This is a genomic window from Methanofollis formosanus, assembly GCF_019633745.1.
Taxonomy (GTDB): Archaea; Halobacteriota; Methanomicrobia; order Methanomicrobiales; family Methanofollaceae; genus Methanofollis; species Methanofollis formosanus.
This window is the reverse complement of record NZ_CP037968.1, coordinates 517,653-573,942: the sequence shown is the minus strand read 5'-3', so window position 1 is coordinate 573,942 and position 56,290 is coordinate 517,653. Positions and strand designations below refer to the sequence as shown.

General features: G+C 61.8%; 53 protein-coding genes and 2 tRNA genes (2 of these 55 only partly in view). 27 read left to right on the top strand and 28 right to left on the bottom strand.

Going from position 1 to position 56,290, the window contains the following annotated elements; all coding sequences use genetic code 11:
• Positions 1-497, top strand: the 3' end of a protein-coding gene (locus tag E2N92_RS02530; protein ID WP_220682135.1) for a hypothetical protein. 1,069 nt of this gene lie to the left of the window's left edge; 497 of the gene's 1,566 nt are visible here — the last part of the coding sequence; the start codon falls outside the window, past its left edge; it ends in the stop codon at positions 495-497.
• A gap of 1,768 nt (positions 498-2,265) precedes the next feature.
• On the opposite strand, the gene E2N92_RS02525 is transcribed toward E2N92_RS02530, so the two are convergent.
• Positions 2,266-2,778: a flavodoxin domain-containing protein gene (locus tag E2N92_RS02525; RefSeq protein WP_220682134.1), complete on the bottom strand. Its 513-nt coding sequence runs from the start codon at positions 2,776-2,778 to the stop codon at positions 2,266-2,268.
• 47 nt (positions 2,779-2,825) lie between these two features.
• Positions 2,826-4,634 (bottom strand): DNA helicase RecQ, encoded by a 1,809-nt coding sequence (gene recQ, locus E2N92_RS02520; RefSeq protein WP_220682133.1) that lies wholly within the window; start codon positions 4,632-4,634, stop codon positions 2,826-2,828.
• Positions 4,635-4,870: 236 nt separating this feature from the next.
• Here recQ and E2N92_RS02515 point away from each other — a divergent pair, with 236 nt between their 5' ends.
• Positions 4,871-5,329 carry an EVE domain-containing protein gene (locus E2N92_RS02515; RefSeq protein WP_220682132.1) on the top strand — a complete coding sequence of 153 codons (459 nt, stop codon included), beginning with the start codon at positions 4,871-4,873 and terminating at the stop codon, positions 5,327-5,329.
• 1,622 nt (positions 5,330-6,951) lie between these two features.
• Here the strand turns inward: E2N92_RS02515 and E2N92_RS02510 are convergent.
• Together E2N92_RS02510 and E2N92_RS02505 are read right to left on the bottom strand one after the other, a co-directional pair.
• Positions 6,952-7,035 (bottom strand) — tRNA-Ser (locus E2N92_RS02510).
• Positions 7,036-7,089: 54 nt separating this feature from the next.
• Positions 7,090-8,196, bottom strand: a complete 1,107-nt coding sequence (locus E2N92_RS02505; protein WP_220682131.1) for a hypothetical protein — start codon at positions 8,194-8,196, stop codon at positions 7,090-7,092.
• 37 nt (positions 8,197-8,233) lie between these two features.
• On the opposite strand from E2N92_RS02505, the gene E2N92_RS02500 reads away from it, so the two are divergent.
• Positions 8,234-9,220, top strand: coding sequence for an archaeosine biosynthesis radical SAM protein RaSEA (locus E2N92_RS02500; protein ID WP_343222854.1), 987 nt, complete (start codon positions 8,234-8,236; stop codon positions 9,218-9,220).
• On the opposite strand, the gene E2N92_RS02495 is transcribed toward E2N92_RS02500, so the two are convergent.
• Genes E2N92_RS02495 through E2N92_RS02485 form a run of 3 tightly spaced genes read right to left on the bottom strand, consistent with a single transcriptional unit; the run spans position 9,210 to position 12,112 of the window.
• Positions 9,210-10,448 carry an ornithine cyclodeaminase, nickel-pincer nucleotide-dependent gene (locus tag E2N92_RS02495; protein ID WP_220682129.1) on the bottom strand — a complete coding sequence of 413 codons (1,239 nt, stop codon included), beginning with the start codon at positions 10,446-10,448 and terminating at the stop codon, positions 9,210-9,212. The two genes, E2N92_RS02500 and E2N92_RS02495, sit on opposite strands and share 11 nt — an antisense overlap.
• 48 nt (positions 10,449-10,496) lie before the next feature.
• On the bottom strand, positions 10,497-11,126 hold the full coding sequence (locus E2N92_RS02490; RefSeq protein ID WP_220682128.1) for an NTP transferase domain-containing protein: 630 nt from the start codon (positions 11,124-11,126) through the stop codon (positions 10,497-10,499).
• Positions 11,114-12,112 carry a pyridoxal phosphate-dependent aminotransferase gene (locus E2N92_RS02485; protein WP_220682127.1) on the bottom strand — a complete coding sequence of 333 codons (999 nt, stop codon included), beginning with the start codon at positions 12,110-12,112 and terminating at the stop codon, positions 11,114-11,116. The genes E2N92_RS02490 and E2N92_RS02485 overlap by 13 nt, the downstream gene beginning before the upstream one ends.
• A gap of 198 nt (positions 12,113-12,310) precedes the next feature.
• Here E2N92_RS02485 and E2N92_RS02480 point away from each other — a divergent pair, with 198 nt between their 5' ends.
• From E2N92_RS02480 to E2N92_RS02465, 4 genes are all read left to right on the top strand, one after another.
• Positions 12,311-12,487 carry a ribbon-helix-helix domain-containing protein gene (locus E2N92_RS02480; RefSeq protein WP_220682126.1) on the top strand — a complete coding sequence of 59 codons (177 nt, stop codon included), beginning with the start codon at positions 12,311-12,313 and terminating at the stop codon, positions 12,485-12,487.
• A gap of 10 nt (positions 12,488-12,497) precedes the next feature.
• On the top strand, positions 12,498-13,643 hold the full coding sequence (gene ftsZ, locus E2N92_RS02475; protein WP_220682125.1) for a cell division protein FtsZ: 1,146 nt from the start codon (positions 12,498-12,500) through the stop codon (positions 13,641-13,643).
• Between the two features lie 365 nt (positions 13,644-14,008).
• Entirely contained in the window at positions 14,009-14,872 is an 864-nt protein-coding gene (locus E2N92_RS02470) for a coiled-coil protein (RefSeq protein WP_220682124.1), read from the top strand.
• A gap of 59 nt (positions 14,873-14,931) precedes the next feature.
• On the top strand, positions 14,932-16,065 hold the full coding sequence (locus E2N92_RS02465; protein WP_220682123.1) for a DUF373 family protein: 1,134 nt from the start codon (positions 14,932-14,934) through the stop codon (positions 16,063-16,065).
• Positions 16,066-16,741: 676 nt separating this feature from the next.
• Here the strand turns inward: E2N92_RS02465 and E2N92_RS02460 are convergent.
• From E2N92_RS02460 to E2N92_RS02420, 9 genes are all read right to left on the bottom strand, one after another.
• Entirely contained in the window at positions 16,742-17,200 is a 459-nt protein-coding gene (locus tag E2N92_RS02460; protein ID WP_220682122.1) for a hypothetical protein, read from the bottom strand.
• 68 nt (positions 17,201-17,268) lie between these two features.
• Complete coding sequence (albA, locus tag E2N92_RS02455) at positions 17,269-17,544, bottom strand: DNA-binding protein Alba (RefSeq protein ID WP_220682121.1); 276 nt, start codon at positions 17,542-17,544, stop codon at positions 17,269-17,271.
• 23 nt (positions 17,545-17,567) lie between these two features.
• Positions 17,568-18,584, bottom strand: coding sequence for an aspartate-semialdehyde dehydrogenase (gene asd, locus E2N92_RS02450; protein ID WP_220682120.1), 1,017 nt, complete (start codon positions 18,582-18,584; stop codon positions 17,568-17,570).
• Between the two features lie 886 nt (positions 18,585-19,470).
• A complete protein-coding gene (locus E2N92_RS02445; RefSeq protein WP_220682119.1) occupies positions 19,471-19,644 on the bottom strand; it encodes a DUF362 domain-containing protein in 174 nt (57 codons plus the stop codon).
• Positions 19,645-19,707: 63 nt separating this feature from the next.
• Positions 19,708-20,469, bottom strand: coding sequence for a 4-hydroxy-tetrahydrodipicolinate reductase (gene dapB / locus E2N92_RS02440; RefSeq protein WP_220682118.1), 762 nt, complete (start codon positions 20,467-20,469; stop codon positions 19,708-19,710).
• Positions 20,462-21,337 carry a 4-hydroxy-tetrahydrodipicolinate synthase gene (gene dapA, locus E2N92_RS02435; protein ID WP_220682117.1) on the bottom strand — a complete coding sequence of 292 codons (876 nt, stop codon included), beginning with the start codon at positions 21,335-21,337 and terminating at the stop codon, positions 20,462-20,464. The genes dapB and dapA overlap by 8 nt, the downstream gene beginning before the upstream one ends.
• A 9-nt stretch (positions 21,338-21,346) precedes the next feature.
• On the bottom strand, positions 21,347-21,541 hold the full coding sequence (locus E2N92_RS02430) for a 30S ribosomal protein S17e (RefSeq protein ID WP_220682116.1): 195 nt from the start codon (positions 21,539-21,541) through the stop codon (positions 21,347-21,349).
• Complete coding sequence (locus E2N92_RS02425; RefSeq protein ID WP_220682115.1) at positions 21,532-22,104, bottom strand: thiamine-phosphate synthase family protein; 573 nt, start codon at positions 22,102-22,104, stop codon at positions 21,532-21,534. The genes E2N92_RS02430 and E2N92_RS02425 overlap by 10 nt, the downstream gene beginning before the upstream one ends.
• A gap of 32 nt (positions 22,105-22,136) precedes the next feature.
• Positions 22,137-22,685 (bottom strand): HDIG domain-containing metalloprotein, encoded by a 549-nt coding sequence (locus E2N92_RS02420; protein ID WP_220682114.1) that lies wholly within the window; start codon positions 22,683-22,685, stop codon positions 22,137-22,139.
• A gap of 83 nt (positions 22,686-22,768) precedes the next feature.
• Between E2N92_RS02420 and E2N92_RS02415 the strand changes: the two genes are divergently transcribed.
• The gene (locus E2N92_RS02415) at positions 22,769-22,966 is read left to right on the top strand and encodes a hypothetical protein (protein ID WP_220682113.1); all 198 of its coding nucleotides are present in this window, start codon (positions 22,769-22,771) and stop codon (positions 22,964-22,966) included.
• A 9-nt stretch (positions 22,967-22,975) separates the two neighbouring features.
• Here the strand turns inward: E2N92_RS02415 and priL are convergent, their stop codons facing one another.
• Both priL and E2N92_RS02405 read right to left on the bottom strand, forming a co-directional pair.
• On the bottom strand, positions 22,976-23,986 hold the full coding sequence (gene priL, locus E2N92_RS02410; protein WP_220682112.1) for a DNA primase regulatory subunit PriL: 1,011 nt from the start codon (positions 23,984-23,986) through the stop codon (positions 22,976-22,978).
• A complete protein-coding gene (locus tag E2N92_RS02405; RefSeq protein ID WP_220682111.1) occupies positions 23,986-24,729 on the bottom strand; it encodes a DNA polymerase sliding clamp in 744 nt (247 codons plus the stop codon). Before E2N92_RS02405 ends, priL begins: the two co-directional genes overlap by 1 nt.
• A gap of 98 nt (positions 24,730-24,827) precedes the next feature.
• Here E2N92_RS02405 and E2N92_RS02400 point away from each other — a divergent pair, with 98 nt between their 5' ends.
• The 12 genes from E2N92_RS02400 (at position 24,828) to E2N92_RS02345 (ending at position 36,389) form a co-directional block, all read left to right on the top strand.
• Positions 24,828-25,427, top strand: coding sequence for an RlmE family RNA methyltransferase (locus E2N92_RS02400; protein ID WP_220682110.1), 600 nt, complete (start codon positions 24,828-24,830; stop codon positions 25,425-25,427).
• Positions 25,417-26,295, top strand: coding sequence for a GTP 3',8-cyclase MoaA (moaA, locus tag E2N92_RS02395; RefSeq protein WP_220682109.1), 879 nt, complete (start codon positions 25,417-25,419; stop codon positions 26,293-26,295). The genes E2N92_RS02400 and moaA overlap by 11 nt, the downstream gene beginning before the upstream one ends.
• Before the next feature lie 221 nt (positions 26,296-26,516).
• Positions 26,517-27,032 carry a hypothetical protein gene (locus E2N92_RS02390; RefSeq protein WP_220682108.1) on the top strand — a complete coding sequence of 172 codons (516 nt, stop codon included), beginning with the start codon at positions 26,517-26,519 and terminating at the stop codon, positions 27,030-27,032.
• 17 nt (positions 27,033-27,049) lie between these two features.
• Complete coding sequence (locus E2N92_RS02385; protein ID WP_220682107.1) at positions 27,050-28,249, top strand: ArgE/DapE family deacylase; 1,200 nt, start codon at positions 27,050-27,052, stop codon at positions 28,247-28,249.
• A gap of 92 nt (positions 28,250-28,341) precedes the next feature.
• The gene (locus tag E2N92_RS02380; protein WP_220682106.1) at positions 28,342-28,971 is read left to right on the top strand and encodes a hypothetical protein; all 630 of its coding nucleotides are present in this window, start codon (positions 28,342-28,344) and stop codon (positions 28,969-28,971) included.
• Positions 28,972-29,047: 76 nt separating this feature from the next.
• Positions 29,048-29,119, top strand: a tRNA-Arg gene (locus E2N92_RS02375).
• A 680-nt stretch (positions 29,120-29,799) separates the two neighbouring features.
• On the top strand, positions 29,800-30,498 hold the full coding sequence (locus E2N92_RS02370; protein WP_220682105.1) for a glycerophosphodiester phosphodiesterase: 699 nt from the start codon (positions 29,800-29,802) through the stop codon (positions 30,496-30,498).
• 53 nt (positions 30,499-30,551) lie between these two features.
• Positions 30,552-31,193 carry a LysE family transporter gene (locus E2N92_RS02365; RefSeq protein ID WP_220682104.1) on the top strand — a complete coding sequence of 214 codons (642 nt, stop codon included), beginning with the start codon at positions 30,552-30,554 and terminating at the stop codon, positions 31,191-31,193.
• Between the two features lie 40 nt (positions 31,194-31,233).
• Positions 31,234-32,451 (top strand): NAD(P)-dependent malic enzyme, encoded by a 1,218-nt coding sequence (locus E2N92_RS02360; protein ID WP_220682103.1) that lies wholly within the window; start codon positions 31,234-31,236, stop codon positions 32,449-32,451.
• A gap of 26 nt (positions 32,452-32,477) precedes the next feature.
• On the top strand, positions 32,478-34,190 hold the full coding sequence (locus tag E2N92_RS02355; RefSeq protein ID WP_220682102.1) for an FAD-dependent oxidoreductase: 1,713 nt from the start codon (positions 32,478-32,480) through the stop codon (positions 34,188-34,190).
• Entirely contained in the window at positions 34,190-34,960 is a 771-nt protein-coding gene (locus E2N92_RS02350) for a succinate dehydrogenase/fumarate reductase iron-sulfur subunit (protein WP_220682101.1), read from the top strand. Before E2N92_RS02355 ends, E2N92_RS02350 begins: the two co-directional genes overlap by 1 nt.
• Positions 34,961-34,964: 4 nt before the next feature.
• Entirely contained in the window at positions 34,965-36,389 is a 1,425-nt protein-coding gene (locus tag E2N92_RS02345; RefSeq protein WP_220682100.1) for an aspartate ammonia-lyase, read from the top strand.
• A gap of 8 nt (positions 36,390-36,397) precedes the next feature.
• On the opposite strand, the gene E2N92_RS02340 is transcribed toward E2N92_RS02345, so the two are convergent.
• Entirely contained in the window at positions 36,398-38,146 is a 1,749-nt protein-coding gene (locus tag E2N92_RS02340) for a C45 family peptidase (protein ID WP_220682099.1), read from the bottom strand.
• A gap of 334 nt (positions 38,147-38,480) precedes the next feature.
• On the opposite strand from E2N92_RS02340, the gene E2N92_RS02335 reads away from it, so the two are divergent.
• The 4 genes from E2N92_RS02335 to E2N92_RS02320 all read left to right on the top strand — a co-directional run bounded on the left by E2N92_RS02335 (position 38,481) and on the right by E2N92_RS02320 (position 40,820).
• Positions 38,481-39,032, top strand: coding sequence for a TVP38/TMEM64 family protein (locus E2N92_RS02335; protein ID WP_220682098.1), 552 nt, complete (start codon positions 38,481-38,483; stop codon positions 39,030-39,032).
• 49 nt (positions 39,033-39,081) lie between these two features.
• Positions 39,082-39,351 (top strand): hypothetical protein, encoded by a 270-nt coding sequence (locus E2N92_RS02330; RefSeq protein WP_220682097.1) that lies wholly within the window; start codon positions 39,082-39,084, stop codon positions 39,349-39,351.
• Between the two features lie 28 nt (positions 39,352-39,379).
• On the top strand, positions 39,380-40,294 hold the full coding sequence (locus tag E2N92_RS02325; RefSeq protein WP_220682096.1) for a pirin family protein: 915 nt from the start codon (positions 39,380-39,382) through the stop codon (positions 40,292-40,294).
• Positions 40,295-40,385: 91 nt separating this feature from the next.
• Entirely contained in the window at positions 40,386-40,820 is a 435-nt protein-coding gene (locus E2N92_RS02320; RefSeq protein ID WP_220682095.1) for a hypothetical protein, read from the top strand.
• Between the two features lie 903 nt (positions 40,821-41,723).
• On the opposite strand, the gene carB is transcribed toward E2N92_RS02320, so the two are convergent.
• A complete protein-coding gene (gene carB / locus E2N92_RS02315; RefSeq protein WP_220682094.1) occupies positions 41,724-44,891 on the bottom strand; it encodes a carbamoyl-phosphate synthase large subunit in 3,168 nt (1,055 codons plus the stop codon).
• The gene (gene carA / locus E2N92_RS02310; RefSeq protein WP_220682093.1) at positions 44,891-45,946 is read right to left on the bottom strand and encodes a glutamine-hydrolyzing carbamoyl-phosphate synthase small subunit; all 1,056 of its coding nucleotides are present in this window, start codon (positions 45,944-45,946) and stop codon (positions 44,891-44,893) included. Before carA ends, carB begins: the two co-directional genes overlap by 1 nt.
• A 113-nt stretch (positions 45,947-46,059) precedes the next feature.
• On the opposite strand from carA, the gene E2N92_RS02305 reads away from it, so the two are divergent.
• Entirely contained in the window at positions 46,060-46,959 is a 900-nt protein-coding gene (locus E2N92_RS02305) for a flavodoxin family protein (protein WP_220682092.1), read from the top strand.
• Positions 46,960-47,002: 43 nt separating this feature from the next.
• Positions 47,003-47,344 (top strand): hypothetical protein, encoded by a 342-nt coding sequence (locus tag E2N92_RS02300; RefSeq protein WP_220682091.1) that lies wholly within the window; start codon positions 47,003-47,005, stop codon positions 47,342-47,344.
• An 895-nt stretch (positions 47,345-48,239) separates the two neighbouring features.
• Here the strand turns inward: E2N92_RS02300 and E2N92_RS02295 are convergent.
• The 3 genes from E2N92_RS02295 to E2N92_RS02285 form a co-directional block, all read right to left on the bottom strand.
• Positions 48,240-48,827, bottom strand: a complete 588-nt coding sequence (locus tag E2N92_RS02295) for a carbonic anhydrase (protein WP_220682090.1) — start codon at positions 48,825-48,827, stop codon at positions 48,240-48,242.
• Between the two features lie 472 nt (positions 48,828-49,299).
• Entirely contained in the window at positions 49,300-50,943 is a 1,644-nt protein-coding gene (gene ilvD, locus E2N92_RS02290) for a dihydroxy-acid dehydratase (RefSeq protein ID WP_220682089.1), read from the bottom strand.
• Positions 50,944-50,976: 33 nt separating this feature from the next.
• The gene (locus tag E2N92_RS02285; RefSeq protein ID WP_220682088.1) at positions 50,977-51,444 is read right to left on the bottom strand and encodes a dTDP-4-dehydrorhamnose 3,5-epimerase family protein; all 468 of its coding nucleotides are present in this window, start codon (positions 51,442-51,444) and stop codon (positions 50,977-50,979) included.
• 203 nt (positions 51,445-51,647) lie between these two features.
• Between E2N92_RS02285 and E2N92_RS02280 the strand changes: the two genes are divergently transcribed.
• Positions 51,648-52,805: an SAF domain-containing protein gene (locus tag E2N92_RS02280; protein ID WP_220682087.1), complete on the top strand. Its 1,158-nt coding sequence runs from the start codon at positions 51,648-51,650 to the stop codon at positions 52,803-52,805.
• Here the strand turns inward: E2N92_RS02280 and cobA are convergent.
• The 4 genes in view from cobA to hemB are tightly spaced (each overlapping or abutting the next) and all read right to left on the bottom strand, a layout consistent with a single transcriptional unit that may run on beyond the window.
• Positions 52,793-53,539, bottom strand: coding sequence for a uroporphyrinogen-III C-methyltransferase (gene cobA, locus E2N92_RS02275; protein WP_220682086.1), 747 nt, complete (start codon positions 53,537-53,539; stop codon positions 52,793-52,795). The genes E2N92_RS02280 and cobA overlap by 13 nt on opposite strands.
• Complete coding sequence (gene hemC, locus E2N92_RS02270) at positions 53,536-54,420, bottom strand: hydroxymethylbilane synthase (RefSeq protein ID WP_220682085.1); 885 nt, start codon at positions 54,418-54,420, stop codon at positions 53,536-53,538. Before hemC ends, cobA begins: the two co-directional genes overlap by 4 nt.
• Complete coding sequence (hemL, locus tag E2N92_RS02265) at positions 54,405-55,655, bottom strand: glutamate-1-semialdehyde 2,1-aminomutase (protein ID WP_220682084.1); 1,251 nt, start codon at positions 55,653-55,655, stop codon at positions 54,405-54,407. The genes hemC and hemL overlap by 16 nt, the downstream gene beginning before the upstream one ends.
• On the bottom strand, positions 55,642-56,290 hold the 3' portion of the coding sequence (gene hemB, locus E2N92_RS02260) for a porphobilinogen synthase (RefSeq protein ID WP_220682083.1). Its footprint extends 338 nt past the window's final position; 649 of the gene's 987 nt are visible here — the last part of the coding sequence; its start codon lies off the right edge, out of view — the gene reads right to left on this strand; its stop codon occupies positions 55,642-55,644. Before hemB ends, hemL begins: the two co-directional genes overlap by 14 nt.

The following is a 56,290-nucleotide window of genomic DNA, read 5'->3' as shown; positions in this document are numbered from 1 at the left end:
AGGGCACCGACGGGAACCAGTACTGGTTCAGCGCGATCACCACACCGGGCAAGGACTCCTCGATGGTCGGGTATGTCCTCGGCGACGTGCAGAACGGCACCTTCACCTTCTATAACGCACCCGGCTACTACAACGACTTCGGGGCCGCGGCCAATGTCCAGCAGCACCAGAAGGTCGCGATGGCCGCCGGGCTCGAAGTCGTGCAGCCGATCATGTATGTCATCGACGGCCAGGAAGTCTGGATCATCCCGGTCGTCTCCCAGACCGGCGAGGTGATGGAGATCGGGCTCGTCGTGGCGCACGGCGGCGAGACCTATGTCGGCACCAGCCTCGACGACGTCCTCACCCAGTGGCGGGGCACCGGGATCACCGGCGGCGACGATGTTGGTACCTCAGATAACACGAGTGTCCTCAAGGAGATCGAGGAGATCAGAAAACTTCTCGATCAACTGGAGGCGAAGCTGAAGGCAGAGGCGGTTCAGGAGAGTGCGGCCTGAGTGGCCCCTCTCCCCCCCATCACGACAGAGCAGCATGAGGAGATCACCGGGCCATCGCTGTCCCCCCGGCGCGAGACTGCGGTGAAGAATCTACGATTGGGCCAGGATAGGCAGATCGAAGATCCTGGCGGGATCGCCGCCGCCTCTCGGTGCGAACCTCTTGCAGCAGACCCCTTTCTATTACGGCGGTTCTCAGCAGGTTGCGACGACGGATGTCATCCAACGGACGCCTTTATGCAATCTGATGGGGCTTTTGTCCCCCATACGCAGATATTTCGGATCCGTTCCGGCATTCCTGGATTTACACACACGCCCACACCCGAACACCGAAAAACCGGTGATGCTGTGTGGGTGGGCGATCTGCAGTAATACCGTACTGAGAGAGATCTATCTCTCTCTGTGTACAGGTACAGGGAATTCAACGTCTTTCCTGGCCCTTTGATTCTTACGGCACATGCTGGAGATCTGCCGAAAATCTGCTGGAATGGTGTAAATTATCGGCTCTGTAGAATTTTTCATGAGGCGAGAACACGCCTCAAACATACAGGATGAAAATTTCCCGTTGCCTGGTTTTGTTGAAATCATCTGGATTGCTCTCTCTGCGGGGGGCTGGCCGCCCCCCGGTCCCCCCGCGTGATTCGATAGGTGGTGGACGGCAGTACGTTCTTCATGGCGATTGGTTGTGCCTTCCCGGCCCTATCTTCATCCCGGGGGTCCGGGCGGCAACCGCCCCCGGCACAAGCATGAGGGAAGGCGATGGATTTGGTTCGCAGGGGGTTGAAGTGATGAAAAGAGGATGGTTTACCATGAGCATATCCCAAAAGTATCCCTGGCTCGATCAATCATCTGGATCGAGACACTTTCTGGCCATTCCTCCGCCCTCCCCACTTCACGCCACCGCAGGGGTCAGAGGGCGGCAACCCCGGTGCGAGTGACGGAGGAAGGCATGATTGATCCGACGTGCCGCCCACAGAGAGAATTAAAGAGTGTTTCCTTGCTTTCTCCTGCCGGGGGGAGACCCCCCGGACCCCCCCCCCACGACAAAGATAGGGGCGGGGCGGCAACAATTTCTCGAACGACACCGTGCTTCAGAACCTTCTTCCACTCACCTATCAAGGCCAGAGACGTTTTGGGATGACCTCCATGAAAATGATCCAGAAGATCCTCTCTTCAGGTTTGCATGAGAGTTTGAACTCGCCATATTCCGTTGAAGCCGATACGAAGGGGATAGAAAATCCCTCTGATGGATCTGCCGCCCCCAGTCGTCGAGATTTCCCTGCTGTCTCGCGCCGGGGGGAAACCCCCCGGACCCCCCACGACGAAGATAGCCGGGGGGCGGCACGATGCTCGACTTCGATTCGCTCCTCGAACGCACGGATGAGGGTCAAGAACCGATCCAGATCTGATCTGATATTTTCATCGCGTATGCTTGAGGTGGGGCGCTCGCCTCATGCTGAATTCTACAGAGCCAACTTTCCATATCACGTTGATGCCGATACGCAGAGGATAAAAAATTCCTCTGATGGATCGGCCTCCCCAAATCGTCAAATCTTTCCCGCAATCTCGCGCCGGGGGTGCACCCCCGGACCCCCACGACGAGGATAACGGGGGGCGGCGATGAAACCAGATCTTCCAAAGGTCCTGTCGCGAGGATTGGGATCCCGCCCACACGCCGTAGCGCAGCTCAGAAAATTTTCATCCCGTATGCTTGAGCCCAGGGTTCATGCCCGATTCTACAAAGTCAAATTATCGTCACGGCCTGCCCCGATCATTTCGCAGCAATCCCGAACCACTCCAGCAGTCTTCCTGCCCAGGCCCGGATCGCCTCCCAGTCGCGGGCGTCTTCGGTCTTCGCCTCGTCATATCTCATGAAGCGGCCGATGACCGGGACGAAGGAAGGGTTCATCCTCCCGGCAAACATTCCCATCTCCCCTCTGATCCGGATCCGGCCGGTGACCGGTTCCATCGCTGTCTCCACCTTCCGGCAGTTCTCGTCGGTCAGGTCCTTGCAACTCATCCCGACGGCAAAGGCCGCGACCGGTCTCTCATGCAGGGCGTCGGCGAAGTGGTTTACAAATTGCTTTGCCTCTTTGAGGATCTTTCCCATATAGATGGGAGAACCGATGACGAACCCGTCATATCCCGAGAGAGTGTCCACCGTACCAACGTGCCGTGCCTCGGCGTCGATGCCCTGCTCTTTGAGGGTGGCGGCGATGGCGTCGGCGATCTCGCGGGTGGTCTCGTGTTTGGTCGCATAGGCGATGAGGATACGCGGCGGCATAGAGGAGGGATGGGCAGCAGGAATATAAGAGTTGGTGGTGAGGACGGTCAGGCCCCTTTTTCCCGCACATACTCCTCGATGGCTGAGATAAATTCAGGGCCGTATTTTTCCAGTTTGAACTCTCCGACGCCTGAAATATTTCCAAAACTTTCCCTGTCGCAGGGACGGGCGCCGGCCATCTCTCTCAGGCTCCGGTCAGGGAATATGATGTAGGGCGGCACGCCGTCGCGGTCTGCAATCGACTTGCGCAGGGATTTGAGTCGGAGGAACAATTCCCTCTCTTCCGGATCCGAGGGCTCGTTGCTCAGGGGCCTGGCACGTTTCTTTGCACTGGCTTCAGGCGCGGGGAGCATCACCCGCGTCTCTCCCCCCATGACCTCCGCGCTCTTCTCTGTCAGAGCGATGACCGGATACCTCTCTCCGGTCCGTGCCAGATATCCCTGCCTGACCAGGTCGTTGATCCAGGTTCTATACTGCTTTTTGCTGTGCTCCGCACCGGTGTTGTAGACCGGGAGGAGGTCGAAGCGGTTGTCCCGGATCTTTGCATTTTTCGAACCCCTCAGCACGTCTGCAATGAGTTCGATCCCGAAGTTCGTCGGCAAATGCTCCACGCACGCGATGATCGTTCGTGCGCATTCCGTGCCGTCGACCGTCTCGGCGGGATGGTCGCAGTTGTCGCACAGGCCGCAGTTGTCCGCGGCATACTCCTCGCCGAAGTACTGCAGGAGATATTTCCGCCTGCACCCGACCGTCTCGCAATAGTCGACCATCTCCTGCAATTTGCGGATTGAAATTCGGATGTGGCCTTCGTTCGATCGGTCGTGTTCGAGCATGGAACGGACTTTGCCGTACTCCCCGCGGCTGTAGAAGAGAATGCATTCGCTGGACTGCCCGTCCCGTCCGGCACGGCCGGTCTCCTGGTAATACGACTCGACGGTCTTGGGCAGGTCGTAGTGGACGACATAGCGGACGTCGGGCTTGTCGATGCCCATGCCGAAGGCGACGGTGGCACAGACGATCTGCACGTTGTCGTGGATGAAGTCGTCCTGGACCTTCTCTCTGACGGTCTTTGCGAGGCCCGCGTGATAGGCGAGCGCCTTGTACCCGTACTTCTTGAGTTCCCGTGAAATCTCTTCGGTCTCCTTCTTGCTGAAACAGTAGACGATCCCGGATTCGTTCCTGTGCTTCCCGATGAAGGCCAGGAGCAGGGCCATCGGGTTCGTCTTCGGGACCACGCTGTACCGGAGGTTGGTGCGGTTGAAACTGCCGACGAACTCGCGGGCATCGGATACCTTGAGTTGCCGGACGATATCGTTCCTGACCTCGGGGACGGCGGTGGCCGTCAGGGCGACGACGGGAACGGTCGGGAAATGTTTTTTCAGCCTGGAGAGTTGCCGGTACTCCGGTCTGAAGTTGTGTCCCCATTCTGAGATGCAGTGCGCCTCGTCGATGGCGATGAGGCTGACCGGGAAGCGGCCGAGGAAATTCAGGAAGTTTGGCTGCATGCATTTTTCCGGGGAGATGAAGAGCAGCCTGAGGGTGTTGTCTCTCAGGTGTTCCTCGATCTCTTTGCGCTCGCGATATTCCAGCGAACTGTTGTAGGCGGCCGCGGGGATCCCCCGCAGGTTCAGGTCGTCGACCTGGTCTTTCATGAGCGAGATGAGCGGGGAGATCACAATGGTGAGGCCGCCGAGGTACAGGGCGGGCAGCTGGTAGCAGAGCGACTTCCCGCCCCCCGTCGCCATGATCGCCACCGTGTCCCGGCCTTCCAGAACCGATGTTATGATCTCTTTCTGATGGGGGAGAAAAGCGGTATAACCCCAGTATTTTTTCAGGAGTGCGTCGACGGTGTGCATGCGTGCTTCTTCATAGTGGGGGGAGGGGGGTGTTGAAGGTTGGGGTGATGCTTTGAATGTGTGGTGTTCCCTCTGTTTACTCGTTTCTGGCTTTGTTGAATTCCTCTTCTGGATTGAACATCAGGGGCTGAACACGCCCTTGCCTCTGCGTGACGGATCGGCAGAGGACGGGATCACATTCCTGTTCCAGAAGACCCTTCGATACCTTTTTCCAAACACGAACTATACTGCACTCCATGATCCGCTGGCTCGCCACCTCCACCCGTGAGAATGCAGACGTCGTGATAAAAAAGGAGATCTGGGGCGTCCCGAAGAGGGACATCAGCCAGATCAACAGGATCAGACCCGGCGACACGCTCCTCCTCCATGTCGGACACGAAGCGGTCGATAAGGACGTCACCCTGCCACCTGCGATCATCGGGTGCTTCGAGATCGTCTCCGTTGTCTATGAGGACACCGACCCGATCTTCACCGCCCCCAGGAAACTCGGGAACGAGGTATTTCCACTTCGGGTCAGACTGAAGACGATCGCGATCTTCGACCCGCCCGTGGAGTTCACGCCCCTGATCCCTCGCCTGAAATTCATCACCGACAAAAAGCGGTGGTCAGAGCACATCAAGGGGCAGGCGATGCGGGCGATCACGGAAGAGGACCATACACTCATCATGAAGATTGCAAAGAAGCCGCGGGATTGATTTCATCCTGGTTAGCAAGGGGGGAAAGATGGCTTTGTAGAAATCATCTTGATGGTTCTCTTTGACGGGGGGCTTGCCGCCCCCCGGTCCCCCCGCACCACGATAGGGAGGGGGACTGCACCCCCCTCTCTGTGGTCATCTCTTCGCCTTCCCACCCCAATCGCAATCCCAGGGGTCCGGGGGCGGAGCCCCCGGCGTGAACAGGAGGGAAGGCGATGGATGAAGGTCACAGGGGGTTGTGGTGATGAAAAAAGGAGGTTTTACCATGAAAATGATCCTGACGATCCTTTCTTCGGGCTTGCATGGGAGTTTGCACTCGCCATATCCCGTTGAAGCCCAAACACGGGGGATAGAAAAATCCTCTGATGGATCGGCCGCCCCCAATCGTCGAGATTTCCCTGCCATCTCGCGCCGGGGGGAACCCCCGGACCCCCCACGACGAAGATAGGTGGGGGCGGCGATGGAGCGAGGTATCAACCAGTTCTCCTGTCTTGAAAAGAGAGAGAGAGCAAGTGACAAGAAATTTTCATCCCGTATGCTTGAGCCCAGGGCTCATGCCCAATTCTACAGGGCCGGAAAGATCTCATTTTTACCCGGGAGAGACTTCCCCGGAAGTATTCACGGCTTGAACCATCCCCTCGATCAAAAACGTTTTTCGATCCGGTACCATTGCTTTTCTGGAGTGTGAGTGCCGGGGGGCTGGCCGCCCCCCGGACCCCCCGCCGATGAAGATTGGCGGGGGATCGCATCCTGTCTTCACAATCATTGCTCTGCCTTCCCGCTCCAATCGCAATCCCGGGGGTCCGGGGGCAGCGCCCCCGGCGCGGTGGTGTGGGAAGGCGTGATGGAATGATCCTACGTGCTGTCCTCAATTGCAGAAACTGTCCTGCTGTCTCGCACCGGGGGCCGTGCCCCCGGACCCCCACGGGCGAAGATAGCCGGGGGGCGGCAGGTCAGGAGATCTCTGGCCATTTCCCTGTCACGAGGGGAAGGATCAAGGATCCTCTCATACCCCGGAGACCTGAAATATGGGCTCTGTAGAAAACATCCTCTTTTCATCACCTCAACCCCCCCCCCTGTGAACTGAATCCATCGCCTTCCCTCCTGTTCACGCGGGAGGCTCCGCCCCCGGACTCCCATGATGAAGATTGGGGCGGAAGGCGGAGAAGTGACCATGAAAGGGGGGTTGCAGTCCTCCGCCTATCGCTCACGCGGGGAGTTCGGGGGGCGGCGAGCCCCCCGTTGAAGAGAATCATCACGATGATTTACCATGAAAATGATCCAGACGATCCTCTCTTCAGGTTTTCATGAGAGTTTGAACTCGTCATATCACGTTGAAGCCGATACGCAGAGGATAGAAAATTCTTCTAATGGATCGGCCGCCCCCATCGACGAGATTTCCCTGCCATCTCGCGCCGGGGGGAACCCCCGGACCCCCCACGACGAAGATAGGTGGGGGCGGCCATGGAACACGATCCCCGCCGATTCTCCTCTCTTGAAAAAGAGCGATCAAGCAACGAGAAATTTTCATCCCGTATGCTTGAGGCGGGCGCTCGCCTCATGAAAAATTCAACAGAGCGGATATAATGATTTATAGGAGAGATTTGACCCAATTTCAAAAGCGCCGGGAGGGAGATTTGAACTCCCGAGGTGCGGACACCAACGGCTTTCAAGGCCGTCGCCTTACCGGACTAGACTATCCCGGCTTGCCATACCATATTGGCAGGCCGCGCATAAAAAAGATATGCGCCGAAAGGCGCTCACGCCCGCCTGAAGAAGAGGACGGCGCCCAGCGCCAGTGCTGCACAGACCGGCCAGAGCGGGAGGGGGCTCTGGGTCGTCGGCTCGGGGACGGCGTCGCCGAACTTCCCGGCGACCGAGAGGTCGGCCGCGACCGAGCGGACGTTCTCGGCGGTGACGGTCACCGTGCCCTCGTCGGTGTAGAGCTGCGGAGTGACCTTCACGTAGACCGTGCCGGCGTCGGCGTCGAAGGTGACCGACTCAGGGGCCGAGGCGCCCCGCTCGTTGACCATCGTCTTTGTGCCGTCCGTGTCGATGTACTCCAGCACCCAGTCGATGCCCGAGGAGGTGGCGATGGTCACCTCGCCGCCTCTCGTCTCGACGGCAAAGTAGGCCGGGGCCTCGCGGGAGGCCGGAGCGGCGGCCGAGTAGACCGCGCCCGCAGGCTGCTCGTCCGAGGGGCGAGGCGTGGGCGTGCTGGTGACGATCCCGCCGGTCACCGTAAAGTCGGTCTTCCAGATGTAACTGGTGTTGTCCATCACCTCGACCACATAGCGCCCGCCCGAGGTGATCGGCACCTCTTCGGAGAACGCACCCTGTCTGGTGGTGATCCAGGTGGGACCATAGACCGTTTTCTTGCCCGAACCCGTGACCGTCAGGCGGACACCGCCGTCGGCATAGTTCTTGATCTTCCCGGCGACGGTGAGGGTGCCGTCGAACTCCTGAGAGGACGGTGAGGTAACGGTGAGGTCGTCGTTGCGGTTCACCACATTGAAGATCTTGATCATCTTCGAACTCCCGCCGAAGATATTCTCGCCCTTCGGCGTGACTTCGACCGAGTACGTCCCGCTCTTCAGGTCGTCGGTCTCGAAGTCGATCGTGAAGTTTCCGTCCTCCTGGACGATCACCTGCTTGCGGTCGAGTTCCGACTTGCTGCCGCCGGTGTTATAGAGGACGACATCGAAGGTGTAGCCAGGGTTGACGGACGTCGTTGTGCCGGTAACCTCGAGAGGCTGGCCTGCATTGACCGAGGGGGGGGCCTCGATCTTTATGAACGCTGCTGATGCCGATCCCGTAAGAAGGAGGAGACAGAGCAGACCGATAAGGGGGAGAACAACCCTTTTCATAGGTAAAAGATCAACGAATGAAGTGTTAATGGTATCTATGGAGCCGATTAAACCCCTGGCGGCGTGGAAGGGAAAGGACCGATATGAGGGTTCGGTTCTCGATTCACTCACCGTCATCTTCAAGAGTGGCGGATGCTCGTATCGCCGGTGTCTGATGTGCGGATACCGGTTCGAAGGCTATTTTGGAGCATCCCCGGAGGAGATCCTCGCGCAGATGCGCGGGCAACTCGCCTGGGTGGAGGAGCACTTCGACCTCGCGAGCGTGCAGATGGTGAAGATCTTCACCTCAGGGAGTTTCCTCGACCCCGTCGAGGTGCCTCCGGCCTTCAGGGAGGACGTCTGCCGGGCCTTTGCCGGCAAAGTCGTCGTCGTCGAGACCCGTCCCGAGTACGTCGAGGAAGAGGGCACGGCAGCGATGGTCGCCGCCCTCGACACCGGGGCCTATGAGACCCCGCTCCATATCGCCGTCGGCCTGGAGACGACCGACGACGCGATCAGGGAGAAGTCGATCAGGAAGGGCTTCACCTTCGCCGACTTCATCGCCGCCTCGAGGCGTGCACAGGCGGCCGGGGCCGGGGTGAAGGGTTATCTCCTCCTCAAACCGATGTTCCTCACCGAGAAGGAAGCGGTCGAGGACATGAAGAAATCGATCCGGGAGGTGACCCCGTACTGCGGGATGATCTCGATGAATGCCTGCACCGTCCAGCGGGGCACCGAACTGGAGAAGGCCTGGAAGGAACGCACCTACCGTCCACCGTACCTCTGGTCCATCCTCGAGGTGCTCGCGGACATATCCGGCGACGTCCCGGTCTTCTGCGATCCTGTCGGCGGCGGTGCGACGCGGGGGCCGCACAACTGCGGGACCTGCGACCGCGAACTCGTGCAGGGGATCAACGACTTCGCCCTCACCGGCGACGTGGAACTGGTCCGCGCCCTCCTCGACGAGGTGGAGTGCGGGTGCAAAAAAGAGTGGGAGTATGTCATGGAGCACGAACGCCCCTGGTGCATGCCCCTTACTCGCTGACTTTTTCTGAGAGTTCTTCCAGTTTTCTCGCGAGCATCGGGAAGAAGGTGCCCGCGTCCGAGACGACCCCGATCGCCTGCGAGGTGCCGCGGTCCATCAGTTTGGTCACCGAGGCCGGGTTGATGTCCACGCAGATCGTCTTCACCTGGGAAGGCAGGCAGTTGCCGACCGCCACCGAGTGGAGGAGCGTCGAGACCATCAACACCATCTTTGCCCCGCGGAGGTGCTCGCGCATCCGGTCCTGGGCCACCATCACGTCGGTGATGACGTCGGGCAGGGGCCCGTCGTCCCGGATCGAACCCGCGAGGACGAAGGGGACGTCCCGCTTCACGCACTCGTACATCACGCCGCCGGTGATGACGCCCTGCTCGACGGCGTCCTTGATCGAACCCGCCCGCATCACCTCGGAGATGGCATAGATGTGGTGTTTGTGCCCGCCGGTGACGAGTTTCGCCGTCTTGATGTTCATCCCCAGGGACGTCCCGAAGAGGTTGAACTCAATGTCGTGGGTGGCCAGGGCGTTGCCCGCGAAGAGCGTGTCGATGTAGCCGTCGCGGATGATCCCGGCCAGGGCCGCCCCGCCGCCGGCATGGATGATCGCCGGGCCGCCGACCAGGACGATCTTGCCGTTCTCGCGCTTGATCTCCAGGATCTCGCTGGCGATCTTCTCGATAAGCGTTTCCGAGGGGCGTTCGGACGAGACGGTCCCGTGCATGAACTCGAACGTGCTCCCTTCGCGCGGCCGCTGGGGAAACTCGACCTTGACGCCGTCGTCGCCGACGACGACGCAGTCGCCCTTTTTGAGCTTGGAGAGGGGGGTGCAGAAGGCCCGCTTCTCTTCGGGGTCGACGACCAGGAGGCAGTCCATCTCCAGGTCTTCGACCGGGATCCACTCGTTCCTGAACTTGATCCAGGTCGGGTGGTTGGTCGTCGAGTAGAAACCCTTGGGAACGATCCGGTCGCCCTCCGCCGGGACGAGCCTGGCGTCGGTGGAGACCGGGAGGTGGGCCCCGAGCCTGAAGAGTTCGCTGAGGATCGCCTCGAGCTGGCCCTCGTCCCGGGCACTCACCCGGAGGCGTGCATAACTGGTGTCGGTCTTTTTCTTCCCGATATCGAAGACGAGGGTCTCAAAATCCCCGCCCATATCCATGACCCGGTCCATGACCATCGTCATGACGCCCGAGTCGATGATATGCCCTTCCAGTTCTATCTCCCGGGAAGCTTGCATAGACAGATTTCGACTGTGCAGGTTAATATGGTTTCTGAAGGATAAAATTCAGGATTCGTGCCCGGAACTCCAGGATACGCCTGTGGCGTCCGGGCAGAGCCGGCGCGCCGCGAGGGCGAGATCGGCGCGCGTGTTGACGTTGAGTCCGAGGGCCGGGTCGTCGACGAGCAGGCGATATTCCTCCTGCTCCTCCGCGATCCTGGCACCGAGGAGGATGTTCACGCCTGCCGGGCAGGTGGCGACGCCGTCGATGCATTCCTGATACGAGAGCCGCAGCGCCGAACCGGTACAGCGTGCCGCCGGCACCCAGGTGGAGAGGGCCGGGGTGCCTGCCTCCAGGTAGGTCTCCTGCACGCGGGCCACGAGGTCGGGGGTGATGCAGGGGATGTCAGAGACCGAGGTGACGACCGGCCCCTCTTCGCCGAGTTCGGTGACGGCCTCGACGATGTCCGCGACATACCCGCGGGCGCCTGCCGAGTAGAGCGCGATCCCGTGGGCCCGGCACCAGTTTCTGGTGTACGGCGTCTGCGGGGAGGCGACGACCATCGTCTCGCACCCGGCCAGGGCGAAGGCATCGAGGACGTACTCGATCATCGGTCGGCCGCAGATGGTCACCAGCGGCTTCTCGCCCATGTTGAGCCTGGAACCCCGGCCGCCGGCCAGGATCAGGGCAAGCATCCGGCGAGGGCCTCCACGAGTTTCCTGTTCTCGTCCCGTCGCCGCACCGCCACCCGGATCGCATCGGGAAGACCGAAGGAGGTGCAGTCCCGCACCAGGATGCCCTGTATTATCATGGCCGCGGCCAGCACCGGGGCCGGGCAGGGGAGAGGGATCAGGAGGTAGTTGGCCGCTGAGGGATACGGAGCGAGGCCGAGGGCCCGGAGTTCATGGATGAGCCGCGCCCGCTCTTCCCGGATCAACCGCCTGGACTCGGCGAGGTCGTCAATATGGCGGAGGGCACGGAGCGCGAAGGCCTCGGCCCAGGCATTGACCGTCCAGGGGAGGCGGCGGGCCTCGAGGTCGGCGACGAGGTCGGGGTCGCCGAGGCCGAAGCCGAAGCGCAGGCCGGGGACGGCGAAGGACTTGGTGATCGACCTGGAAACAAAGAGCGCCGGGTGGCGTATATCGGAGACGCTCTCAGTCGGATCGGCGAGTTCGATGAAGGCCTCGTCGACAAAGAGCCGCTGGCCGTCGGGGAGGTCGTCGAGGAGGGCGAGCACCGCGTCGCGGCTGGTGAGCGTACCGTCCGGGTTGTTGGGGTTGCAGAGGAACCTGACCGCGGCGTCGCCGGGATCGGTGGTGACCGCCCCCCCGGCAAGGTGCACTCCCATCTCGTACTCCCCGAAGGTCGGGGGGATGATGGCGGCGCGCATGCCCGGACCGAGGGTGGCGGCACAGAAGGTGCGGATCACCTCGACCGAACCGTTGCCCAGGGTGACCTCCTCTGGCGATCTCCTGAAGTGTATGGCGATGGCTTCCTTCAGTTCCTCATACCGATCGTCGGGATAGGAGGTGATCGCGTCCTCATCCGGAGGGGTGACCGTGGCGATGGGAGGGAAGGGATTGATACTCGCACTGAAATCAAGGAGATCTATCTCTGAATGCTTCGTATACCACCGCACCGTCCCGCCGTGGACCATCTTGTCTGGTATATGCGAGGTCATATCGACACGTTTTCACGCAGATTTGGCATTCCATGCCATATAAGAATACTCCTTGCGAAAAAAACAATTCAAAATATTTTTATACCATGCTATTGTTAACTCAATCAACTGGTGCAGCGATCAGACAGATAGCATCTTTCTGTCTGACAATTGGCATACCTTTGTCTGCCAAATGTCAGATCTCCCCTGAGGAAGAAGATGGAGCGGATCACGATCAGACTTCCGAAACAGCAGGTCGAAATGCTTCAGCGGCTTGTCGATAGCGGTGAGTTTCCCACGGTGTCCGAGGCGGTACGGCACGCGGTACGGGACCTTGTCGAGAAGCGTGGTGACCGGGCGTTGCGGGAGAGCGACCAGGTGTCAGTGAAGGTTTAGGAGGATTTTGATGCAGACCATCATCAACGAGGCATTGAAGAATGCCGAAATGGAACAAACTCGATATAATGAAGGCATTATCGGTGATGAGGACGATTTCCTCGGCCAGCCCAGGATCGTCATCGTCGGCTGCGGCGGCGCCGGCAACAATACGATCAACCGGCTCTACCACATGCAGGTCAACGGGGCGGAGACGATCGCCGTCAATACCGATAAGCAGCACCTGGACATGATTCAGGCCGACAAGCGTGTCCTCATCGGTAAATCTCTCACCAAGGGCCTCGGCGCAGGCGGGTTCCCCGACGTCGGCCGGCGGGCAGCGGAGATGGCGCGCCCGACCCTGGAGAAACTCCTTGCAACCGCAGACCTCTGTTTCATCACGGCCGGTATGGGCGGCGGTACCGGTACCGGCGTGGCTCCGGTCGTGGCCCAGATCGCAAAAGAACAGGGCGCGATCGTCGTCGGCATGGTCAGTTACCCCTTCCAGGTGGAGAAGGCCAGACTGCTGCGCGCGGAGGAAGGTCTCCAGCAACTCGCCAACAACGCCGACTCGGTCATCGTCCTCGACAACAACCGGCTTATCAAATATGTGCCCAATCTCCCCCTTGGTCAGGCCTTCTCGGTGATGGACCAGCTCATCGCCGAGACGGTGAAAGGGATCTCAGAGACGATCACCCAGCCTTCACTCATCAATATCGACTACGCGGACGTCCGGGCGATCATGAGCAAGGGTGGCGTCGCCTGCATGCTCGTCGGTGAGAGCAAGCAGCAGAACAAGGCCGAGAGCGTCGTCCACGAGTGTCTCTCCCATCCGCTCCTTGACATCGACTACCGGGGTGCCACCGGCAGCCTCATCCACATCACCGGCGGTAGCGATCTCACCCTCCAGGACGCCGAGGAGATCGCCAGTTCTCTCACCTATGAACTCGACTCCCATGCCGACGTCATCTGGGGCGCACGGGTGAACAATGACTATGAGGGCAAGGTCAGGGTCATGGCTATCATGACTGGCGTCAAGAGCGCGCAGATCCTCGGCGGCGCCCATGCCGGGTTCCAGGCCTCCCGCGAACCGGCCCCGCGTGCGAGACAGCAGGCGGCCCCGCAGCGGACCTTTGCACAGGACAAGACCAGCGGGCACCTGATCGACTTCCTCTGATCGGCATAACCCTGCAACCCCCTCTTTTTTCGGCACTCCCGATACCGCGTTCCGCCCGCACGCCCCAAACGAAATGCTTAATAGTGACGATGACGTTAATTATTAGAAATCCTGGTATATCCCACCGCGGATCGCCACGGTGCAACAGGCAGATGAACATGCCGTATGCACCAGAGGGTATCGGAGTTGAACATCAATGTACAGCGTTGTGAGCACAGGACACAGAGAACTGTCTCTGTTCCGTATGGCATCTTTTGTTGTATCATTTCTTTTGTTTCACCTCACGTTCCTGCGGGCACCGCCCGCGCATCACCAGACCCGGTGGCTCTATACAACTGGTACCGAGATTTGAGGATTGGTAAAGCATGTTGGATGAACTGATCGAAAAAAGAAAGAAAGCTCTTTCCGAGTCTGAACAGCACAAAAACCGGCGGAACGAACTGAACGCCCTCGCCAGTTCCCACGCCAAGGAGCGAAATAAACTCAACGGCCAGACCCGCGAGTTCGTGGAGGAAGCCCAGAAGAACAAGGAGCTCCGTGACAAATACAACACCGAGGTCAAGGAGCTGAAGGTTCAGAGGAACGAGCTCAACGCCCAGGCGAACGAGTACTTTGGCGAGATCGAGTCTTTCAAGAAGGAACACTCCTCCTTCAAGCGCAACTCAAGCGTCAAGGAACTCCAGCGCCAGATCGAGTCGATGGAGTTTCGGCAGCAGACCGAGGTCTTCTCCACCGACAAAGAGCGGGAACTGATCGACAAGATCAAGCAGATGAAGGCCGCCATCAAGGAGCAGGAAGACGAACTTGAGCAGAACAAGGACCTCAAGACCAAGCTCCAGTCTGCCCGCGACCTGCGCAAAGAGGCGTCCGACATCCACGACAGGGTGACCGAAGTCGCCGAACTCGCCCAGAACCACCACGACCAGATGGTTGAGTTCTACCGCAAGGCCGACCAGTCCCGCGAGAGCGCCGACGCCGAGCACAAGGCCTTTGTCGAGGCCCAGGAGTCTGCCGACGAGGAACACCAGGCCTTCATCGCCTGCCAGAAGGAACTCCGTGACTACGACAAGGTCATCTCCGGCCTGCACAACAAGAAGAAGAAGTCGAAGGTCACCAAGGAGCAGCGGCAGGTCCGCCAGGAAGCAGAGCGGATCTTCGAGCTCTTCAAGGGCGGCGAGAAGCTTACCACCGAGGACATTCTTCTCCTGCAGCGTTCCAAACTTATTTAATACCCTTTTTTCTGTCTCTTCGCAACCATTTATTACTTTGAAAACAACGTACCTTCTCAATGGCTGACGGCACGACACTCATCCTCTGCGTCGATCGGGACGACGACCTTGGGTTCAAGGCCAACGTCAGGAGCCCGGTGGTCGGGAGGGAGGCATGTCTGAAGGCTGCGGAGGCGCTGGGCCTTGCAGACCCCGAAGACTCTGATGTCAATGCCATTTTCCAGGCGGTCAAGACCTATGACGCCCTGGTCGAGAAGGGCGAGGCGGTCGAGGTCGCCCTCCTCGCCGGCGACCACATGCAGATGCTCGAGGGCGACCGCAAGATCGCCGCGGACCTGATGGGAGTCGTCGATTCGACCGGTGCGGAGTCCTGTATCCTCATCTCCGACGGTGCGGAGGATGAGTACGTCCTCCCGATCGTCCAGTCGAGGATGGTGGTGAGCGGGGTGCAGCGGGTGATCGTTACCCAGATGCCCAACCTCGAGGGGACCTACTATATCATCAAAAAACTCCTCGACGATCCCAAGATCGCCAGGATGGTCCTCATACCCCTGGGCCTTGCGATGCTCATCTATGCAACGGCATACCTGATCGGCCGCCCTGAAGGGGCGACGATCATCGTGGTCGGGGCCCTTGGCCTGTATCTGCTCTTCAAAGGGCTCGGGATGGACGAGTTCTTCAGTTACAGCATCAACTCGCTCCAGACGGCGTTGCATAGAGGACGGATCACCTTCGTCTCCTATATCGCAGCGATCCTGTTCATCATCGTCGGGATCATCATCGGCCTCAACAGTCTCCTTGCCTACTATACCGAGGAGGGTTTCCTCCTCCACATCCTGACCTTCGCCTTCGGGGCGATCGGGTGGTTCACCGTCGCGGGACTCACCGCTTCGATCGGCAAGATCATCGATGTCTATCTTCACGAGATCGTCGACCTCGGCAAGGTGATCGTCCTCCCCTTCTTCATCGGGGCGATCGGGATCATCATCTATGGGATCAGCATTTACATGCTCTCCATCTCGATGATCGAGGATTTCCCATTCGAGGAGATCGCAGGGGTGGAGTATGCCGTCTATTCGATGGTCGCGGGGCTTTTCCTCGCCTTCGTCGGGGTCTATGTCCAGTCTCTGATCAACCGCTGGATCGAGAAAAAAGGAAGTCAACTCCCCCGTCCTGAAGGGCGGAGTTTGTGACTGCACCCCTGTGGGTGTGTTCTGTTTTGTTGGGTGATGGGGGGATACCGACCGTCGTCGCCCCCGGTTCTTCCCTGCGTCGTTCTTCTCCCGTGCGCAAGAGAGGGCCGGCACCTCTTCGCCTTTGGTGAGGGTGGGGGATGACGATGGGGGCCGGGAAGACTGCTGTCGAGTCATGCCTCAAATGTCGGACCTGTAGTGATCGTTGGTCTCCAGGGTGTCTGGATCCGTGCTCCCCCTTCAGAGCAGGATACCATGGGGGGAACACCACTCATCTGCCGCCCCCGCCTATCCTCTGTCCGGGGGGTCCGGGGGTGCAACCCCCGGTGTGATATTCCAGGAAAGATTCTACGGTATGGGGCGGCACGTCTGATCATCATGCCTTCCCACACCACCATGCCGGGGGCGGTTGCCGCCCGGACCCCCGGGATGAAGATAGGGGCGGGAAGGCACAATCAATCGCCATGAAGAGCGTACTGCCGTCCACCGCCTATCGAATCGCGCGGGGGGACCGGGGGGCGGCATGATGTTCGACTTCGATTCACTTCTCGAACGCAAGGATGGGGGTCAAGAATCGATCCAGATCTGATCTGATATTTTCATCGCGTATGCTTGAGGCGTGCTTTCGCCTCATGAAAAATTCTACCGAGCCGAAAATAAACAAAAAGATCAGGCCTTACGTCCTGAAGTACCCGATGCTTGCCGGCAGGCGGGTGGTATTGTAATAGACCCGCTGTTCCTGCGGGGTCTTCACGGTGATCTCTGGAACCGAGACCGAAAACTCGTGCTCATAGAAACGGAAGGTGCCGTCGTCATAACCGTTGGCCGCTCCCTCGACCACGAGGACGGCGTGGTCCATGCCGATCTCTTCGATGGTGGCATTCTGGAAATTTGCGACCTCAGTGACCTTGGTGCGCAGGTCGCTCATCCCGAGAAAATGAACGAGAAGCTGAACGCCGTCGTCGACGGTATAGGTGACGTTCACCGTTGCTTCATCGTTGACCAGGTCGATCTCGACGCTCTGGACGGTGATATATCCGTGTCGATATTCAGAGGTATTCTCTGCGGCCATCGCGGGTACTGCAAACGCCGCGAGGCACAGAGCGATCACAAGGCCGTACGCCAGTCGTCTCATTCGGAATAGATCTCTTACGAGAGATCTTATAGCCTTTCTGGTCGGGGAAAAAAAGAGGTATGTCCTTGTTAGAGGTTTTGGGACAGAATAATCTCAATACTGGAGACGTTCGTCCTTCCTGTGTCAGTATCGATCATCTCGGTCGAGGTGAGGATCTCCTTTTTTGCGACCCCATCCAGGAAACGGTTGATCGCAATCTCGGCCGTGTCGACCGCCCTTGAAATAGCCTTGCCCCTTGATTTTATAGCCACTTCCTCTGCACCATTGTTGAACTGGGTAACGACTGCGAGCACGTAGTTCATCACCGGTTTGTTCCCGACGAATACTGTGTTGTCTTTCAACATAGTCCACCTCTGCCGATGGTCAATCAGAGATACTTCTCCTTATAAATTAACTCCGCATTCAGGACCGATGCCCCGGCCGCGCCACGGATGGTGTTGTGGCCGAGTGCCGTGAATCTCGGCCCCTCCCGTAACCTTCCGACCGATACCGTCATGCCGTTGCCGCGGTTGCGGTCGAGCCTCGGCTGCGGGCGGTCAGGTTGCTTGAGGTACTCAACAGACTTTGCAGGCTGGGTCGGCAGGCCGGAGAACGGTGCTACGTACTCCTCAAACGCCCGCCTGATCTCCTCGAGGGACCGGTCCATGTCAAGCCACACCGAGAGAGTGTGGCCATCGATGACCGGAACCCGGTTACAGCAGGCACTCACCGAGAAGGAGGCCGGTTCGACCGCAGCACCATCAAATGTCCCCATGATCTTCCTCGGTTCGGTCTCCATCTTCTCCTCTTCATTCTTGATGAAGGGGACCACGTTGTCGAAGATCTCCATGCCGGCGATGCCCTGGAAACCCGCGCCCGAGATCGCCTGCATCGTCGCCACCTGCACGCCGGAGAAGCCGAGCGGCTGCAGGGGTGCGAGGGCGAGCGTCAGCATGATCGTCGAGCAGTTGGGGTTGGTGACGATGAAACCGTCCCGTCCCCGGTCATGCTGTACGTCGATGAGACCGAGATGATCGGCATTGACCTCAGGGATGACGAGCGGGACGTCAGGGTCCATCCGATGCGAACTGGCGTTCGAACAGACACCGACACCTGCGGCAGCCACCTCAAGTTCGGTCTTCCCTGCGACATCCGCAGGCAGTGCCGAGAAGACGATGTCGCAGTCCTTAACCGCAGCGGCGGTGGTGGGGCTGACGACGATCTCTCCTGCGCCTTCAGGGAACGGCACATCAAGGCGCCAGTTGACCGCGTCACGATACTTCTTGCCAGCACTGCGCTCCGATGCCGTGAGCACCCCCAGGTCGAACCACGGGTGATCGGCCAGGAGTTGTACAAACCTCTGACCGACGGCACCGGTTGCGCCGAGAACTCCTACTGTAATCATGGATGACTTTACCTATATGCGAAGGTTTATTAAAATGTTACTTTTGCAGAGCATTCCCCATTTTTTCTCTATCAACGACGTTACAGGGAGCGATAGATTCGATTTGAAGAGGAACGCAGGGAAATAGAGAAACGTGCCTTTCGATCCCCGGGCGACAGGGGGCGGGGTGCCGAACGTGCAGGGCCGATCAGGGGGGACGGAAGAGATCTGAAAGATGGTGTTCTCAGGAGGTTTGCCGTCCTTCAAAGCTTTCACTATTGCTTCTACTTCAAAAATCGGTTTTTTGCTGTTTGAATCGGAGATGAACTTTGTAGAATTTTACATGAAGGGAAAGCACGCCTCAAGCATACGGGATGAAAATATCAGATCAGAACGGGATCGATTCTTGACCCTCATCCTTCCGTTCGAGGAGCGAATCGAAGTCGATCATCATGCCGCCCCTCGGCTATCTTCGTCGAGGGGGGTCCGGGGGGTTTCCCCCCGGCGCGGGATGGCAGGGAAATCTCAACGATTGGGGGCGGCCGATCCATCAGAAGAATTTTCTATCCTCTGCGTATCGGCTTCAACGGGACATGGCGAGTTCAAACTCTCATGCAAACCTGAAGAGAGGATCGTCAGGATCATTTTCATGGTAGATCATCGTGATGGTTCTCTTCGACGGGGGGCGTGCCGCCCACATCGCAGAACCTTTCCCGACATCTCGCGCCGGGTGGCGTTGCCCCCCCGGAACCCCCCACGACGAAGATAGGGGCGGGGCGGCAGCACGCTCTTGAACGACGCCGTACCTCAGAAACGTCTTCCGGTCACCTATCAAGGCCGGAGAGTTTTGGGATGACCTCGAGAATAAAATTTCAAAAGAATCGATCAAAGAGAAAAAAGATGAGATTTATTCCATCTGGATGGCTTCTGCCGGACAGACGTCGACACAGGTGCCGCAATCCGTACAGAGATCCTTGTCGATGACTGCGATACCATCCTCCATGGTGATGGCCTCTACTGGGCACTCATCGACACACGTTTCGCATCCAACACACAGATCAGCGTCAACAACTGCAACCATATTCGTACTCCACTCTATAGTTACACAAAAAACAGAGAAATAGATTTCGATGGAACCGTCCGCTCAGAGTCCCAGGACGTCGTCCATCGAATAGATCCCCGGTGCCTGACCATCCGCCCAGGCTGCCGCCCGCACCGCACCGCTCGCAAAGACCGCGCGGTCATAAGCGCGGTGCGAGAGTTCGATGGTCTCGTAGTTCCCGGCGAAGAGCACCGAGTGATCGCCGACGATATCGCCGCCCCTGACCACATGGACGCCGATCTCGTTCTCCCGCTCCTTCATCCCCTCGCGCCCGTAGACATGGGGACGCGGGCCGAGTTCCTCGTCCAGGACTTCGAGGATGGTCTTTGCCGTGCCGCTCGGTGCGTCCTTCTTGTAGCGGTGGTGGGCCTCGGTTACTTCCACGTCGTACCCGTCACGGAGGAGGCGCGCCGCCTCGCGGATCAGTTTCCAGAAGATGTTCACGCCGACACTGAAGTTGCTGGAGATGACCGCGGGAACGTTCCCCTCGATGGCGCTCCTGATCTCCTCGCGCTGTTCGGGCGAGAACCCGGTCGTCCCGACGACCAGGGCCACACCGCGCGCGGCCGCGGCCTTGATGTTTCCGACCGATGCGCTGGCGACCGTGAAGTCGATGAGCACGTCGGGCCGCACCTCGTCGAGGAACTCACCGATCTTTTCGGCCTCGGCGACCGGCACCCCATAGAAGGAACCCTCCCTGAGATCGACGCCGCCGACGAGTTCGAGGTCTGGAGATTCGGTGACCAGACGCCCGATAATCGTCCCCATCCGCCCGAGGGCGCCGCAGACAACAACTTTAGTCATAAAGCCGCAGCACCTCCTTGAGGGCCTCCGTCTTCCCGGCGTCCAGGTCGTCGAGAGGGAGGCGGACCGGCCCTGCGGCCATCCCGCGCAGCCCGACCGCCGTCTTCACCGGAATGGGGTTGGTGTCGATGAACATCGCCCTGAAGAGCGGAGAGAGTTCGTAATGGATCCGCCGCGCCTCGGCCAGGTCGCCCCTCCTGACGGCCTCGTACATCGCCACCATCTGTGCGGGCATGAGGTCGGCGGCGACCGAGATGACGCCCGCCCCGCCGAGGGCGAGGATCGGAAGCGTGAGGGCGTCGTCGCCGGAGAGGACGACGAAGTCCTTGTCCTGCGTCCCCTCGATGATCATGGAGACCTGCTCCAGGTCGCCGCTTGCCTCCTTGACGCCGACGATGTTGGGGTGGTCGGCGAGTTCGACGACCAGGTCGGGCTGGAGATTCTGCCCGGTCCGTCCCGGGACATTGTACAGGACGATCGGGATGTCCAGGTCGGCCAGGGCGGTGAAGTGCTTGACCAGTCCCGAGCGGTTCGGTTTGTTGTAATACGGGCTGATGACCAGGGCGCCGTCCGCCCCCAGGTCCCGCGCCGCCTTCGTGAACCGTATCGCCTCGGCGGTGTTGTTTGATCCTGTCCCGGCAAGCACCGGGATTTTGCCATCCGCTGCCTCCACCGCCACCCCGATCACCTGTTCGTGCTCTTCGAAGGTAAGGGTGGCAGACTCGCCGGTCGATCCGCACGGAACGATCCCATGGACGCCCTCTCCGATCAAATAGGCTATATTTGACCGGAGGCCCTCGAGGTCGAGAGCCCGGTCAGGCGTCTGTGAAAAAGGAGTAATAATCGCTGGGTAAACTCCCTCGAACATGAGTAGGAGTTACGCCGATGTCTTTTTAGTATTTTGCTTCCTTGTGATGTAGCCAGCGACGCGGTTCCTGACGCGCTTGGAGTCGATAACGGAAAACTCAGAGACGACCTGCTTGTTCTCCTCGAAATCGCCGGAGAAGCGGCCAGTATGGGTCTTCATCATGTTCTCAGCAAGACTCTTGATATATGTCGGCTTTATTCCCATTCGCACCTATCCCTCAATTTTGTATCTTTAATGAGTCTTGACAGTTTAAGAATATTGTGCGCGACCTCCATCGGGTCTTCGCCCAGGACCCGGATCATCGGTTCCTTGCCCACCGCACCGCGGTCGTAGATGATGTCGGGTACACCGGTCTTGCAGCAGGAGGCGACTCCCCAGTCCATCGTCTTGATGCCAGGCGGTTCCTGGACGCGGTCGAAGTACCTGATGTCGAGCATCATCTCTTCCAGTTCTTCGATGAGAAAATCGGCAAACCTGATGTTGGCGGCAGCCCGAACCCTTCGGTCGAACCGCATCGCCGTCAGGACGATCCTGGCGACATGGTCGCTCGCTCCGAAGGCGATCCTCCCGACAGGATGGACCCGGTCGCCGAGTCTGACGATCCGGCCCTCGACGGCGGCGACGTCGGCGGGCCCTCGCGCCTTCTCCAGGGCATAGGCGATGTTGGACCCGACCTCGGGGATGAGGTCGGGGTCCATCTCCTCTTTCAGGAGTTCGACCGCCTCGGCGAGTCGCCTGAGCACCAGGTCGCGTTCATCTCCGGTCATGGCAGATATCCTCGTCATCCACCGGCATAATCCTACCGCAGGCCGAGTTCCTCTTTATGCCCGGCAACTGCGTCGATGGCGACCTGGTAGAAGTCGGGCAGGTCCATGAGGCTCTCGACCGCGGCGATCCGTTCCCGCGCGCACCCGGCGGCGAAAGTCCTGTCCTTCATCTTCTTTTTGACGGTCTTCGGGGTGACGTCGGTGACCGCACCGCCCTTGACCAGGGCGCATGCGATGATGAAGCCGCTGATGCTGTCGGCCGACTGGAGGGCGAGGTCGAGGGGTTCGGTGTACGGTCCGAAGAGCGTGTGGTTGTGCCGTTCCACCCCCCGGCAGACCTCTTCGGGGAGGCCTTCGTCCCTGAGGATCCGGGCGCCCTCGATACCGTGGCGGGTCATGTCCTCGCCGACGGCCTCGAAGTCGATGTCATGGAGGATCCCGATCGTCTCCCAGAGGTCGGTGTCCTCGTCGAGCGCTTCGGCGAGGCCGCGCATCACCGCGGCCGTGGCGATGCAGTGTCTGGTGAGCGACTCGGAAGTGACGTGCCGCCCCAGGAGGGCGAGTGCATGGTCGCGGTCCATACAGAAGGATGGGGCCTGACCCGGAAAAGGATGACGGAACGTCAGGAGAAGAGAAATAGGGGGACGGCATAATAGGTGGGTATATGGACGCGCGTGTACTGGATGTGCTGACCGGGGCCGCAAGCCTGCTGCTCTTCGTCGTGCTGCTCGTCGCCCTGCCGGGCGTGGTCCCCGAGGGGATGCAGCCGGAGGGGATCGGGCTTGCCTACGTCGCTGCCTTCGTGATCTTCCTGGTCACGATGAGCGGCGCAGGCTATATCATCAAAGAAAAGATCAGCTGAAAAATCGGTCTATTTTTTTTTCTGGTTTTCTTGCTGCTGTTTTTTGCGCCGATAGTACGAGAGCGGATGGCTCACCAGTTCGCAGAGCGCGTTTTTGTGGACACAGATCCCGTAGGTCCGCATCGTCGCGCACGAGGGGGGGGTGTACTCGGTCCCTGACCGCCCGGAGATATGCTCGACCTGGTACATCGTCATCGAGAGGTCGAAGTCGGGCGCGCGCTGGAAGACTTCGGCGATCTGTTCGGTCGAAAGCCCGATGTTATGGAGGAAGGCCGTGAGGGCGAACCTCCCCATGTGCGTGAGATTTGTGCCCGCCGTGACGGCAGTGATGAGGGCGGCGATACAGGGGGGAAAAGAGGTCTCGTCCACCTCGCCGAACTCTTCGAGAGTCTTCTCCCGCAGGGCCGCGGCGAGTTCGTCGGTATAGGGCTTGAGCGTATCGCAGAGCGACGCCGGGACATCAAGCGGGAGATTTTGTCCCACGACGACGCGGATCCGCTCGCGCAGCAGTTCGGCCATCTCGCTGGTGCCGACGGCGACCATGCCTTCCCGCACCTCCCGGTTGACCAGTCGCCAGTGGTCGTCGCGGAGACGGGCGACGAGTTCCACGTAGGTGGTGACCGGGATGGTCCGCGCATCGAGATCGATCCCGAGGCTCTGCGCGACATGGGCCCTGATCGCGGGGTCTTCGCGCTGGAGGGCGGCGGCGGCGCGCGCGGCCTCGTACCTCGCCAGTCGGTCAGCCATCATCCTGTCCTTCGTACAGGAGACCAAGATGCGGGCGATGACATAGGAGAAGATGGATACCTTGAAGGGAGGTTCGGACTCGTCTTTGTCCTGATCGCGCGGGTCGGAAAAGAGCGCCGCCTTTGCGCGGGCCACCGCATGCGGGAGGACGATCTTGCCGATCTCACTCTCCAGGAAGGTTTCGATGGAGTCGGTACTGTCCCTGGCAAATGTCTGGGACTCCTGCAAAAAAGGATATCGTGCCAGGTGGTTCCGCTCCAGGTCGACGCCCATTACTCGGCCTCGATCCGCGGGGCGAGGAGGTACTGGATGTGGCCGCTCCCCTCGGCCAGGTCGAAGAGGAACCGCACCGGGTGGTCGACGCCGATCTCCGCCCTGACCTTCTCGGCGCGGGCCATGACCTTGCCCATGTCCTTGAGATAGTCGAGGGAGAAGAGCGAGCGCGCCTCTGCCGGCTGGATGTCGATGAGCTGGTCGCGCCCGAGTTCGAGCCTGATGTGATCGGTGTCGCCTTCGGCCATCATAAAGAAGGTCTCGGTCTTCTCATCGATCCCGAGTGCGATCTTGTCTGAGATGACGTCGGCGGCCTTGATTGCCGAGGAGAGGGCGCTACCCTGGAGATCGACCTTGCCGGGGAGCTCGATCGCGGGGGGACTCGGGTCCTTCCTGATGGTGTTGACGTCGAGGAGGGTGACCGAGTACTGGTAACTCCCGAAGGAGAGTTCGAGTTTGTGGCTGCCTTCGGCGAGGTTGAGGGAGAGGAGGTCGCCCTTCGACATCATGCCGAGGATGCTCTTCATCTTCGCGATATCGATCCCGAGCTCTTCGGGGGCGGCTTCGTAGGTTTCGAAGGCGTCCTTGCCCAGTTCGAGGGAGACCATGGCGACGTTGGCGGTGTCGACCGCGCACGTCCTGATCCCGGTTTCGTCGACGTGAAGTCGGCATTCGGTCACGAGCGCGGCCACCGCGTCGATCGACTCCCTGAAGGTTTCTGCATCAATCGTTGCTTTTAACATTACAAACCCCTTATAAGACTCTTTATACATTATAGCATGATATTTTTTATTCTATCCGGTACCGCAACAGGGCTCTGAAATATAGCGGAGATAAGGGAATGACATCACAGTGGACACGGGACAGATATTATAAAAAAGCGATGAAAGAGGGCTTCAGGGCACGGGCCGCGTACAAATTGACCGAGATCCAGAGGCGTTTTACGGTGATCAGAGAGGACGACAATGTCGTCGATCTCGGCGCCGCGCCGGGAAGCTGGCTGCAGGTGCTCCAGACACTCACGCACGGCAGGATCATCGGCGTCGACCTCAACCCGATCGCACCGATGGAGGGTGTTTCAACGTTGGTCGGCGACTTCACCACGCCTGAAGTCCAGGAAGAGATCCGGGGGCTTGCCGAAGGCACGGTCTCGGTGGTGACCTGCGACGCCTCCCCCAAACTCTCGGGAGCGTCGAGTTACGACCAGGCGCGGGCCATCGGTCTGGGAGAGGACGCCCTTATGTTTGCGGTCACGCTCCTCAAGGAGGGTGGGAACTTTGTCTGCAAGTCCTTCCAGGGCGAGGACTTCCCTGAGTTCTATGCCGAGGTGAAGAAGCACTTCCGCTCGGTGCGCACGTACCGCCCGCAGGCCTCGAGACGGGGGAGCAGAGAAGTATACGTTATCGCCAAGAACTTCAGGAGGAGTGGCGATGGTGCTTGAGGATACCTTCGGCCGGAAGGTGACCAACCTCCGTCTCAGCATCACTCCCCGGTGCAATCTCGACTGTTTCTACTGCCATGCCGAGGGCGAGGTGCAGCCGCGCGAGGAACTCTCGCTCGAGGAGATCCGGGAGATCCTGGAGGTCGGGGCGAAGTTCGGGATCAGGAGCGTGAAGTTCACCGGCGGGGAGCCCCTGGTCAGAAAGGACATTCTCGATATTGTCAGGGCGGTTCCTGACGGGATCGAGGCGTCGCTCACCACCAACGGCACGCTCCTCGAGGGGCTTGCCCATGACCTCAAGGCGGCCGGACTCTCGCGGGTGAACGTGAGCCTCGATACCCTCAGGCCCGAGCGCTACCGGGAGATCACCAAAAAAAATCTCCTCGACCGGGTGGTCAGGGGCATCAGGGCCGCGGTGGACGCCGGGTTGACGCCGGTGAAGTTGAATATGGTCCTTCTCAAGGACGTAAACGAGGACGAAGTCGACGACTTTTTTGCCTTTGTCAGGGGTAACGACAACCTCATCCTCCAGGTGATCGAGTTGATGGAGTTCAACGAGTGCACCCTCCATGGGGACGTGGACCGTCTGGAGCGGGAGATCGCGGAGAACTCAAAGGAGATCGTCACCAGGCGGATGCACCACCGCAAGAAATACTGTATGGATGGGGCGGAGATCGAGGTGGTCAGACCTCTCCACAACACCGAATTCTGCGCCTTCTGCAACCGCCTGCGGGTCACCTCGGACGGGTACCTCAAGCCCTGTCTGCTGCGGACCGACAACCATATCGATATCAGGGGCAAGCACGGGGAGGAACTCGAGAACCTCTTTGTGAAGGCCGTGCAGATCAGGGAACCGTTCTTCAGGTGAGGGCAGGCCCTGATCTCGTGCCCACCTTTTTTTCTGTTGAGTCGGGCATGGCCCCCCGGCGCGAGACTGCGGTGAAGAATCTGCAATGGGGCGGCACGCCTGATCGTCAAGCCGTTCTACACTCTCCCACCGGGGCCGCCCCTCTCCACACATTTTCTGCTTCTATTCCCGGTTCCTGCCAGTATGCAATGGTATATAGCATGACTGAGTAAACAGAGTGTATGAACGAACTCTTCGAGGACGAATATTTCAGAGTTCTGGTGAGGTATTATGGAAAGTCTCTCATCCTTGAGGACCCGAGCGACTTCCACCCGACGCTTTCGTTTTATTTCTTCGACGCACTGGCGCACATCGAGCATACCCTGAGCACCTATGCCATCAACTACCAGGCGCCCAAGAATATCATGTACCAGGAGTACATGCGCTGGCGGCTCGACGAGGCGAAGAAGGACGACCACCCGCTTTTCCCGGGCTTCGTCAACTGGCTCAAGGCAAACCACCCGGAGCGGTTCAAGAAGCTCCCGATGGTCTGGCGCGGGGTCTATGATAATGATAACCCGGCAAGTTACCGGAGTTTCAGGATCGTTCTGGACCCTGAGAGCAAGCGCCCCATTCCGGCGTCGTTCTTCGCCGATGCAGTCGACGAGTTCTTCTCCCGTGAATTCTTCAACAGTATCTATACGGAAGGTTCGCTCGGGAAACTCTTTGAAGAGTACAAATCGAGCGTAAGCGCCTGAAGAGGAAGAGAAAGATCATGGATGTCGGCGATCTCTGCAGGGACCTGGTGCGACTCAGGAGCGAGAACCCACCCGGGGAGACACGGGAGGTCGCCGAGTACATCCATTCGTTTCTTGCGGAGATCGGGATCGAGAGCACGGTCGTCTCCAGGGACGGGCGGCGGTGCAACCTGATCGCCCGGCATCATAACCCACAGCTGCTCCTCTGCGGCCATCTCGATGTCGTCCCGGCCATCGCCGACGGCTGGCGCCATCCTCCTTTCAGCGGCGTGGAGGAGGACGGGTACATCTGGGGGCGGGGGAGCAGCGATATGAAGGGCGGGTGCGCCGCTCTGCTCACCGCGCTCAGGCGGGCCGTCGACGAGGGCGAGGAACCGCCGGTCGAGGTAGTCTTTGTCTGCGACGAGGAGACCGGCGGGTGTTATGGGATGGAGTATCTCCTGGCCAAGGGGGTGCTCAGGCCGTGCGACACCCTCATCGCAGAACCGACTCCTCCCCTCTCGCCGTGCATCGGACAGAAAGGGCTTGCGCGGATCTCGCTCTCTTTTGCCGGGGAACCCGGTCACAGTTCGTTGTATCCGGCCGTCGGGAGGAGCGCGGTGATGGAGGCGCACGAGGTCATCGAGTATCTCAAGGCCCTCCATGAACGCGATTATCCGGTGAGTGCGGAGATGGAGCGGGTGATCGCTCGCTCCTCCGCCGTGCTGGAGGGACTTTTCGGACTCCAGGGCCTGGACCATGTGCTCCGCCGGGTGATGTTCAACCCCGGCGTGATCCGGGGAGGAGAGAAGGCGAATATCGTGGCCGAACACTGCGACCTGGACCTGGACCTCCGGATCCCATGGGGGTGCACGGCCGGTGAGATCGTCTCAGAGATCGCGGCCCTGGTCCCATCGGCGGAGATGAAGGTGACCGCGGTCTCCGACCCCTCCTGTACCTCGCCGTCGGCGCGGGTGGCCGAACGGGTCTGTGCCGAGATCAGGCGGGTGTATGGGGAGGCGCCGGTCCCGATCTTCCAGTGGGCGGCAAGCGACGCCCGTCATCTCCGGAAAGCCGGGTTCCCGGCGGTGGAGTACGGGCCCGGCGAGGTGACGACGATCCACGGGGTCAACGAACGCGTCGCCATCGATTCGCTCATCCGTGCCGAAGAGATATTTTATGGGATTATTTCATCATATTGCACTACACGGCCCCCAACTGAAGATGCAAACGATTAAATATTCTCGGGCGTGATCCATTCTCTCATATATAGCCTTGCCTCTGCTCCGGCTGTAAACTCATATATATGGAGAGATTACATTCTTTCCTGATGAAAACTCCGTATCTTCTTCTTCCTCTTCTCATCTGCATGGCCCTGTTTGCCGCCGGGTGTGCCGAGGAGATCCCCTCGGATCAGGCGGGGACGTCCTCGCAGGGGGGAGGAACAACTGAGTCCGATGGAACGGCCGGTACGGTGATGGACAGCAGTCATGTCATTGAGGTGACCCCCTATCCGACCGAGACTACACCGACGCTCGGGCCGAGCGCGCGTCCCGCGCCCGAGCAACCGCCACAGCAAGAGTATCCGGTCGTCCTCCACGAGGAACTGAAGAAACCTTCTTTCTCAAAGGCATGGAACGTCGACGTCCCTCACCCCCCTATGATCATCGAGGCCGAGGTGACGCCTGAGATCGAGAGCAGAAAGGTGCTGGTCACCCATGGGACGAAAGAGACGTGGGAGACCGTGACCCGGCCCAGCGACACGAGCAGGCTTACGATCACCGTCAGGGACGAGAACGGGAACATCGTGGAAGAAGACGGGTTCGGCGGCCTCTACTCGACGGTCAGAGAGAAAGAACTGATGGTGCTCGGCCCCGGAAACTATCTGCTGGAGATGCATGGAACCTATGTGGACGTGGACCTGACGGTCAGGGTCGGGAAGCTTGAAGAATCGGTCTGACCAGACCCCCATTTTTTTCGGGAAAGGGGAACGAATATATGCAATGACGTTCAATTCTATAGAGCACGTCTGCAGTGTCCCGGTAGGGTAGTGGATATCCTAGAAGCCTGCGGAGCTTTTGACCCGGGTTCAAGTCCCGGCCGGGGCGTCTCCATTTTTGTGTATTTCTGACCCTTGAGCCTCTGGTCTCGGTCTGCCGTCACTTTTCTGTTGTTGTCTTTCGGGCTTTGTTGGGCTCTGGAGAAATCATCCGGGCTGTTCGGCTCTGTGGAATCGGGCATGAACTCCGGGTTCAAGCATACGGGATGAAAATTCTCGTTGATCTCCAGGGTGTTTGGATCTGTGCTCCCCCTTCAGAGCAGGACACCATGGGGGGAACACCACTCACCTGCCGCCCCCACCTATCCTCTTTCCTGGGGGTCCGGGGGTGCAACCCCCGGCGCGAGACGGCGGTAAAGATTCTACGATCTGGGGCGGCACAACCGATCATCACGCCTTCCCACACCATCGGCCGGGGGCTCTGCCCCCGGACCCCTGGGATGGCGATAGGGGTGGGAAGGCAGAACGCCGATCATGCTGAAGGGGTCTCTGTCATCTGCATATCATCTTCAACGAGATATGGCCGGTTTAAACTCTTATGCAAACCCGGAGAGATAATCGTCAGGATCATTTTCATGGTAATATTTCATGAGGCGTGCTCTCACCTCATGCAAAATTCTACAGGACCGAAATGGAAAATATTCCTGTCAGGTACGCCCCTGATCTGTCATGGACCGTCCTCCTCCCCCGGCCGTCACCTCTATATCCTCGCGGCACCTGCCTCCCGGCATGTTCATCATCGGCCACCGGGGGGCGCGGGCCGTCGCCCCAGAGAACACCCTCGCGGCGCTCAGGAAGGGGATGGCATGCGCCGACTATGTCGAGGTCGACGTCCGCCAGACCGAAGACGGCGCCCTGGTGACGGTCCACGACCCCACCGTCGACCGCACGACCGACGGGCACGGCGCAGTCGGGGCCCTCACCCTCCGCGAGGTGCGGCGCCTCGACGCCGGCGGGGGCGAGCAGGTGCCGACCTTCGAGGAGGTGCTCGACCTCGTGCTGGGGCGGTGCGGGCTCGTGGTGGAGATCAAAGAGGTCGGGACCGAGGCGGCGGTCTGCGAGGCGGTCAAGGAACATGGGACCGACCGGGTTCTCATCGTCTCTTTCCATGCCTCCAGCCTCGAAGTGGTCAGGGAAGTCCTCCCGCAGGTGAAGACCGGGCTCATCTTCTCGCGGCTCGTCGAGGATCCCATCGGCCTCGCCCTCTCGGTCGGGGCCGGTATTCTTCTCCCGCGCGCCGACCGCCTCAGCCGCGACCTCGTCGAGCAGGCCCATGCCCACTATCTCCGCGTCGTCCCCTGGGTGCTGAACACCGAGGGCGAGGTGCGGCGGGCGGCGGCCATGGGCGCGGACGGTTTCGCCACCGACGACCCCTGCGCGGCGCGGCGATGGGTCGAGGCACTCCTCGCGGTGGAGGCGGCGAGGTGAATCCCGGCTGATCGCTTTTTTTTCTCCTGCTCGCCAACACTCTACCACAGATCATGGCCGGCTCCCTCTATCTCACCCAGTTTGTCACCATCGCCGTCATCCACCTCCTGGCCGTCGCCGCGCCGGGGCCTGACTTTGCGATGGTCGTGAAGCAGAGCGTCAGTTACGGACGGCGAACCGCCCTTGTCACCAGCCTCGGGATCGCCTGCGGGCTTCTCATCCACGTGACCTATGCCCTCCTCGGTATCGGGGTCTTCATCGCCCATTCCCTCGTCGCCTTCACGGTGATGAAAGTCCTGGCCGCGGCCTGCCTCATCATCCTCGGCATCAAGGCCCTGCAGACCCCACCGTACCGGGAGGACGGCGACGGGGGGATCGAGGCTGTCCGGGTTCCGGGCGCGGGGAAGGCCTTCATGACCGGGTTGATGACCAATGCCTTCAACCCCAAGGCCGCCCTCTTTATCCTCTCCCTCTTCACGGTCGTGATCACACCCGGCACGCCGGCCCTCCTCCAGGCCGGGTACGGGGTGTACATGGGCGTGGCGACCGCCCTCTGGTTTACGCTCGTCTCGTCCCTCTTCAGCCACACCGCGGTCCGCACCCGTTTTCTCAGGATGGGCCACTGGTTCGATCGGACGATGGGTGCCCTCCTCATCGTGCTCGGACTCGGCGTGCTGGCGGCCGGGCAGGAGTGACGCCAATCTTTATGAGGACGGCGGACACCATGGCGCACCTATGGGGCGGGATATCTACGCCGAATCGCTGGACCTCCATGAACGGCACCAAGGAAAGATCGGTGTCAGGGGGAAGGTGCCGGTCAGGACGGTCCACGACCTGGCCCTCACCTACACGCCGGGCGTCGCCGAGGTGTGCCGCCAGATCGCCGCAGCACCCGACCTCGCTTACCGCTACACCCTCAAGGCCAACACCGTGGCGATCGTCTCCGACGGGTCGGCGGTCCTCGGGCTCGGGGACATCGGGGGCTATGGGGCCATCCCGGTGATGGAGGGGAAGGCCCTCCTCTTCAGGGAGTTCGCCGGGATCGACGCTTTTCCTATCTGTTTCGCCGACAAAGACCAGGATCTTGTCGGGCAGATCCGAAACATCGCTCCGGTCTTTGGCGGGATCAACCTGGAAGACATCGCGGCGCCGCGATGTTTTGCGATCGAAGAAGAACTCCAGGACCTCGGGATCCCGGTGATGCATGACGACCAGCACGGAACCGGGGTGGTGGTTCTGGCGGCCCTCGTCAATGCCTGCCAACTCATCGGTAAGGAGTTTGCCGACCTGAAAATCGTGGTCAGCGGGGCCGGGGCGGCCGGGTATGGCATCACCCGTCTCCTCACCTGCCTGGGGATGGACCGGATGCTCTGCACGCCGGTCGGAGAGATCATCGTCTGCGACAGCAGGGGGACGCTCTACCGCGGGCGATCCGACCTCCTCTCCCTTCCGCACAAATACATCCTCGCCCATGAGACCAACCGCTGGAACCTGGACGGCACCCTCGCCGATGCGCTGGTCGGCGCCGACGTCTTCATCGGGGTCTCGGCGCCGGGGATCGTGACCACAGAGATGGTCAGGTCGATGAACGACGATCCGATCGTCCTTGCCATGGCCAACCCGGTCCCCGAGATCATGCCCGGCGAGGCGGCGGCCGCGGGGGCGGCGATCGTCGGGACCGGCCGGAGCGACTTCCCCAACCAGGTCAACAACGTCCTTGCCTTCCCGGGGATCTTCAGGGGCGCCCTCGACGCCGCCGCGTCCAGGATCACCGACGAGATGAAACTGGCGGCCGCCGCCGCCCTCGCCGCCACCGTCGATGAGCCGCGGCCAGACCATATCCTCCCTGATGTCCTCGACCGCCGGGTCGCGGGTGCCGTCGCCGCCGGGGTGCAGGAGGCGGCGGTGCGGTGCGGGTGTGCCCGGCGGCATGCACCGGCACAAAGGGTTTGAGGACAGGATGACCTGAGGGGGGAGAGATGGGAGCGCGTGCAGAGGTCCATGCCCATGACCTGGTCATCGTCGGCGGCGGACTGACCGGACTCAGGGCGGCACTCCAGGCCTGCCGTGCCGGGGTGGCGACGGCGGTGGTCTCCAAAGTCCACCCGCTCAGGTCCCACTCGGTCGCCGCCCAGGGCGGGATCAACGCCGCCCTCGGGAACGCACCCGGCTACGAGGAGGACACCCCGGAGGCCCACGCCTTCGACACCGTGAAGGGCTCTGACTATCTTGCCGACCAGGACGCCGTCGCCGTGATGTGCCGGGAGGCCCCGGCGGCCGTGATCGAACTCGAACATATGGGCGTGGTCTTCTCCAGGACTGAAGAGGGAACGATCGCCCAGCGTCCCTTCGGCGGCGCCGGGTTCCCGCGGACCTGCTATGCCGCCGACCGGACCGGCCACACCATCCTGCACACCCTGTACGAGCAGTTGATGGCGGCCGATGTCGCCTTCTATGAGGAATTTTTCGTCACTTCGCTGGTGACCGACGGGGGGCGGTGCACCGGGTGCACGGCCCTCTCCGTCCCCCCCGGTGAGGTGCACGCCTTCCCGGCGAAAGCGGTGCTGCTCGCGACCGGGGGGTTTGGGCGGCTGTACAGCCGGTCGACCAACGCCCTCATCAACACCGGCGACGGGGCGGCCCTCGCCCTCCGCGCCGGGGCCATGCTCAAGGACATGGAGTTCGTCCAGTTTCACCCGACCTCGCTTGCCGGGACAAACATCCTGATCACCGAAGGGGCGCGTGGGGAAGGAGGGATCCTCCTCAACCGGGAAGGGGAGCGGTTCATGGCGCGTTACGCCCCCCACTCCCTCGACCTCGCCCCGCGCGACGTCGTCGCCAGGGCGATCGAGACCGAGGTCGCCGAAGGCCGGGGGTTTCCGGGGGGATATGTCCACCTCGACCTCACCGCTCTGGGCGCCGGGAAGATCATGGCGCGGCTGCCCGGCATCAGGCAGATCGCCCTGGACTTTGCAGGCATCGACCCGGTCGCCGAACCGCTCCCGGTACAGCCTGCCCAGCACTACTCGATGGGCGGGATCGCCGTCGACGACGGGGGCAGAACGGGGGTGCCGGGGCTGTACGCCGCGGGCGAGTGCGCCTGTGTCAGCGTCCACGGGGCGAACCGTCTCGGCGGCAACTCGCTCCTCGAAACCGTGGTCTTCGGGCGGCGGGCCGCGGACGGGATCATCGATGCGGTGAACGCACGCGCGAGGCCTGACCCCGGTCCGGCCGTCGAGGCGGCCGCGGCAGATGAACGGCGGGTCGCCGCACTCCTCGGCCGCGAGGGAGAAGAGAAAGTCCCGGCCCTCCTGCGCGACCTGAAGGAGACGATGTACCGCTCTTTCGGGATCTTCAGGGAGGAGCAGAAGATGCAGGACGGACTCTCGACGCTCACGGCCCTTCGCAAGCATGCCGCCGGGGCCTCGGTCGGCGACCGGGGCCGGAGGTTCAACCAGGCGCTCGTCAACCTCCTCGAACTTGAGGACCTCCTCCTCGTCGGGGAGACGGTGGCCCGCGGGGCACTGATGCGCCGGGAGAGTCGGGGTTCGCACACTCGCACCGACTTTCCGAAGCGTGACGACGAACGCTATCTCAGGCACACGATGGCCGGTCTGGCCGACGGCAAGGTGGTCATCTCGTACGCGCCCGTGACCATCGGCACCTTCGAACCGCAGGAGCGGGTGTACTGATGATGCTGAAGGTTTTGCGGCATGACGGCCGGCCAGAGACGGCGCCGCACTATGACCTCTTCGAGATCGATGCCGAACCCGGCATGACCGTGCTCGGTGCGCTCTTCAGGGCAAGAGAGGTCTACGACGACTCCCTTGCCTTCAGGTACTCCTGCCGGGGTGCGGTCTGCGGGAGTTGTGCGATGCTCGTCAACCGGTACCCGGCCCTGGCCTGCAGGACGCAGGTGGCCGGACTGCTCGCCGGGGAGGAGCGCGAACCACTCGCGCCGTACCCGGCGATCGAGGGGGGCGAGGCGTGGGACGCCAGGACGACGGTGCTGGTCGAACCCCTCCCTCACCTGCCGGTGCTCCGCGACCTCGTCGTGGACATGGCGCCCTTCTTCGCGCACTACCGGGCTATGAGACCGACCTTCGCCCCGGCGGACCGGGCACCAGAGCGCGAGCGGTTGATGGCGCCTGAGACGGCCGGGGCCCTTGAGGCCTACACCGCCTGTCTCCTCTGCGGGGCCTGCTATGGGGCCTGCCCGGTCGACGGAGACGATCCCGCCTACGCGGGCCCCGCGGCACTGGCGAAGGTGTACCGCTTCCACCTCGACTCCAGGGAGGCCGGGGACGGCCGCCGCCTGAGGACTGCGGACACTCCCCATGGGTGGTGGCGGTGCGAGTTTCACGCCAACTGCCGGCGGGTCTGCCCGAGGGGGATCGAGCCGAATGTGGCCATCGGGCGGGCGCGGGCCGAACTGACGAGACGAAAGAAGGGGGGTGAGTGAGAGGGTGCCCACCCGTCGTGAGCGCGACTCATTGGGGGCGCGAGAGGTGCCCGCCGATGTCTACTGGGGGATCCAGACCCTGCGGGCGGTCGAGAATTTTTCGGTGAGCGGCGTGCGGGAACCCGCGGCACTGGTGAGGGCGTACCTCGTCCTCAAGAAGGCGGCGGCCTATGCAAATATGGCCCTCGGCGAGATCGACGGGGAACGGGGAGGGGCGATCGTCAGGGCCGCGGACGAGGGGCTTGAAGGGCGCTTCGACGATCAGTTCCCGGTGGACGTCTTCCAGGCCGGTGCGGGGACGTCCTTTCATATGAATGTCAACGAGGTGCTGGCAAACCGGGCCCTCGAACTCCTGGGACGCGAGAGGGGGGACTACTGTTACCTCTCCCCCAACGACCATGTCAACCGGGGCCAGTCGACCAACGACACCTTCCCGACGGCCTCGCATATCGCGGTCATCACCGAGGCCGACCGTCTCCTCGAGGCCCTCGACTCGCTGGCCCTGGCCTTCTCCACAAAAGGGGAAGAGTTCTCCGACGTCCAGAAGAGCGGGCGGACTCACCTGATGGACGCCCTGCCCCTCACCCTCGGCGACGAGTTCACGGCCTACGCCACGGCGCTCCGCCGGGCGGCCTGGCGGGTGAAGGAGCGGCGGGAAGACCTGATGGAGGTGGCCATCGGCGGGACGGCGAGCGGCACCGGGGCCAACGCCCACCCGCAGTTCCGTGAGACGGTCATCGCCGACCTCAACAGGTTCACCGGCCTCGGCCTCGTTCCGGCCGGCGACTCCTTCGAGGCCCTCCAGAGCCGCGCCCAGATGGCGGCCTTCTCCGGCGCCCTGCGTGAACTCGCCCTCGAACTGATCCGGATCGCCAACGACCTCCGGCTCCTGGGTTCGGGCCCGACGAGCGGCCTGGCCGAGGTTACCCTCCCTGCCGTCCAGCCCGGCTCCTCGATCATGGCCGGGAAGGTGAACCCCGTGATGGCCGAGTGCCTCGACATGGTCTGCTTCCAGGTGGTAGGCAACGACACCGCCGTGGCCCTCGCCGCGCAGGCCGGGCAGATCGACCTGAACGTGATGACGCCGGTGATGACGTACAACATCCTCACCTCCCTCTCGCTCCTCATCTCCTTCCTCCCCCTCTTCGAGGAGAAGTGCGTCGCCGGAATAGGAGCGAACCGGGGGCAGGCCCGCGCCTCCCTGATGAGAAACCCGGCCCTCGCCACCCTCCTCTCGCCGCGCATCGGCTATCTCAGGGCGGCCGAAATCGCCGAGGAGGCGAGGTGCCGGGGGGTGGCGGTCCCTGCCCTCGCCGTGGAGAAGGGATATCTCACCGAGAAAGAGGCGGCCGAACTCTTCGATATGGAGAGGATGGCGCGGAGCCTGTACGCGAGGTATCCCTGGACGCACCGGGAAAAAAATGAGTGAAGGCAGGCCTACCCGAAGACCTCGTCGAAGGAATACCTGGTGAACGGCGCAAACGGGGCGTCGAGGGTGTGGTTTACCAGGTCCTCAGTGGCTACGGCAAACGCTCCCTGGTCGGGGTAGGCGATGAAGGTGTACTCGGTGATCCCCTGGTACTCCTCTGAGGTCGAAGCCGCCTGCATGAGTGCGATCATCTCGGGGGTGCCGATGGTCCGCCCCTCTTTCTCGTACTCATTGAAGAGGTCGAGCATCGCCAGATACCGATAGTCTCCGGGCTCGATCGTCTCGTGATATCCCTGTACCTTTGAGACTGCCTCCGGGTTCTCGCCCTGATACTGGTAGAAGGTGTTTGCGATGATGAGGGAGAAGGGATCTTCCGGCTCGATGAACCCGGCTTTGCGCTTGGCCCCGCCGTAGGAGTCCGCCTCAAAGCAGACCGGGGCGCTTCCCGAAGAGTTCAGGTACGGCATCGAGACCCCGGCGTTATACCCCCCCGTCCGCGTCCGGTTCATCGTCTGCCAGTACTCCCACGCACCGTCCACACTGCTCTCCCCCTGGAGGGTGTCCATGTACAGCAGGACGTACGGGAACAGGTCTGTCTCGTTCCATGCCGGGACCGAGGGAGAGGAGTGGGGTACCAGGACCAGTCCGTCCTCGTTCATGCCGTTGAAAGTGCCGATGAAACCTGGCCAGTCGAACCCCACCACACGCTTCTGTCCCGACCCTGCCGGAGGGTCAGAGGCGACGATCAGGAGGCTGTTCACCGTCACCTTCCTGAGGTCGGTCTCGCCGTCCATGTTCTTGCCGTGGATAACCCCGCCGCCGAGTTCGTCGTTCTCTGTCCTGTTCCCCCATGCAACCGCGCTCGAACAGAGGTGCGGTGAGATCCCTCCGTCCTGGACACTGCTGTTTCCGAGGTTGAGGTCGCCCATGGCGAGGCCGTAGAGCCTGAAGTACAGGAGGAAGGAATAGGCGTTCTCGGCGAGGATGTCCTCGCGGGTGAGGTTTCGGCCCAGAGTTTCGGAATAGAGGTCGACCCCTCGCGCTTCCATCCCGTCGAGGACCGCATCGAACTCGTCGCCGCGTTCTGCAAGCACGCCTGTCATGTGTGCTTTCAGATAGGGGATGAAAATATCGTCATACTCCTCGGCCGATGGGTAAAATGTCTCAAGGAGGACATACTCGATCCAGTCCTTGATCTGCGGGCCGGCCAGGTAACCCATCGCATATGCCCGCTCGTCGGGCGTGCCCCTGAGCTGAAGGACCGGGCGGCCCTTCATGACAGTGAGTCTCCCGCCGCCGTCACCGACCGAGATGTTCAGTTCCTCTGGGTACGGGGAGGGGGCGACGAGTCTGATCCCGACGTCCCGGAGGGAATCGCCCTGAGCGAGCGATACGGTCCCGGGCCCAAGACGTTCCCCGGTGCTGTGCCAGCCGGTCGGGTCGCGGTATGTCGCATGGTCGATCCAGCCGTTGTCGTCGGTGTCGGCCCAGGCGTACAGGGTGTAGTTCCCGGCGGGCAGCCCGTCGATCTTGAAGGCGCCGGGTGCCGTGAGGGCTGTGAACGCGGTGACATACTCCGACTGTTCGGGATGCTCGCCGCTTTCCATCACCCTGATGTCAGGGGGACCATACCGGTCTGCATCGAGAGCGACGACATAGACCGGTCCTGTGGTGTAGTCGCCGGTGACGGTGCCGGAGATCGAGGCCTGCGTCTGCCCGGTCGTGGTGCAACCAGACGAGATGAAAAGAAGAAACATTATCGAAAGAATGAAAAGGATTTCAAATCTATTCCTCGCACTTATTTCAAAACCCATTGCGTATTAAATTTTAATATTTTTAATTTATATTTTGTCATGCCACTCTCAGGTCAAGATGTCGACCCGGGCAAAAGCATGATGAGGGGGGAGAGAAGAAAGAGGGAACCTGAGCATGGCTACACCGGCAGGATCTAACAGAGAGGATCTCTCCCCGATACCCTGCACCCATGCGCTCATCTCTCTCCATTCCAGATCAGCAGTCTCTCAGTATTCCATCCGCAGAGGCCCCCCGCACCCCGCACCTCCCCGCACCAGTCCGCGGGGGCCCTGACGCATGTGGCTGCGGCGGGCCGTCCCCTTCATCTGGGCCTCCCTGGTCGCCCTCGGCCTCATGGCATATGTGCTGTACCCGGAGTACTTCAGCCTCGCCGCTCTCGACGGCACCACCGACGAGCATCGTGCCGTCGCCCTTCTCGTTTACTTCCTCATTCTCTCGATCAGGGGCCTGGTGTTCGTCCCTTCGACGCCTCTTCTTCTCTCGGGGATCGTGCTCTTCGATCCCCTGGAAGTGTTTGTCGTGAGCATGCTCGGCATCCTCACCTCCTCCACCCTGGTTCACTGCTGCGCACGCCGCCTCGGTTTTGACGCCGTTCTCGAGAAGCGGTACCCCGAACAGTCGGCGCAGATCAGAGCGCACCTCCTGGAACACCAGTTTCCCGTCATCGCCGGGTGGAGCATCTGCCCCATTGTCCCCACCGACCTTGTCGTCTACCTTGCCTCCACCCTCAGGGTTCCGCTCTGGAAGTGCCTGGTCGGGGTGGGGGCGGGTGAGGCGGCCCTCCTCTCCCTCTATATCCTCGTCATCAAGGGGGTGCTCCTGGCCTGACTCCTGTGACCGGCATCTATTCATAGGAGTCGGCGCAGTATCGGCAGACATGGTCATCAAGACGCTCCAGGTCGACGTGATGAAAGACGCGGAGGCTCTTCTCGACCGCTACGGGGGGATGCCGCTCAGGCTTTTCGAGGACGAACTGGTCAGGATGGGGTTTGCCCAGCAGGGCGGCGACCCGGCGACGGTGGCGATGGAACACACCGGGCAGGGGTTGTACCTCGAACTCGCCCTCGACGCGGAGGGGAAACTCCACAGTTACACGCTCGTCCCCTTCGAGGAGTTGAAGAAGAAACAGGAGAGGGTCAGGTGGTGAGGGGCCCACTTTTCCCGCCGTCCCGGCCATGACCCGCAGACGAGAGGTCGTGCGCGTGCTGGATGCGCTCAAGACCGTCGAGGGCGCCGGGGTGAGACTGCACCGGGCGTTCGGCGCGAGGGAGGTGCCGCTCTTCGATCCCTTCCTGATGCTCGACGACTTCCGCGCCGACCGGCCCGAGGACTATCTCGCCGGTTTCCCCTGGCACCCGCACCGGGGGATCGAGACGGTCACCTCCATGCTTGCGGGGCGAGTGGAGCACGGGGACAGCATCGGCAATGCCGGGACGATCGGTGCCGGGGACGTCCAGTGGATGACCGCAGGTTCGGGGATCGTCCACCAGGAGATGCCGATGCCGGTCGACGGAGCGATGGGAGGGTTCCAGCTCTGGGTGAACCTCCCGCGGGCGCAGAAGATGATGGCCCCGCGCTACCGGGAGGTGCGGGCCGCCGAGATCCCGGTGGTTTCTCCGGCCCCCGGTGTGACCGTACGGGTGATCGCCGGCGAATGTGCCGGGGCCGTCGGGCCGGTGCAGGGGATCGTCGTTGATCCGGTGTACCTCGACGTGGCGGTCGAGCCGGGCGCCGAATTCGTCCATCCGGTGGAGGAGGGTTACACGGTCTTCGCCTATGTCGTCGACGGGGCGGGGAGGTTCGATGACGGGGCGGGGAGGTTCGATGACGGGGCGGGGGGTGAGGCGCACAACCGCCAGGTGGTCCTGTACGGCGACGGCGACGAGGTGACCGTCCGCGCCCGTGACCTCCCCCTCAGGTTTCTCTTCCTTTCTGGCCGGCCCATCAGGGAACCGGTCGCGTGGGGCGGCCCCATCGTGATGAACACCGAGGAGGAGGTGCGGGAGGCGCTCAGGGAGTACCGGCAAGGGACGTTTGTGAAGGAGGGGAGCGAAAAGAAGGGGGTTGAGGTCGGGTCCGGGCTTTTCTGACAGGGAGCCGGGAGCATTCCTCTGATGACTGCAAAATATCTCGCAGTCACAGGACCGGTTATCGGAGAGGACGTCGGATCATATCCATACTATGCGATCGATTCACACCCTCCTCATCACAGGCTGCCTCCTCCTCGCCCTCCTGGCGGCCGGGTGCACCTCATCGGCCGGCGCTCCTGAGGATGCCGACAGGACGCTCGTCGAGTACCACCTCAGCGGCGGGTTCATGGGCGCCAACGACACCGTCGTCGTCTATACAAACAACACCGCAATCGTCTCCAGGCACGGCGAAGAGATTCTCGTCCCTCTCAACCAGCAGACAATGGACAACATCACCGCGATCATCACCTCTGAGGCCTACCAGCGTCTCGGGCCGGAGTACCGCCCGGCATGCCAGGGCTATGACCTCTTCTCGTACGAGGTGACCGCCGCAGGCAAGACGATCCATGCAGAGGACGGAGCAGTCCCGCCGGCACTGGCGGAACTTATCGACGAGTTGAACGGGATCGCGGCCGGGACTTTTTAACTTTTTTCGGCTGTGTAGAATCAGGCATGAACCCTGGGTTCAAGCATACGGGATGAACATTCCTGGTGGTCTCTGGTGCGTGGATCCTTGTTCCCTCTTCGGAGCAGGACACCACATAGGGCGACCACTTCATTGCCGCCCCCGCACATCTTCGTCGTGGGGGGTCCGGCGGGTGCAACCCCCCGGTGCACGATTCCAGGAACGATTCTACGATGAGGGCGGCACATCGGATCATCACGCCTTCCCAAACATCGGTGCCGGGGGCGCTGCCCCCGGACCCCCGGGATGAAGATAGGGCCGGGAAGGTCATGTCGGAGATTCTCACGTCTCAACTCACGACAAAACAACAGAAACGAATTTGGGCTCTCACCGCCCCCCTTATCTTCACGCGAGACTGTGGGAAAGATCCTGCGATGGGGGGGCAGCACATTCTGATCATCACGCCGTCCCGTCGTCGTGACCCCGAAGATTGACCTCCTGACGGGAGAGGGGAGATCATTATCCCGCGGGATCACGCGCCCCGTGCCGTCCCCCCCTATCTTCACGCGAGACAACAGAACAGATCCGATGATGAGGGGACGGCACATTCTTGATCACCACACCTCCCCGTCGTCGTGACCCCGAAGATAGAACCTGGACGGGAGAGGGCCGCTCTCTTTCCAGCGGGATTCCCCTCCCCTGTGGCGTCTCCGCCCTATCCTCACGCGAGATGGCAGAAAAGATCCCGCAATAAGGGACGGCATATCCGATCATCACACTTGTCCTGTTGTCATGACCCCGAGGATAGAACCGGGACAGGAAAGAGCCGATCGCTTTTCAGGGGATCACGTACCCTGTGGCGTCCCCCGCCTAAGAGTCCATCAAAGAATATCTACAGACCCAAAAAATGAAAAAAGAAGACCCTCAGGCCTTCCCGATATAGTGGTTCAGGGGCTCGATGGTGATCTCCTCGTGCTTCATCACCTCGATCGCCTGCGCCGCCGCCTCGGCTGCGGAGAGGGTGGTGATGTAGGGCACCGAGTAGTCGATGGCCACCCGCATGATGGTGTAGTGGTCGTGGCGGGACTGCTTGTCCGAGGGGATGTTGATGATCAGGCTGATCTCCCCTTTACGCATCATGTCGACGACGTTGGGCGAGCCCTCCTGGACCTTCCTGACCATCTTCACCTCGACTCCTGACTGGCTGAGGTACTCGGCCGTGCCGCCCGTGCAGTAGATGGTTAGCCCGAGTGCCTGGAGTTTCCTGGCGACCGGGACGACCGACTCCTTCTGCTCGTCGGAGACCGAGATGAAGACATTGCCCTCGAGGGGCAGGTCGTTGTCCGCGGCGAGGCAGGCCTTGTAGTAGGCCCGGCCGAAGTCATAGTCCAGACCCATCACCTCGCCGGTCGACTTCATCTCGGGGCCGAGGACCGTGTCGACGCCCGGAAGTTTGTTGAAGGGCAGGAGCACCTCCTTGACGGCCACATGGGAGATGGTCCGCTCCTCGTAGCCGAGTTCGGCGAGTTTGCGTCCCATCATCACCTTCGCGGCGATCTTCGCGAGCGGGAGCCCGGTCGCCTTCGAGACGAAGGGCACCGTCCTGCTTGCCCGCGGGTTTGCTTCGAGCACATAGACGACGTCGTCCTTGACCGCAAGCTGGATGTTGATGAGCCCGACGACTCCCATCTCCAGGGCGATCCGGCGAGTGTAGTCCTTCACCCGGTCGATCACCGACGCCGGCAGGGACTGGGTGGGGATGACGCAGGCCGAGTCGCCGGAGTGGACGCCGGCCTCCTCGATATGCTCCATCACGCCGCCGATGAGCACCTCCTCCCCGTCGCAGACGGCGTCCACGTCGAGTTCAAAGGCGTCCTGGAGGAAACGGTCGATGAGCACCGGGTGCTGCTTCGAGACCCGCACCGCTTCCTTCATGTAACTGTCCAGTTCGACCTCGTCGTGGACGATCTCCATCGCCCGGCCGCCCAGCACATAACTCGGCCTGACCAGAACCGGGTATCCGATATCTTCGGCGATTGACCTGGCCTCCTCCTCGGAGTAGGCCGAACTGTTCGGGGCCGAGGGGATCTCGAGTTTGTCCAGGAGGACGCTGAAGCGGTCGCGGTCCTCGGCCATGTCCATGGCGTCCGGTGAGGTGCCAAGCACCCTCGTCTTGAGCCCGAGGCGTGCGATCTCCTGCTCGATCGGGATGGCCAGGTTCACCGAGTTCTGCCCGCCGAACTGGACCATCACCCCGTCGTAATCGTCGTTTGTGAGGATGTTGACGACGTCCTCCAGCTGCATCGGCTCAAAGAAGAGCCGGTCAGAGGTGTCGAAGTCGGTGGAGACCGTCTCAGGGTTGTTGTTGACGATGTGGACGGCGACGCCCTCCTCCCGCACTGCGGTGACCGCATGGACGGTGCAGTAATCGAACTCGATCCCCTGCCCGATCCGGATCGGGCCTGAGCCGAGGATGAGCACCTTCTTGCGCTCGTCATGGAGGTCCTCGTTCTCCTCCTCCCAGGTGGAGTAGAGGTACGGCGTCTGTGCCGGGAACTCGGCGGCGCAGGTGTCGACCATCTTGTAGGTCGGCCGGCCGGCGATCCGCTCGACCGTCTCCGCATCCATCCCGGTGAGGTCGACGATCTCGGTGTTGGAGAAACCGTAGTTCTTGGCGACCCGCACCGACTCCTCGCTCTTCTCCGCTTTGAGCCGGTCCTCGATCTCGACGATGTGCCTGACCTTCTCCAGGAAGAAGGGCGTGATATTGGTGAGCCCGGCGATCTCCTCCACGCTCATCCCCTGCCTGACGGCGTCGAAGAGACAACCGAAGCGCTCGTCGGTGGGGCTGGAGAGGATCATCCTGATCTCGTTCGCGTTGGTGTGCTCGCGCACGTCGGTGTCGAGCGAGCGCATCGCCTTCTTGAAGGCCTCCTCGATGGTCCGGCCGATGGCCATTACTTCGCCGGTCGACTTCATCGCCGTGGTGAGCGTACGGTCGGCGGTCTTGAACTTGTCGAAGGGCCAGCGCGGAACCTTGACGACGACATAGTCGATGGCCGGTTCGAAGGAGGCGGGCGTCACGCCGGTGACCGAGTTGGTGATCTCGTCGAGGTGCAGACCGATAGCAATCTTGGCCGCCACCCGCGCGATCGGGTACCCGGTCGCCTTGGAGGCGAGGGCCGAGGAACGCGAGACGCGCGGGTTGACCTCGATGACCCGGTAATCGCCCTCCTTGTAGGCGAACTGGATGTTGCACCCGCCCTGGACGTTCAGGGCGCGGATGATCTTGATCGCCGCCGAGCGCATCATCTGGAACTCGTCGTCGCGCAGGGTCAGGATCGGGGCGACGACGACCGACTCGCCGGTGTGGACGCCCATCGGGTCGACGTTCTCCATCCCGCAGATGATGATGCAGGTATCGGCGGCGTCGCGCATCACCTCGAACTCGATCTCCTTCCAGCCCATCACCGACTCTTCGATGAGCACCTGGTGAATACGCGAGCGGTTGAGACCGACGTCGACGATCCGACGGAGTTCTTCCTCGGTGTGAGCGATCCCGCCGCCCGCACCGCCGAGGGTGTACGCGGGCCTGATGATCGCCGGCAGGCCGACCACTTCGAGTGCCTTGCCGAGGTCCTCGATATGTTCAAGGATCATGCTCCTCGGCACAGGTTCGCCGATCCGGTTCATCAGGGCCTTGAACTTCTCACGGTCCTCCCCCTCGTAGATCGCCTCGAGCGGCGTGCCCAGGATCTCGACGCCGTCAAGGGCGCCCATCTCCGCAAGTTCGGCTGTCATGTTCAGCCCGGTCTGGCCGCCCATACCCGAGAGAATCCCGTCGGGCTTCTCCTTCTCGATGATCTTTGCGATGATCTCGGCCTGGAGCGGCTCGATGTACACCCGCTCTGCCATCTCGGGGTCGGTCTGGATGGTCGCCGGGTTGGAGTTGACCAGGACCACCTCGACCCCTTCCTCCCTGAGGGCGCGGCAGGCCTGCGAGCCCGAGAAGTCGAACTCTGCGGCCTGACCGATCTGGATCGGGCCCGACCCGATGATCAGCGCCTTCTTGATCTGCTGGTTGCGCGGCATCAGACGATCCTCCTGTACATCAGGTCGAAGATGGGACGTTCGGTATCGTGCGGCCCACCATGGGCCTCGGGGTGGAACTGGACACAGAAGAGGTTGAGGTCTTCGTCGCAGAACCCTTCGAGGCTGCCGTCGTTGACGTTCTCGTAGGCGACCCGGCACCCTTCGGGGAGGGTCCCGGCGTCCACCGCGAAGCCGTGGTTCTGCGTGGTGATGTAGATCTGTCCGTTCATGTGCCTGACCGGCTGGTTCGAGCCGCGGTGCCCGAACTTCATCTTGTAGGTCTCGGCCCCCAGGGCGAGCGCGGCCACCTGGTTGCCCATGCAGATCCCGAAGACCGGCAGTTCGCCCAGGTAGTGCTTCACCGCGTTGATGGCGCCGGTGGCCCGCTGGGGGTCGCCCGGCCCGTTGGTGATGAAGAGGGCCTCGGGCTCGCAGGCCCCGATCTCTGCCGGCGTGGCGTCGTGCGGGAAGAGGTAGAGGTCCGCGCCGCGCCTTGCAAGGCTGATCACGATGTTCTTTTTGATCCCGAGGTCCATGACCGCGATCCGCTTGCCCCTCCCAGGGATGCGGAAGGGCTCGTCGCAGGAGACCTGCGGGATGAGGTCAGTCTCCGCGACGTCGGGGGCGGCGCGGGCCATCCGCACCGCTTCCTCCCCGTCGTCGCTCCCGACGATGAGGGCGGCCCGCATCGTCCCGTGCTCCCTCGTCTTGACGGTGAGCCTCCGGGTGTCGACGCCGGTGATGCCAAAAAGATTGTTTTCTTCAAAAAAGTCAGGGAGTGAGGGAAGGGTTGTCGGATGCGTACACACTTCCCGTGTAATGCACCCAAGGGCACACACCCCCGGACTCTGGAAATTATCATGGTCTACGCCATAATTGCCGACGAGAGGGAAGGTGAACATGAGGAGCTGACCCGCATAACTCGGATCGGTCAGCGCCTCCATGTACCCGGTCATCTGCGTGCTGAAGACCAGTTCCCCGGAACAGGAGCCTTCAACACCAAATCCCTCTCCGACAACGAATTCGCCGTCTTCAAGACCCAGAACCGCCTTCATTGAATTACCATATTCATTGCGCCATGCACCTTTTTAACATATGGGGATGTCCCCCCCCGCAGGGTGGGAAGGGTTATATGGGGAGGGTCCCTCTCTCGTCGTAGGTGAGGGGGATGGCTGAGGCGGTGCTCCTGAAATCGGCAGAGGTTGAGGTGCGAGGGGAGAGGTGCGAACTGGTCCTCTTCAGCGAGGATCTCTCGGAGGTGCTCTCAGGCATGACACGCTACACGCTGGAGTTACGCGCGGGCGGCGACGTGCTGTACACGTACCATACCAACACCTACGAGTACCCGCCGGGCAGCATGCAGACCGCGCACAACGTCGCCGTGACCGCTTTTTTCCGGCTGAAAGAGGAACTTCCGCTCAGGCCCGACACCTTCCTCCTCCACCCGCCCGAGCCGCTGGCCGCCGGGCGGCCGCGCGCACCCGCGGCCGGGGCGGTGCTCCTTCAGGGCAGTCCGCGCCCGCACGGGAACTCAGCGGTCCTTGCCGGATGGGTGGCGGACCGGTGCAACGAGGCCGGGCTGCGCTGCGAGGTCATCTCCCCTGACAGGTTCGGGGTGGAGCCCTGCACCGCGTGTTACCGCTGTTTTAATTCAGGCAGGTGCGTCATCGAGGACCGGATGGACGAGGTGGTCCCGGCCCTGGACCATGCGCGGCTCATCGTCGTCTGCACGCCCGTGTACACCGAGACCGTCCCGGCGGCGCTGAAGGCGGTCATCGACCGGTGCCAGGCCCTCCGAGCCGGGCGCGCCCTCGCCGGCGTCCGGGGACGGGAGCAGGCCGGGCTCCTCCTTGCGGTGGCCGGACGCAGGGGCTCGGAGAACTTCGAGTGTGTGCGGCGGGTCGTCGGTGCGTTCTTCACCTCCCTCGGGGTCAGGACGGCGGGGGAGGTGCTCCTCGACGGGGTGGACGACCTGACCGACATCAGGGCGATTGCGGGATGGGAGGAGGAGGTGCGCGAGCGTCTCTCCGGAGTGCTGGAGGGGATCGACTCGGTGCCGCCTCTCTAGTACCGAACAAATACTCATATCGGGCCGGCGCCAACAGGTGATCATGGCTGATCATGCTGAGATCGAGATTATCGGGTTTTCGTACGGGTCATGCGGGCCGTTCCCCTGCAATGAACAGCGCAGCTGCGACCTTCATGCCTGCTCCCCCTCCGAGAACCTGGTGAAAGCGGTCGATGCCCTCAAAGACCGGCTCATGGCCGAGTACCCGGGGCAGGTCGCGGTGAAGTTCACGCTCCTCGACGATGGGGTGCCGGACTATGTCCAGAAGATCGTCGAGGAACACCAGCCTCCGCTCCCGATCATTCTGGTCAACGGGCGGGTGACGCCGGTCGGGCGGATCTCCATGCCCCTGATCAAAAAAGAGATCGATGCGGCTCTGAACTGAGGGCCGTGGACAACCCCCTTTTTTTTGTCTGATATCTTTGTCTTCGATTTTTCCGTGAGGTGTAATTTTCTGGATCTGTTGAATCGGGCATGAACCCTGGGCTCAAGCATACGGGATGAATATTTCTGGTGGTCTCTGGTGAGTGGATCCTTGCTCCCTCTTCGGAGCAGGACACCACATAGGGCGACCACTTCATTGCCGCCCCCACCGATCTTCGTCGTGGGGGGTCCGGGGGGTGCAACCCCCCGGTGCGAGATTCCAGGAACGATTCTACGATGAGGGCGGCACATCCGATCATCACACCTTCCCGCACCCTTGCGCCGGGGGCAGAGCCCCCGGACCTCCGGGATGAAGATAGGGCCAGGAAGGCAAAATCAATCGCCATGAAGAGCGTACTGCCATCCCCCGCCTATCTTCGCGCGGGGGGATCGGGGAGACGACTGAAGGGAGTCGAAAAAATCTTTGATTTTCGAGTGTGAGCGGAGCGAACATGAGAAGGCCGGCGGGTCTTCGAGCGGCCAGCCCTCCGCCGAAGAGGATCATCACGATGATTTCTGTAGAGCCGAAAGCCGAGGAACTCCTCGTCAACGGTAAGGATCAGTCAGATCAATTGCCCGAAAAGGATCTGGAGGATTGTATAGGGCCTTTCATTCTCATTGAAAATTATCAACGTCGATCAGAATAATCGGCGGCATCTCTCCAGAAGAGGGTCGTGCGCGCCGTCGCGAGCACCCGGCGTCAGGATAACTGGGGGAGTGCTTTCCCGTCTCGGTCGTTGGGGATCCGCACCGGCATGGGACTCTCTCCACGCTTCAAAAAAGATCGGCGCCGGGTGCGATCCCGGCCCGGAGACGCGTTCTGGATCGCTAACCGGGATGGTCGTATCCCGACCGGCTCACGCGATTTTTTCCAGCACGCCGGTTTCGAGGTCGAAGTAAAGGCCGTGAAGGGTGACTTTCTCCTCTCTCTCGGCTTCCCGCACGATCGGGTAGGTCCTGAGATTTTCAAGCTGGAGGCGGACATTCTCCTCTTCGACCAGCCGCCGCCACTTCTTCATCCCTTCGGCGTCCTCGGGCCGCGGCGTCTCCGCCTCGACGGCTTCCATGGCGCTGGCGGCGTTGGAGAGCCAGAGCGGGATGTAGGCCTCGTCAGACTCGCCTTCCGCGGTGAGGGCCTTCATCGCCCCGCAGTCCGAGTGGCCGCAGACGACGATGTCGTGGACCTTCAGGTGCTTGACGGCATACTCCAGGATGGTGGCGAAGTTCCAGTCCCCGATCCTGACGATGTTGCCGATGTTGCGGTGGACAAAGATCTCGCCGGCCCGTGCCCCGGTGATCCGCTCGGGGGCGACCCTGGAGTCGGAACACCCGATCCAGAGGACCGTCGGGCTCTGGCCGGTGGCAAGTTCCTGGTAGTAATCGTTGTGCTCAGTGAATTCACCCTCAACGAAGGTCTTGTTACCTTCAAGGAATCTCTCGATCATTTTACTATCACCTCGGAGCAGGTGGGGATCCTGCACAGAGGAATAGGTATATTGCAGGGGATTTGAACTCTCCGAAATGGATTTTGGAAAATCAGGGATGAATCAGGGGCATGCCTCAGGCATACAGCATCAAAAGTTTATCGTGGAGCATACCCCAAAACCCCCTGAGGCCTGGAACACTTCCTCAGGCCGGAGTGCTTCCTTCCAGGGATTCTGGACGCATTTCTTCCGCCAGGAGATGAAGATTGGCGGCGGACGGCAATCCCCTCTTGAGGAACTTTCATGCTGCCTTCCCGCTCCCAATCGTCAAACTTTCGGCTCTGTAGAATTGGGCATGAACCTGGGGTTCATGCCTGATTCTACAAAGCCCGATTTTCGAGATGTGAGCATCAAAGAGCATGAGAGAAACCCTCGCGCGATTGATGGGGAAGGCACGTCGGTCAGACAGACCATCCCCTCAATCGTAGAATCTTCACCGCAGGACCGCACCGATATCGGCCTGCCCGACCAGAGCCGCGTACCGTTTCAGGACGCCGCGCAACTCCTTTTCAGCCGGTTTCCAGGCGATACGCCGCTCTTCCAGGGTTTTTTCGTCGACGAGGAGGTCGATCCGCCGGGCGAAGAGGTCGACGGCGATCCGGTCTCCGTCCCTGACAAGAGCGATCGGGCCGCCGGCCGCGGCCTCAGGGGCGACGTGCCCGATGCACGGCCCCCTCGTCCCGCCGGAGAACCGCCCGTCGGTGACCAGGGCCACCCGTGTATAGCCCAGGCCCATCAGGGCCGAGGTCGGCGAGAGCATCTCAGGCATCCCGGGCCCGCCCCGCGGGCCCTCGTACCGGATCACCACGACATCCCCCTCCCTGATCTCCTGCGCCAGGATCGCATGCATCGCCGCGTCCTCGCCGTCGAAGACACGGGCCGGCCCGGTGTGCCGCCACATCGCCTCGTCGACCGCGGCGCACTTGACCACCGCGCCGTCCGGGGCGAGGCTTCCGCGCAGCACCCGCAGGCCGCCGGCCGCGTGCACGGGATCGGTGCGCGGCCTGATCACCGCACCGTCCAGGACCCGGCCCTTCTCCGCGATCTCTCCGATACGTTCGCCTGAGACGGTGACCGCGTCCTCCAGCAGGTCGGAGAGTTCGTGGAGAACCGCCGGTATCCCCCCGGCCCGGTGGAGGGCGACCATCGAGTGCGGCCCCCCGGGCTGCATGGAACTGAGGTGCGGGACGCTCTCGCCGATCTCGTTGAAGTCGTCGAGGGAGAGCGGCACCCCGGCCTCGGTGGCCACCGCCATCAGGTGGAGCACCGTGTTCGTCGAACCGCCGAGGGCCATGTCCACCCGCACGGCATTTCTCAGGCTCTCCAGCGTGACGATCTGCCGTGCGGTCGTACCCTCCTCGACCAGACGCACCACCGCCTCCCCGCTCTCGCGGGCGAGCCGGAGTTTGGCGGCGTCCACCGCGGGGGTGGCGGCGCACCCCGGCAGGGAGAGCCCCATCGCCTCGGTCATGCACGCCATCGTGTTGGCCGTGTACAGCCCCTGGCAGCTTCCGCAGCCCGGCATGGCGGCACACTCCAGGTCGTGCAGTTCCTCCTCGGTCATCGTCCCGGCGGCGACTTTCCCGACCCCCTCGAAGACGTCGGTGAGGGAGAGTTCACGGCCGCCCAGGCTCCCGGGGAGCATCGGCCCCCCGGTGACCACGACCGTCGGGATATCGCAGCGCGCCGCGGCCATCAGCATCCCGGGCACGATCTTGTCGCAGGTCCCCACGCATACGAGGCCGTCGAAACGGTGCGCCTCGACCATCAGTTCGACGGCGTCGGCGATGTTCTCGCGGCTCGGAAGGGAGTAGCGCATGCCCATATGCCCCATCGCGATCCCGTCGCAGACCCCGATCACCCCGAACTCGAAGGGCACCCCGCCACCGGCGGCCACTCCTTCGGCCGCCTTCCTGGCGAGATCCCTGAGGTGAAGGTGGCCGGGGACGATGGTGTTGAAGGCGTCGGCGATCCCGATGAAGGGGAGGTCCATCTCACGTTCGGTAATCCCGAGCGCCCGCAGCAGAGAGCGGTTCGGTGCCCTGGGATATCCTCTCTTGACAAGGTCGCTTCTCATGCAACTCAATAGCACAGAGGGACGTCTTTGCTATTAGCCGTTCCGACGCCCCGGCAGAAGGAGCCAGTCGTACGGGATCTCCGGGGAGTCGGCCGGGAGGCGGTATTCGTCGGGCTGTTCGCGGTTGTACGGCTCGGTGGGGGTCGAGATGATGATCGACTCGTCCTCAGAGATGCACTTCCACCCGTGGTAGACATAGGGCGGAACCGTGAGAAGAATGGGCGCGTGTTCGCCGAAGAAGAATTCGTCCACCTGGCCGAAGGTCGGGGAATCCTCACGGGCATCGTAGAGAGCGAGTTTGATCATTCCTTTCACACAGCAGATATTGTCGGTCTGAAGATGGTGGCAATGCCACGCCTTCACCACGCCCGGGTAACTGGTGGTCATATAGACCTGCCCGAACTGTTTGAAACACTCATCATCGCACCTGATGATCTCCATCAACCTCCCCCGCTCGTCAGGTACGAACTGCAGGGGCTTTGTCTTTACACCGTCGATCATTGGTTGTCACTCCTTTCGGGCGCGGGTGCGCCCATGGGGATCCGATATACTGTGCATTATATATATCTCTCGCCTTGAAATGCTGCACTGGTACAAATGCCTGATTTCATCACTTTATTCATCATCCGAACCACCGTGACGTATCGCTCCCAGGGGGGAATGATCGCAAGGTATATATGTAAAAAACCAGAGTTCCCTCCCCAATGTACAGGGGGGGAGAGACTGGCGACCCGCTACGGGTAGGTGTCGTCGGGACGGGCTTCATCGCCCGCGGATTTATGATGGCGCTCGGAGGGCAGGAGGGGATGGTCCCGGGTCCGGTCCTGACTCGCAGGGCGTCTGACGGCCTTTCAGGCCTGCCAAAAAATTTCAAGCCGACGAATGCCGTCGAAGACCTCATAGAAGGTTCCGACCTGGTGGTGGAGTGCTCGGGCCACGTCCTCCATGCGACCGAGGTGATCGAGGAGGTGATGGCCGCCGGCCTCCCGGTGGTCACGATGGATGCGGAGACGCAGGTGACCACGGGATCGTATTTCGCGAAGAAAGGAGTATTTTCTGAGGCCGAAGGCGATCAGCCCGGATGCATCGCCGCGCTGCGGGAGGAGGCCCTCCAGATGGGTTTCGTGCCTCTGGTCTATGGGAACATCAAGGGATACCTCAACCACAATCCTACGCCCGAGGAGATGGACTACTGGGGGAAGAAGCAGGGGATCAGCCTGGACAAGGTCACTTCCTTCACCGACGGGACGAAGGTTCAGGTCGAGCAGGCACTGGTGGCCAACGGACTGGGCGCCGGGATCATCAGGCCCGGCCTTCTCGGACCCGGCACCCAGGATCTGACGGCCGGTGCGGAGGTGCTCGCCGAGACGGCGATCCTTGCCGGGGAACCGGTGAGTGACTTTATTCTCTCCCCGGGCGCGCCCGCCGGGGTTTTCATCGCTGCCCTCCACGACGACCGGTTCAAAGGGTATCTCAGCAACTTCAAGATGGGGGAGGGGCCGGTGTACACCCTGATCAGGAACTTCCATCTCTGCAACCTGGAGATCACAAAGACCATCAGACGGATCGCCGACGGGGGAGAACCGCTCCTGAATAACGGCCCGGCCCCGGCGATCTCGGTAGCGACCATCGCGAAGACCGATCTCCAACCCGGCCAGGAGATCCGGCAGGGGATGGGAAGTTTTGCGGTGCGCGGGAGCACGGTCAGGACGGCCGAGATCCCGGAGCATGTCCCGATCGGACTGGTCTACGACGCAAAAGTGAGAAGAAAAGTGAAGGCCGGGTCGGTCCTCACCTGGGACGACCTCGAGATCCCTGAGAGCCGGGCCAGAGAGATCTGGCTGGAACTTCAGGGCCGGTAGACCGTTGTGCCGTCGTACAGCCCGGCGACCTCGCCGATGACGATGACCGCCGGGGGCTTCACCCCGCGCTGACGGGCGCGGTCGGCGATCTCCCCGAGCGGCCCGGTCGTCACCTGCTGGTCGGGCCGCATCCCCCGCTCGATGATAGCCACCGGCGTATCCGGGTCCTTGCCGTTGGTGATGAGGGCGGCGGCGATCTTCGGGAGATTCCTCACTCCCATCAGCACCACGATCGTCCCTCTGCTCTTTGCCAGGAGTTGCCAGTCCAGGGCCGACTCCCCTTTGGTCGGGTCCTCGTGCCCGGTGAGAATCGTCACCTGGGAGGCGAAGCGCCGGTGAGTCACCGGGATCCCGACGGCCTCGGGGACGGCGATCGCGGAGGTGATGCCAGGGACGACCTCGACCTCGATCCCCTGCGCCCGCAGGGTCTCCATCTCTTCCCCGCCCCGGCCGAAGAGGAAGGGGTCGCCGCCCTTGAGCCTGACGACGCGTTTGCCCTGCCGTGCCCGCTCGACCATCAGGGCCTCGATCTCGTCCTGCTCAAGGGTGTGGTCCCCGCCGTGCTTGCCGCAGTCGATCTGTTCGGCACCCTCAGGGAGGGTGCTGAGGATCTCTTCGCCGGGGAGTTGATCGTAGAGGACGACCTCCGCGGCGTCGATCGCCTCGCGCCCCCTGGTCGTGAGAAGACCGAGGCCGCCGGGGCCTGACCCTACCAGCGTGACTTTCCCACTCACAGGACCAGCCCCAGTTGTTTGTACGCCTCTCTGATGAGGTCGCTCGCCTCCCGCTTCAGGTGCCGCCCGTACTCTTCCGCCTCTTCGGGAGTCGAGATGTCCTCCTCGATCCTGACCTCCCTCTGCCCGTCGAGGGAGAGCACTTCGGCGATGAGATGGCCGTCCCTGCAGTAGATGCCCTGCGGCGTGAAGCACCCGCCGCCGACCTCCTGCATCACGATCCGCTCGATCCCGACGTCCATTCGGGTCCGGGGGTCGTTGAGGGCGCTGATCTGCTCGATGATCTCGGGGTCGTTCCTGCAGACGACAGCGATCGCGCCCTGGTTGGGCGAGGGGACGAACTTTGAAACCGGGAGGCGTTCGCCCTTTACCTTGTAGCCGAGACGGTCCAGTCCGGCCCTGGCAAGGACGATGGCGTCGTACTCCCCCTCCTGCATCTTGCGCAGGCGCGTCTCCACGTTGCCGCGGAGCTGTTTCACCTCGATCTCGGGGTCGTGCCTGAGAAGTTGCGCCCGCCGCCGTGTCGAGGCGGTCCCGATCACCTGGACTTTGTTGATCCGCATCTCGTGGGCCAGGAAGTCTTCGGGAGCGTCGCGGGTGAGCACCGCGCCGGTGACGACGCCGCGCGGCCGCTGGGCCGGGATGTCCTTCATCGAGTGGACGGCGGCGTCGATGGTCCCGTCGATGATCGCCTCGTCGAGGGCCCTGACAAAGATGCCCTGCCCCCCGACCTCGTGGAGCGGTACTCCGGTTTCCGCGTCGCCTTTCGTCCTGATGACAGCGGTCTCGACCTCGATGCCCAGATCGTTCAGTGCCTTGCAGGCCCGTTCGGTCTGGACGAGGGCGAGTTTGCTGCCCCGTGTGCCTATTCTGAGAGACATGTGCTGTAGTGGTCTGCGATGTGTTCGATGATCTCGTCGGTGTGCGCGGCCGAGATGAACTCGGTCTCGAACTGGGAGGGCGGGAGGAAGACGCCGTGTGCGAGCATCTTCTCCCAGAAGGTAGCGAACCGTGCGGTGTCGCTCTCCTTTGCCTCGGCGTAGTTCCTCGGTGCTTCGGGTCTGAAGAAGTACTTGAAGATCGACCCGATCCTGACGAAGGACCCGCCGGCATGGGCGTCCTCGCAAGTGTCCCCGATCGCCCGCGTCCCCTCGTCGAGGGTCCGGTAGGTCTCGGGGTGGTCGTGGAGCCATGTGAGGGCGGCGGCGCCGGCCGCCATGGTGAGCGGGTTGCCGCTGAAGGTGCCGGCCTGGTAGACCGGGCCCTGCGGGGCGACCTGTTCCATCAGATCCTTTCGTCCGCCGAAGGCGCCGACCGGGAGGCCGCCGCCGATGATCTTGCCCAGGGTGGTGAGGTCAGGGGTGACCCCGAAATATTTCTGCGCCCCGCCGATCCCGAGGCGGTACCCGGTGATCACCTCGTCGAAGATGAGGAGGACGTCGTGTTCTTCGGTGAGTCTGCGCACCTCCTGGAGATACCCTTCCTCAGGCAGGACCGGGCCGACATTGCCCATCACCGGTTCGATGATGAGCGCCGCGATATCCTCCGAGGAGGAGAGGACGCTCTCCAGGGCTTCGAGGTCGTTGTACGCCACCTGCCTGGTATGTTTCACCAGGTCGGCGACGATGCCTGCAGAGTCCGGGACGCCCATCGTCGTCGCCCCTGAACCCGCCTTCACCAGAACGGCGTCGTGGGCGCCATGGAACCCGCCCTCGATCTTGATGACGTCCTGTCTGCCGGTGGCGGCGCGGGCGAGCCTGATCGCCGCCATCGTCGCTTCCGACCCGCTCGAGACAAAGCGGACCATATCGATGGACGGGTGGTCATCGATGACCCGCCTGGCAAGGTCGAGTTCCTGCGGGCAGGGGGTGCCGTACAGCCACCCTTCGGTCACCTGCTCCTCGATCGCACGGCGGACCGTCTCATGGGCATGGCCCAGGATGAGGGGCCCGTAGCCCAGACAGCAGTCGATGAGTTCGCATCCGTCCACCGTCTTGATGAACGGCCCGTGTCCTCCTGCAGTGTAGAAGGGGTAGGGCCGGATCGCCCTGACCGGGCTCGAGACCCCGCCGGGCATCATCGTTTTTGCTTCTTCAAAGAGTTCACTGCTCTTCACTCAGCCACCTCGCTGCGTCTTCTGCATAATAGGTAATAATCAGGTCGGCGCCCGCCCGCTTGATGCAGGTGAGGCTCTCGAGGGTGCAGGCCTTCTCGTCGATCCAGCCCTGTGCGGCCGCGGCCTTGAGCATCGCGTACTCGCCGGAGACCTGATAGGCGGCGACCGGGAGACCGATCTCGCGCACCGCGGCGAGGATGTCGAGGTACATCCCGGCGGGCTTGACCATCAGGATGTCGGCCCCTTCTGCGGCGTCCATCTCCGACTCGGCGTAGGCCTCCCTGGCGTTCGCCGGGTCCATCTGGTAGGTGGTCCGGTCGCCGAAGGAGTAGCCCGAGTCGGCGGCGTCCCTGAAGGGGCCGTAGAAGGCGCTCGCAAACTTGGTGGAGTACGACATGATGGGAACCTCGGCATACCCCGCGGCGTCGAGGGCCTCCCTGATCGCGGCCACCTGGCCGTCGAGCATGCAGGAGGGGGCGACCATGTCGGCGCCCGCCTGGGCCTGGCTCACGGCGATCTTCTGCATCAGGGCAAGGGACGGGTCGTTGAGGAGGTCGATCTCGCCGCTGCAGGTCTCGCCGACGATCCCGCAGTGGCCGTGGTCGGTGTACTCGCAGGCGCAGACGTCGGTGATC

Excerpts from the sequence above, each read along its gene's own strand:
- E2N92_RS02525 (WP_220682134.1), bottom strand. The coding sequence starts at position 2,778 with ATGCCGCCGCGTATCCTCATCGCCTATGCGACCAAACACGAGACCACC.
- recQ (WP_220682133.1), bottom strand. The coding sequence starts at position 4,634 with ATGCACACCGTCGACGCACTCCTGAAAAAATACTGGGGTTATACCGCT.
- E2N92_RS02515 (WP_220682132.1), top strand. The coding sequence starts at position 4,871 with ATGATCCGCTGGCTCGCCACCTCCACCCGTGAGAATGCAGACGTCGTG.
- E2N92_RS02505 (WP_220682131.1), bottom strand. The coding sequence starts at position 8,196 with ATGAAAAGGGTTGTTCTCCCCCTTATCGGTCTGCTCTGTCTCCTCCTT.
- E2N92_RS02500 (WP_343222854.1), top strand. The coding sequence starts at position 8,234 with ATGGAGCCGATTAAACCCCTGGCGGCGTGGAAGGGAAAGGACCGATAT.
- E2N92_RS02495 (WP_220682129.1), bottom strand. The coding sequence starts at position 10,448 with ATGCAAGCTTCCCGGGAGATAGAACTGGAAGGGCATATCATCGACTCG.
- E2N92_RS02490 (WP_220682128.1), bottom strand. The coding sequence starts at position 11,126 with ATGCTTGCCCTGATCCTGGCCGGCGGCCGGGGTTCCAGGCTCAACATG.
- E2N92_RS02485 (WP_220682127.1), bottom strand. The coding sequence starts at position 12,112 with ATGACCTCGCATATACCAGACAAGATGGTCCACGGCGGGACGGTGCGG.
- E2N92_RS02480 (WP_220682126.1), top strand. The coding sequence starts at position 12,311 with ATGGAGCGGATCACGATCAGACTTCCGAAACAGCAGGTCGAAATGCTT.
- ftsZ (WP_220682125.1), top strand. The coding sequence starts at position 12,498 with ATGCAGACCATCATCAACGAGGCATTGAAGAATGCCGAAATGGAACAA.
- E2N92_RS02470 (WP_220682124.1), top strand. The coding sequence starts at position 14,009 with ATGTTGGATGAACTGATCGAAAAAAGAAAGAAAGCTCTTTCCGAGTCT.
- E2N92_RS02465 (WP_220682123.1), top strand. The coding sequence starts at position 14,932 with ATGGCTGACGGCACGACACTCATCCTCTGCGTCGATCGGGACGACGAC.
- E2N92_RS02460 (WP_220682122.1), bottom strand. The coding sequence starts at position 17,200 with ATGAGACGACTGGCGTACGGCCTTGTGATCGCTCTGTGCCTCGCGGCG.
- albA (WP_220682121.1), bottom strand. The coding sequence starts at position 17,544 with ATGTTGAAAGACAACACAGTATTCGTCGGGAACAAACCGGTGATGAAC.
- asd (WP_220682120.1), bottom strand. The coding sequence starts at position 18,584 with ATGATTACAGTAGGAGTTCTCGGCGCAACCGGTGCCGTCGGTCAGAGG.
- E2N92_RS02445 (WP_220682119.1), bottom strand. The coding sequence starts at position 19,644 with ATGGTTGCAGTTGTTGACGCTGATCTGTGTGTTGGATGCGAAACGTGT.
- dapB (WP_220682118.1), bottom strand. The coding sequence starts at position 20,469 with ATGACTAAAGTTGTTGTCTGCGGCGCCCTCGGGCGGATGGGGACGATT.
- dapA (WP_220682117.1), bottom strand. The coding sequence starts at position 21,337 with ATGTTCGAGGGAGTTTACCCAGCGATTATTACTCCTTTTTCACAGACG.
- E2N92_RS02430 (WP_220682116.1), bottom strand. The coding sequence starts at position 21,541 with ATGGGAATAAAGCCGACATATATCAAGAGTCTTGCTGAGAACATGATG.
- E2N92_RS02425 (WP_220682115.1), bottom strand. The coding sequence starts at position 22,104 with ATGACCGGAGATGAACGCGACCTGGTGCTCAGGCGACTCGCCGAGGCG.
- E2N92_RS02420 (WP_220682114.1), bottom strand. The coding sequence starts at position 22,685 with ATGGACCGCGACCATGCACTCGCCCTCCTGGGGCGGCACGTCACTTCC.
- E2N92_RS02415 (WP_220682113.1), top strand. The coding sequence starts at position 22,769 with ATGGACGCGCGTGTACTGGATGTGCTGACCGGGGCCGCAAGCCTGCTG.
- priL (WP_220682112.1), bottom strand. The coding sequence starts at position 23,986 with ATGGGCGTCGACCTGGAGCGGAACCACCTGGCACGATATCCTTTTTTG.
- E2N92_RS02405 (WP_220682111.1), bottom strand. The coding sequence starts at position 24,729 with ATGTTAAAAGCAACGATTGATGCAGAAACCTTCAGGGAGTCGATCGAC.
- E2N92_RS02400 (WP_220682110.1), top strand. The coding sequence starts at position 24,828 with ATGACATCACAGTGGACACGGGACAGATATTATAAAAAAGCGATGAAA.
- moaA (WP_220682109.1), top strand. The coding sequence starts at position 25,417 with ATGGTGCTTGAGGATACCTTCGGCCGGAAGGTGACCAACCTCCGTCTC.
- E2N92_RS02390 (WP_220682108.1), top strand. The coding sequence starts at position 26,517 with ATGAACGAACTCTTCGAGGACGAATATTTCAGAGTTCTGGTGAGGTAT.
- E2N92_RS02385 (WP_220682107.1), top strand. The coding sequence starts at position 27,050 with ATGGATGTCGGCGATCTCTGCAGGGACCTGGTGCGACTCAGGAGCGAG.
- E2N92_RS02380 (WP_220682106.1), top strand. The coding sequence starts at position 28,342 with ATGAAAACTCCGTATCTTCTTCTTCCTCTTCTCATCTGCATGGCCCTG.
- E2N92_RS02370 (WP_220682105.1), top strand. The coding sequence starts at position 29,800 with ATGTTCATCATCGGCCACCGGGGGGCGCGGGCCGTCGCCCCAGAGAAC.
- E2N92_RS02365 (WP_220682104.1), top strand. The coding sequence starts at position 30,552 with ATGGCCGGCTCCCTCTATCTCACCCAGTTTGTCACCATCGCCGTCATC.
- E2N92_RS02360 (WP_220682103.1), top strand. The coding sequence starts at position 31,234 with ATGGGGCGGGATATCTACGCCGAATCGCTGGACCTCCATGAACGGCAC.
- E2N92_RS02355 (WP_220682102.1), top strand. The coding sequence starts at position 32,478 with ATGGGAGCGCGTGCAGAGGTCCATGCCCATGACCTGGTCATCGTCGGC.
- E2N92_RS02350 (WP_220682101.1), top strand. The coding sequence starts at position 34,190 with ATGATGCTGAAGGTTTTGCGGCATGACGGCCGGCCAGAGACGGCGCCG.
- E2N92_RS02340 (WP_220682099.1), bottom strand. The coding sequence starts at position 38,146 with ATGTTTCTTCTTTTCATCTCGTCTGGTTGCACCACGACCGGGCAGACG.
- E2N92_RS02335 (WP_220682098.1), top strand. The coding sequence starts at position 38,481 with ATGTGGCTGCGGCGGGCCGTCCCCTTCATCTGGGCCTCCCTGGTCGCC.
- E2N92_RS02330 (WP_220682097.1), top strand. The coding sequence starts at position 39,082 with ATGGTCATCAAGACGCTCCAGGTCGACGTGATGAAAGACGCGGAGGCT.
- E2N92_RS02325 (WP_220682096.1), top strand. The coding sequence starts at position 39,380 with ATGACCCGCAGACGAGAGGTCGTGCGCGTGCTGGATGCGCTCAAGACC.
- E2N92_RS02320 (WP_220682095.1), top strand. The coding sequence starts at position 40,386 with ATGCGATCGATTCACACCCTCCTCATCACAGGCTGCCTCCTCCTCGCC.
- carB (WP_220682094.1), bottom strand. The coding sequence starts at position 44,891 with ATGCCGCGCAACCAGCAGATCAAGAAGGCGCTGATCATCGGGTCGGGC.
- carA (WP_220682093.1), bottom strand. The coding sequence starts at position 45,946 with ATGAAGGCGGTTCTGGGTCTTGAAGACGGCGAATTCGTTGTCGGAGAG.
- E2N92_RS02305 (WP_220682092.1), top strand. The coding sequence starts at position 46,060 with ATGGCTGAGGCGGTGCTCCTGAAATCGGCAGAGGTTGAGGTGCGAGGG.
- E2N92_RS02300 (WP_220682091.1), top strand. The coding sequence starts at position 47,003 with ATGGCTGATCATGCTGAGATCGAGATTATCGGGTTTTCGTACGGGTCA.
- E2N92_RS02295 (WP_220682090.1), bottom strand. The coding sequence starts at position 48,827 with ATGATCGAGAGATTCCTTGAAGGTAACAAGACCTTCGTTGAGGGTGAA.
- ilvD (WP_220682089.1), bottom strand. The coding sequence starts at position 50,943 with ATGAGAAGCGACCTTGTCAAGAGAGGATATCCCAGGGCACCGAACCGC.
- E2N92_RS02285 (WP_220682088.1), bottom strand. The coding sequence starts at position 51,444 with ATGATCGACGGTGTAAAGACAAAGCCCCTGCAGTTCGTACCTGACGAG.
- E2N92_RS02280 (WP_220682087.1), top strand. The coding sequence starts at position 51,648 with ATGTACAGGGGGGGAGAGACTGGCGACCCGCTACGGGTAGGTGTCGTC.
- hemC (WP_220682085.1), bottom strand. The coding sequence starts at position 54,420 with ATGTCTCTCAGAATAGGCACACGGGGCAGCAAACTCGCCCTCGTCCAG.